Origin of the sequence: Arthrobacter sp. P2b, assembly GCF_900168295.1 — a bacterium.
GTDB lineage: Bacteria > Actinomycetota > Actinomycetes > Actinomycetales > Micrococcaceae > Arthrobacter.
Genome location: NZ_FVZL01000025.1, coordinates 1 through 42,492 on the forward strand (window position 1 = coordinate 1; position 42,492 = coordinate 42,492).

The window sequence follows — 42,492 nt, forward strand, 5'->3', positions numbered from 1 at the left end:
CCACACCCGGCTGCCCGAAAACAGAAAACAACCGCAGAGCAACCCGGCGCCACACACCAGCGCCCCTCACCGGCCATCATGAAAAATCGAGGCTAGTGGTTGCCCGTGGAGTAATCGAAGACCTGGATTCGGATCAAAGCAATATCCGGCTCAAGCTCTCCTACGGGAGAGGTGAACGAACATACCGCCGCGAGGACGGATGGCAAATACGGGGAGCAACAGCAGCCCGTGCAGCGAGCCCTTCAGGCGGGGCGTAAGAAACCCACCGCGCATACTTCGGGAACAACCTCGACCTTCTCAGCACGTCGCTGGCGTTTGTTATGGGTGCCTGCCTTGGTTGGATCTCCGAGTTTGCTGCGGGTCTCATCATGAATGCCGGCAGCAGGAAAAGCGACGCCGCCGCGGCTTCCGACGCAGCTGCCGTGGCACATAACTAAGGATTGAAGCGCCGCGGGGGCCACCAATTCACGGCGGCGCTTTGTCGTCAGCCCCTGCGGGCACCGGACACGGGATAACCTCCAGCGGGAATCCGCCCCCTGCACCCTCACGCCAGAGGGCAGCGAAGGGGATTAGCGTTTGATCTTCTCGGATAGGGCGTGGGCGTGGCGCAGCAGTAAGCACCCTAGGTCTGGGCGTCGTTCGGCGGAGAAGCGGGACTCGATACCGGTGATGCTCAAAGCCCACGCGGGCTGCCCGGCTGCGTCGAACACTGCCGCTCCCATACCCCAACTGCCGTGAACGAGGAGCCCGGGATTGGTTGAATATCCAACCGCGCGGGTCTCTTCGATGCGTTGGCGGATGAGGTCCGCAGCGTGTTCCGGGCCAAAGTGTTCTTCGAGATTCGCGCGGGCAAGGTAGCGCTCGGCGGCATCCGGTGGCAGGAACGAGAGGATAACCAGGCCCGCGGAGGCAACGCCGAGAGGGAAGCGCTTCCCCTCGTACAGAACGAAGGAACGGATCGGGAAGCTGCCGTCCTGGCGCAGCACGCAGACAGTTTCATCGCCGCGCCGGGCCGACAGGAAGGCGCTCTCCCCGGTTTCTTCAGCAAGTGCCCGGACGTGGTCCCGGGCCAGCTCGGTGATGTCATAGCGCTCTGCGGCGATGGACCCCATCAGGTAGAGCTCAGGCCCCAAGTGCCAGCGGCCCGCCTTGGAATCATGGTCCACAAACCCCTCGACCGCCAAAGATGACAGCAACCGATGGGCCGTGGGGCGCGCCAACCCGGTGGCGCGGGCAACCTCCGTCGTCCCGATTCCCCGGGGCATGGCCCCGCTGACGGCTCGGAGAACCTGACCGATGCGGCCGACGACTTGGGCGCCTGGAAGCGTTTCACTCATGTCTACATTATGGACGCTTTGCACTCGTCTGACCATAAGGCGACCAATATCCCGTCAACGATTCATTTACGTTGACCCCAGCAACGCGCAGAAGCTACGGTTCATGACGAACCTCACACAGATCATATAGTGGACGGATAGGAAACAAGATGGCATCAAAACTGTGGGACAGCGCCGCAGAGGCACTGGCCGGAACCATCCAGGACGGAATGGTCCTCGCCGTCGGGGGATTCGGCCTCAGCGGCATCCCCCGGGACCTCATCGAGGCCGTACGCGACAGCGGTGCGCGTAACCTGACAGTCGTATCCAACAACATGGGCGTGGACGGCAAGGGACTGGGCCTGCTGCTGGAGAACCAGCAGGTGAGCAAGGTTCTGGCTTCCTACGTTGGGGAAAACAAGCTCTTTGCAGAGCAATACCTGGCAGGCGCGCTCGATGTTGAATTCGTTCCGCAGGGAACCCTCGCGGAGCGTCTGCGCGCCGGCGGAGCAGGCATCCCCGCCTTCTACACTCCCACTGGCGTTGGCACGCCAATCGCGGAGGGTAAACCTGAAGCCGAATTCGATGGCAGGCGTTGCATCCTCGAACGCGGCATCGTCGCAGACATCGCCCTGGTCCGTGCCCACCAGGCGGACCGCGAAGGCAACCTCCGCTACAGAATGACCGCACGCAACTTCAACCCCCTGGTCGCAGCGGCCGGCCGAATGACCATCGCCGAAGCTGAAGAAGTAATCGACGGTTACCTAGACCCCGAGGACGTAACCACACCAGGGGTCTTCGTACAGCGAGTGGTGCCCGTCGCCAACCCGATCAAAGACATCGAACAGCGGACCGTACGGGTCCGCGCGGAGGTATGAAATCATGTGGACCCGTGATGAAATGGCGGCCATCGCCGCCAGCGAACTCGAAGACGGCCAGTATGTGAACCTGGGCATCGGAATCCCGACCCTGGTGGCCAACCACCTGCCCGAGGGCGTCCGCGTTACTCTCCAAAGCGAGAACGGCCTGCTGGGCATGGGCCCCTTCCCCTACGAAGGCGAAGAGGACGCGGACCTTATCAACGCCGGCAAACAGACCGTCACAGTCCTGCCGGGCGGCAGCTTTTTTGACTCCGCAGTCTCCTTCGGCATGATCCGGGGCGGACACGTACAGACCGCCATCCTCGGAGCCCTGCAGGTGTCCGGGGCAGGAGACCTGGCCAACTGGACCATTCCAGGAAAGCTCGTCAAGGGTATGGGCGGTGCCATGGACCTTGTCGCCGGCACCCCGCGCGTGATCGTAGTCACCGACCACGTGGCAAAAGACGGTACCCCGAAGATCGTCGCCGAATGCGACCTTCCGCTGACCGGTGTTGGCGTTGTCAACCGCATCATCAGCGACTGTGCAGTCTTCGATGTAGTGGACGGCGCCCTTGTCCTGCGCCAAATCGCCCCCGGGCATACTGTCGAAGAACTTCGCACACAGACCGGAGCAGCTTTCACCGTTGCCCCCGAGTTGGCCTCCGGTGATTCCGAGGTACTCGGGCACGCCGACACCGCTAACCCCGCCTCCGAGGCCGTGGGGGCCGACGCATGAGCGCCCTGATCGCCGGCTATGCCCGGACACCGTTTACCCGGTTCAACGGACAATTCGCCTCCATCCCGGCCACAGCCCTCGGCTCGCACGCGGTCACCGCAGCGCTTAGCCGTGCGGGCGTAAATCCGCAGGAAGTCCAACGAGTGATCGCCGGACACGTCCTGCAGGGCGGAGCGGGCCAAAACCCCGCCCGACAGTCTGCCGTAGCGGCAGGAATCCCCCTCAGCGTCCCGGCAATAACACTCAATGCAGTGTGCCTCTCGGGCATGGAAGCCGTCGCTTCGGCCGCACGGCTGATCGACAGCGGTGAGGCAGACATCGTTGTTGCGCTGGGCCAGGAGTCCATGTCCTTGGCTCCCCACGTGTTCAACGCCAGGGCGGGACAAAAGTACGGGGCGATGCAGGTCGTGGACACACTGGAATTCGACGGCCTTACCGACGCCTTCGAACGCCGATCGATGGGTAGCTCCACCGAGGACGGCAATACCGACTACGGTCTGGACCGGGCAAGCCAGGATGCATGGGCAGCGGCCTCGCACCAGCGTGCCGAGGCACACGCCTCCTACCGTGCCGAAGAAATCGCCCCCTACACCATCACCTCCCGCCGCGGAGACAGCGTGGTTGCTGCTGACGACGGAGTTCGGAACGGGACGACCACCGAGTCACTCGCGGCCCTGCGTCCGGCCTTCAGCAAGGAAGGGACCATCACCGCCGGGAACTCCTCACAAATCACAGACGGCGCCGCCGCATTGGTTCTAGTGAGCCCGGCAGCTGCGGCACGGCTGGGCCTGTCCCCCATCGCTGCGGTGGAATCCCACGCATTCGTGGCCGGGCCGGACGTGCGGCTGCACGACCAGCCCGCCAACGCCATCCTGGCCGCACTCAAGAAGGTCAACTCCGGAGTAGAAGACCTGGCCGCCGTCGAGATCAACGAGGCGTTCGCCGCCGTTGCCGTCCAGTCGGTCCGCACACTCGGAATCAGCCCCGATATCGTCAACACCCGTGGCGGTGCGATCGCCCTCGGCCACCCCATCGGAGCCTCAGGTGCCCGTATTGTCGGAACACTCGCGCGCCAACTTGCCGAGCTTGGATCAGGTCAACTGGGCGCCGCGGGCATCTGCGGCGGCGGCGGACAGGGATCCGCGGTAGTTCTCAGGTCGCTCTAGGGACTGCACCCGATGACGACAAGCACCAAGCTCATGCCTGAGCAAGTAAACAGGCCGACCCAGTACGGCTACCAGCGATCGGTGGTGGCGAACTGGTGCGAACTCATAGCTGGTGACACTGTGTTGCTTCTCGGCCCCTTGGCCGAGGAGCGGCACAGGGGAACGGTAGACGCCATTTCGGCGGACGGCAGCGTCATGTGGCTGCTACTCGAGCACGCGGGCGGTCGGAAATTATTTCATCACGTCGACGGATACCATACGCTCGTCGATCCTGTCAGGACCGCACCTGGGGATCAATAATCAAAAATTCATGACTCCCGGCGCTGGCGCGGACTCGCAACTAACGCAACCCGAAAGTCGGGGCCAGCGCCGGGCTTCCACCTCTATCCGGGTGGCAGCGTGGCAGAAAGTGTGTCAGCATCCCGATACTGCTCTCGAGGACTGCGCCAGCCGGGGCAAGGGAGTACTAATGCCGGCAACCACTCCCGTCAGTGATGAAGTACACCCCAACCTGACGTCAGGCAACCACCAAAAACCCGTCAGAATAGGGTCGAAAGCACCCTTTCTAGACACCCCCGATGGAAGGTCCTAGCCCCAACCTGACAGAGCCAGAGGAACAACAACTCCTTAATCGAACCGCACCGCGTCCCACTCAAGGATCCGCGGCTGGGCCAGGCCCTCCACCACAAACGGATCCCCGCCAATAAACCGTTCCGCTTCCGCCCGCGAAGAAAAGATCCCCATCGAGGCGCCCGCCGGATCGTCAGCCAGGAACGGACCCAGTGCGATCAGCCCGCCGCCGTCGGCATGGAAGGCTTCGAAGTAGGCCTGATGGCGCGGGTACGTCTCGAAAACGTGCGAGCGGTCAGTGCCCTCGCTCAGGCTGTACAGGACAACGCACTCCATCCGGCGGTCCTAGGAGCCTGTCTTCCGGCCGGTGAGCTTGTCCAGCAGCCGGTCCACCATGCCCACGCCCGCTCCCACCGTCTTGTGGAAAAGCTCCGAGTGCGGCGCGCTGGGGTGCGGCCGGGTGGGCGCCAGCTTTTTCGCCTTCTCCACCTTCTCGCCCATCTCCACAAGCTTCTCCCGGGGAATGTGCTGGCGCAGCTTCGGGAACTGTTCGGATTCCTCGTCACCCGCGTGATGCGTCAGCTGTCCCTCGAGCTCACGCACCAGGTCCATAAAAGAGGAATCTGACGGCTCGGCCTTCTCAAGCTGCTTCATGAGCTTGACGATGTCGTCGTGCTCCTTCTTGTCGTGCTCCACTTCCTCTTTACCGTTGGGCACGTGGTCCTCGATGGCGGGGTACACGAACATCTCCTCCGCCACGGCATGGCGCATGACTTCCGCGATCAGGGTGTCCGCCAGGTCCCGGCGCTGGGTTCCATCCGGCGCGGCGTGGATCTGCGCGATCAGTCCGATCATCTCCCGGTGATCAGCCGTCAGGATGTCCACGACGTCCACGTTCGCACCGGCAGAATGGGTATCACTCATGACTTGGCCTCCTCCTTGGATCGCTTCCTTATAAGCGGGGTGGGACGGTCAAAGTACCACGCGCAAACAGCGGGATAAAGAGGCCAACAGTGCCTTGCATCTGGACATCTTCCCGGCCAGGTAGCACGATCTGAGGTGTGACCCCCACAGACCCCTACCTGCGCGAACTGACCCAGCTCCGCCGCGTCAAGGACAGGATGGACCGGGAGTACGCGCAGCCCCTGGACGTCGAATCCCTCGCGAAGGACGTCCACATGTCCGCGGGCCACTTCAGCCGCCGCTTCAAGCTCGCCTACGGCGAATCGCCCTACAGCTACCTCATGACCCGGCGCATCGAACGTGCCATGGCGCTGCTCCGCAAAGGCGACCTTTCCGTCACGGAGGTGTGCTTCGCCGTCGGCTGTTCCTCGCTGGGAACCTTCAGCACGCGGTTCAGCGAACTGGTCGGCATGCCGCCCAGCGCCTATAAACAGGAGGCGGAACGCGCGACGGCGGGCATCCCCGCGTGCGTCGAAAAGCAGGTGTCAAGACCGGTCAGGAATCGAGAAGCGCCCGCCCCGGAGCCGCAACTAGCATGACTGCCATGGACATCACCATCAGCTCAAGTTTCCTTCCGCACACCGATCCGGATGCCTCCATGGCGTTCTACCGCGACGCCCTCGGCTTCGAAGTCCGCAACGACGTGGGCCGCGGCACCATGCGCTGGATCACCGTGGGCCCGGCCGGCCAGAAGGACGTCTCCATCGTCCTGTACCCGCCCGCCGCGGACCCCGGCGTCACCGATGACGAACGCCGGACCATCGCCGAAATGATGGCCAAGGGCACCTACGCAACGGTGGTCCTCTCCTCCCCCGACGTGGACGCCGCCTTCGCCCAGGTTGAGGCGAGCGGGGCCGACGTCGTCCAGGAACCCATCGACCAGCCCTACGGCATCCGCGACTGCGCCTTCCGGGACCCGGCCGGCAACACCGTCCGCATCAACCAGCAGCCGTAGGCTGAAAACCAGCGACGCCGAAGGAGGCTGCGAGCGCAGCCTCCTTCGCGCCGCACGACAGATGGAGACCCGATGAGCACGGACACGGATACGGCCACCAGCGCCAGCAGGCCCTCGGACAGCACGCATGTCGCCGACACCCACGACCTGATCCGCGTGCAGGGCGCGCGGGAAAACAACCTCAAGGACATCAGCGTCGAACTGCCCAAACGCCGGCTGACCGTGTTCACGGGCGTCTCCGGCTCCGGGAAGAGCTCGCTGGTGTTCGCCACCATCGCCGCCGAATCGCAACGGATGATCAACGAAACCTACAGCGCCTTCGTCCAGGGCTTCATGCCGAGCCTCGCCCGGCCCGAGGTGGACTTCCTCGAAGGCCTGACGACGGCCATCATCGTTGACCAGGAACGCATGGGCGCCAACCCGCGGTCCACCGTGGGCACCGCCACCGACGCCAACGCCATGCTGCGCATCCTCTTCAGCCGCCTCGGCACCCCCTACGTCGGCCCGCCCACGGCCTACTCCTTCAACGTCCCCACCCGCAAAGCCAGCGGCGTGATGTCCACGGACAAGGGCGGCCGGGTGGAAAAGGCCGTGGTCAGCCAGGCGGTCTACCTCGGCGGCATGTGCCCGCGGTGCGAGGGCATGGGCAACGTCAGCGACATCGACCGCACGGCGCTGTACGACGACGGCAAGTCCCTGAACGAGGGCGCGCTGACAGTTCCGGGCTACTCCATGGACGGCTGGTACGGCCGGCTGTTCGAGGGGATGGGCCTGCCGATGGACAAGCCCATCGCCAAATTCACCGCCGAGCAGCTGGACACGATGCTCTACGCGGAGCCCACCAAGATCAAGGTGGAGGGCGTCAACCTCACCTTCGAGGGCATCATCCCGAAGATTCAGAAGTCCATGCTGTCCAAGGACGTGGAGGCCATGCAGCCGCACGTCCGCCGCTTCGTGGAGCGGGCCGTCACGTTCCAGCTTTGCCCCGAATGCGAGGGGACGCGGCTGACCAAGGAAGCACTGTCCTCGAAAATCAACGGCAAGAACATCGCCGAGCTGTGCCAGATGCAAATCAGCGACCTCGCCGAGTGGGTCCGCGGGCTCAAGGACGCCACGGTGGCTCCCCTCCTTAAAGGACTCCAGCACCTGCTCGACTCGTTCTCCGACATCGGCCTGGGCTACCTCAGCCTGGACCGGCCGGCCGGCACCCTCTCCGGCGGCGAGGCGCAGCGCACCAAGATGATCCGGCACCTGGGATCCTCGCTCACCGACGTCACCTACGTCTTCGACGAACCCACCATCGGGCTCCACCCGCACGACATCGAGCGGATGAACCAGCTGCTGCTCCAGCTGCGGGACAAGGGCAACACCGTCCTGGTGGTCGAGCACAAGCCGGAGACCATCGCCATCGCCGACCACGTCGTCGACCTCGGACCGGGCGCCGGCAGCGCCGGCGGCACGGTCTGCTTCGAGGGCACCGTGGAGGACCTCCGGGCCAGCGACACCATCACCGGCCGGCACCTCGGGGACCGCGCCTCCCTCAAGGAGACCGTCCGGAAGGCGACCGGGGCACTCGAGGTGCGCGGGGCCTCCATGCACAACCTCCAGGGCGTCGACGTCGACATTCCGCTGGGCGTCCTCTGCGTGGTGACAGGCGTGGCCGGCTCGGGCAAGAGTTCGCTGATCCACGGCTCGGTGGCCAAGCGCGAGGGCGTGGTGGTGATTGACCAGGGCGCCATCAAGGGGTCCCGGCGCAGCAACCCGGCCACCTACACCGGCCTGCTTGAGCCCATCCGCAAGGCATTTGCCAAGGCGACCGGCGCCAAGGCGTCGCTCTTCAGTTCAAACTCCGAGGGCGCCTGCCCCACCTGCAACGGCGCCGGCGTTATCTTCACCGAGCTGGGCGTGATGGCAACCGTCGAATCCCCGTGCGAGGACTGCGAGGGCCGCCGCTTCCAGGCCGCCGTCCTGGAATACACGCTCGGCGGACGCAACATCGCCGAAGTGCTGGACATGTCCGTGACGGAAGCCGCCGCCTTCTTCGCCGAGGGCGAGGCCAAGACCCCTCCTGCGCGGACCATCCTCAAGCGGCTGGACGACGTCGGCCTCGGCTACCTGAGTCTGGGCCAGCCGCTGACCACCCTGTCCGGCGGCGAGCGCCAGCGGCTCAAGCTCGCCACCCAGATGGCCGAAAAGGGTGACGTCTACGTCCTGGATGAGCCCACCACCGGCCTGCACCTGGCCGACGTGGAGAACCTGCTCGGCCTGCTGAACCGGCTGGTGGAGTCCGGGAAGTCGGTGATCGTCATCGAACACCACCAGGCGGTCATGGCCCATGCCGACTGGCTGATCGACCTGGGGCCGGGAGCAGGTCACGACGGCGGCCGGATCGTTTTCGAGGGAACGCCGGCTGAGCTTGTGGCGGCACGGCCCACACTGACCGGCGAGCATCTGGCGGCTTATGTCGGTGGTTGAGCCTGGCCCTTCGCCGGTTGAGCCTGGGCCCACGGCCGCAGGGTTCCCTGGCCGAGCTGGCGAGGTTAGGGAGCGGCTGGGGACTTACCGGTACGGGGTCGAGATCCTGCACCTGCTGGTGTCCCCCTCGCACGCCTACTTCGGCCGGGCGAAGGACGGGCCTGCGGATGTTCCCACCATTGACGCCGCGCAGGCTGAGGTGGTGGCGGGCAAGGGGATTGTGGGCGACCGCTTCTTCGGCAAGGCCGCCCACATGGACGCCGCGGTGACCCTGTTCGCCGTCGAATCCCTGGAAGCCATGGCCGAAGAACTGGGCGCCGGACCGTTCGATCCGCTGGCCACCCGGCGGAACGTCATACTCCGGGGCGCGCAGCTGGCTCCGCTGGTGGGTGCGGACTTTGCGCTGGAGTCCGGCGGGTCCGTGGTGCAGTTCCATGGCGGCCGGCCCGCGCACCCGTGCGCGTGGATGAATGAGGTGCTGGCCCCGGGCGCCCACGCGGCGATGCGGGGCCGGGGCGGCATCCGCTGCCAGGCACTCTCCGGCGGCCTGCTCCACCGGGGACCGGCCGTGCTGGTCAGCCCCGTCCCGCTGGACCCCGGGAAGGCCGGCGTCCCGAGCCTCCTGCGGCCTACCCGGCTGCCGTAGCCGCGCCGCGCAGGGGACACGCTCTGGGGACAGGTTCAGGCAAGCATCACATCAGTGCTGTGGCATTCGCAGGTGAGCCGGTCCCGCCGGTGATGTTCAGCGGCTTGATGGTGATGAACGCGTCCCACTGGCCGGTACTGCGCATGTGCCGGGCCAGCGGTCCCAGGCGCCACAGCTCCCCCAGCGGCATACCCAGCTTGGCGAGCAGCTGCTGGTGCATCATGCCATGGTCATTCGGGGCCGAGTCCCGGTACGGGCTGGAAGGCAGCGCAGGCAAGCATTCGAAGGCGAAGTTGTCCGCCGCGAGGAGCGCCAGCCGGTGGTCCCAGGCCCATCCGACAAACTCCTCCGACTGGGCAACGCCGGTGGTCCGCCGGCCCTCCCGCATCCGCTGCTTGTCTTCCTGCGGCAGGCCCAGGAACCACTCGCACCAGCCGATGTGGAGCATCAGGATGTCGCCCTGCTGGAGAGTCACGGACTGCGCATCCAGCACCGCCTCAATCAGGTCAAGGCCCAGTGGTTCGCCCGCGGCATGGTCAATGGGAGCACCCTGCCCGGCCCGGTACCCGGCAAGGTCCAGCAGCACTCCCCTGCCCGCGATGGGGGTGTCCGCCCATTCCTGGATGCCAAGGTCCGGCGTGCCCTCGCTGATGCGGTGGTCCGGCGTGCCGTTGTAGAAGCCCACGTCGTCGGCCCGGCGGTGCCGCAGCCCGTCGATTTGCGTGGACCCCTGAAGGTAGTACCCGTCCAGGAAGTCGTCGCGGTGGGCAGGGTGCGAGGAGTAGATGGTGTGCCGGGGAGCGCCGCGCTTGAGGGACATTCCGGGATCGAAGGCATCGGCCGGATAGTCCAGGCCAAAGGCGCGGCCGGTGCGGATGCAGTTCCGCGCTTCCAGCACCGCCTGCGGAGTAATGAACGACGGCGTCCCGCGCGTTGCGTCCGGAAAAAGCCCCCAGGAGGTGCCCGCCAGCGCCCCCTCCCGCTCCAGCAGCCCGGCGAACGTTGGGTAGTGTCCGTCTTCGGCGGCAGGACTCACCGCGCCCCTGCTTCCTGTGGCTGTTCCTGGTTCTGGTGGCGCTTGTAGCTGAGCAGGAACCCTGCGATGGCGCAAATGGACGCCGCGATGCACATGGGCGCCTTGATGGTGTCGTTGAGCAGTGTGAGCCAGTGCCCCTGGCCGGCCACCAGCGCGATGGCCTGCCCGGCCACGAGCACAATGCCGCCAAGCAGCAGCGCTGCGAGGGTGAGGACGAAGAGGACTTCGATGGCCCTTCGGATGGTGTGCATGGTGGTAGTCCTTAGATGGGCAGGATGCCGAGGATGATCAGGACGCCGATACCGAGCAGCGGCAGGGCGTAGTGGGTGAGCAGCCGAAGGAACGTTTTGATGGGGTCCACATCCGCGATTCCGCACGCCACGTACAGCGGGGCGCCTCCGGGCGGGACCGCCGCTTCGCAGGATGAGAAGACCAAGACGGCCACCGCGGCTGTGGTTGCCGGGACGCCTGCTGCCACCAACGCGGCAACGCCGACTGTTCCGACGGCGGCCATGGTGGCCGTTGCGGACAGCGGTGCGGCCACGGCGATGACGATCAGTCCGATCAGGATGGCCAGGAGCCACAGCGGCAGGTTCATCCCGTTCAGCAGTTCCGTCATCTGCTGCGGCAGCCCGGTGGCTGCCAGCGCGTTGGCGCCGGCGAAGGCGAACACCACGGTCACTCCCACGATCCCGAAGCGCGGCGCGGAGTCCTGCAGCAGCGCCCACCACGCCCGCCCGTCCCTGGGCAGCTTCTTCCGGCCCAGCAGGAGGCCTGTGATGATGAGGACCACGGGAATCCACACAATGACGCTGACAGCCTTGGTGACATCTCCCCCGGTCCAGTCCGAAAGAGCCTTGGCGATGGCGCCGGAGGTGATCACCAGCGGAATGGCCACCACAACGAACAGCAGCAGCGTGGCCCAGCCGCGGCCGAACGCCGCCGGGACGGACAGCCGGTGCGCTGCATCGAGCGGCGCCATCCCGCTTTTGCGGATCAGGAGCCAGGTGACGATCAGCCGGTGCAGGAAGCACCACAGGCCGCCGAACAGCAGCGGCAGGACCAGTGCGTTGATGTCCAGGAGGGGCCCGACGGTGGCGGACCCGACCAGGACGAACATCGAGGCGCTGAACGGGAACGTGATGCCCATCCCCGCGTTGCCGGCCACAAGGGTTGCTGCCGCGGGCTTGTCCAGCCTGGATTTCTCCATCCATGGGATGGTGACTGAGCCAACCGTGGCGGCAATGGCGGCCTGGTTGTGCACCACGCTGCCCAATCCCGCCGACGCCACCGTGGACACCCACGCCGGACCGCCCTTGACCCCGCCGATCAGTGAGTTCAGCAGGTCGATCAGCCGGTCCAGCACTCCGGTTTTATCCAGCAGGTAGCCCATAAAGACGAACGCCATGGTGGCGTAGACAATCTCGTCGGTGATGGCGGAGTACAGCGCATCCAAACCGATCCGGGCCGCTGCCGTACCGGTGAACGGGAGCACCGCGAGGAAGCCGAGGATCATGGCCTCCCCCACGCTGCGCTTCAGCACGGTGGTCCACAGCAGGATCACGGCAAGGTAGGCGCCGAGTGCCCAGATGCCGATCATGCTGCTGCTCCTGACGGCGGGACGCCGGTTAGGTGGTGGTTCACGTAATACCCGTTCCTGATTCTGCCCGACTCTGCGGTCAGCGCAAGGCTGGTGCCGTTTCGTGGGCTATCCGTGCCAGCGCAGCGGCGGAGGCCGCGGTCATCTCTGCCGGCACTCCCAGGTCCGCCAGGTAGCTGGCGGTGTCCTGCATTTCCTTGGACCGGCGCACCGCGTGCTTGGCAGTGCCGGTGAGGAACCTGTCGATGACGGCCTGGCCGTCGCCGGCCAGCTGGCTGGCGATCTGGGCACGGATCCACTCTTCCAGTCCTGCGGCGCGGCCCGCTGTCACGGCCTCCACCACCACCGACGCAAGGCCCTTCATCAGGACACTGCGCAGGAGCTTGTGCGCCATGGCCGCGCCGGGCTCACCCTCGGCAATCTCGACGGCGACGCCCAGCGGGGAGAGGAGGTCCGCCACTGCCTGGGCTCCGGGCCCGCTGACCATGAGGGGCGTCTTCTCCCCCAGCGCGGAGACGGGACCCAGGATGGCGACGTCGGCAAAGTCGGCTTTGCCGGGCAGCTGTCCGAGCTCCTGCATGACGCCGGGCGAGGACGAGGTGAAGTCCGCGTAGCAGCTGCCTGCATCCAGGACCGGAAGGCACTCCTCGGCCACGCTGCGCGCCGCGGCGGCGCCGGTCATCACCAGGACGATGCCGGCCCCGGTGCAGGCTTCGGCTGCTGTTGCTGCGCGGGCGACGCCGGCAGGGGTGGCGGGCGCAACAGGGTCAAAGCCCGTGACGTCATGGCCTGCGGCGTGGAGTGCCGCGGCGTAGGTGGCGCCGGCTTCGCCGAGGCCGATAACGGTTACCGCTGTCATGGTTCTCTCTGTCTTTCTTGCTCTAGGACCGGGCTGCCACGATGGCTTGCCGGCGGTTGGTTTCGTCGGCGAAAACTGCTTCTGCAGCCTCTGCGACGGCGGCCGCCTGGTCCCGGGGAACCACTACGACGCCGTCGGAGTCGCCGACAATCACATCGCCCGGCAGCACGGGGACACCGCCGAAGGCGAGGGGCGTCCCCAGGCGGAAGGGGCCGTTCTTGTAGGGGCCGGCGGGGGAAGTAGCCCGGGCGAAGACGGGCATGCCGATCTCACCCAGCGCCTCGGCGTCGCGCGCTGCTCCGTCCAGCGCGAAGCCGGCGATGCCCAGGTTGATGGCCCGCTCGCCGATGAGTTCGCCGAGCAGGGCGCGGGAGGCGTCGCCGCCCCCGGCGACCACAATGACGTCTCCGGGCCGGGCCAGCTCCAATGCCTTGTGGATGCCCTGGTTGTCGCCGGGCCGGGTCCACACTGTGAAGGCGGGACCGGCCAGGACGGCACCCGGCCAGATGGCCTGGATGCCGGAGTCCGCAACGCCGAGCCGGTCCATGGCGTCACCAATGTTGGCGGCCGGAAGCTTGGCAAGGCGGTCCACCACGTCCCGGTCAGGGCGGGGGAAGTCGGCGTCGATGGTGTCAAGGGCTGGGGTTGTCATGATGGTTTCTTCCGTCCGGTGATTGCGGGAGGGTCAGTCGGTCTTCTGGACCAGCGGCAGGACCTTCTTGAAGTCCTCTTCCTGTCCGGCCCAGAACTGCTTGTAGTCCTCGCCGGAGAGGTAGCTGGTCTGCAGGCCAAGGTCGTTCATCTTCTGCACCACGGCAGGGTCTTCGATGGCCTTCTGGATTGCTGTTTCAAGCTTCTCCGCCACCTCGTCAGGCAGTCCGGCAGGTGCTGAGTAGCCGCGGGCGGTGCCTGCAATGAGGTCGTAGCCGGCTTCCTTGAACGTGGGAACGTCCGGCAGCGAGGGTGCTTTTTCGGCGGACATGACGCCCAGGACGCGGGCCTTTCCCTGCTTGGTCAGGTCAACCACGTCGCTGACGTTGGCCACGAGGATGTCCACGTGCTTGCCCAGGAATGCAGTGGTGGCCTGGGAAGCGCCTTCGGAGAAGTGCACGGGGGCGAACTCGGCACCGGTGGCTTCCTGGATCTGCGCCATGGCGAAGTGTTCACCGGTCTGGAGCCCGGTGGTGCTGGCGGTCATGGACTTGGGGTTTGCCTTGGCGGCGTCCAGGAGTTCCTTCAGCGTTGTGTAGGGGCTGTCCGGCTGGACTGCGATGACGGTGGGGTCGATGACCTGGCGGGCGAGGGGCTGGAAGCTGTCGCGGGTGTACTTGGCGCCGCGGGCAGGGTCCAGGGGCGAAACGACGACGGACGGGGAACCGGTGGCACCGATGGTGTAGCCGTCGGGTGCAGCGCTGGTCAGCTGGGTGTAGCCAATCTGGCCGCCGGCTCCGGGCTTGTTGATGACCTCGACGTTCGTGCCGAGTTCCTTTTCCAGGATGGGCTGGATGAGCCTGGCGGCCGTGTCCACGGCACCGCCGGAGGAGAAGGCCACGACCAGCTCGATCGTCTTGCCCTTCCTTGGGAAGTCGCTGGCGGAGGCATTGGTGGCTCCGGCATTGGCGCCGCAGCCGGTCAGGGCGATCAGGGATGCAGCCGCGAGGGCGGCGGCGATACGCGGACGGGTTTTCATGGTTCTTCTCCTTCGAAGCGGGTGTTGGGGGTAAGTGCGGGGTGGTTTAGGTTTCGGGATCTTCGTTGAGCGCCTTCGGCTTGCGGAGCTTGAGGAGCGGGCTGAAGATGATCAGCAGTCCAAGGCCGATCAGGACTGCTGAAATGGGACGGCTGGTGAAGATGCTGAAGTCGCCCTGGGAGATTTCGAGGGATTCGCGCAGCGAGCGTTCCATCAGGGGGCCGAGCACCAGGGTCAGCACCATGGGAGCCAGCGGGATGTCCAGATGCCGGAGGGCCAGGCCCAGGAGTCCGAACCCGATCATGACGAAGACATCGAAGACGCTGAAGTTGATGGTGTACGCGCCGATGACCATAAAGAGCAGGATCAGGGCGGTGAGGATGGTGGTGGGAACCCGGAGGATGGAGGTCCACAGTCCCACCAGGGGAACATTCAGGACCAGCAGGAGCAGGTTGCCGATGAAGAGGCTGGCGATGATGGCCCACGCGATGTCGGAGTGTTCGGTGAAGAGGGTGGGTCCCGGGGTGAGGCCCTGCTGGAGGAAGGCTCCCATCAGCACCGCGATGGTGGGTGACGCCGGGATGCCCAGGGTGAACAGCGGGATCAGGGCGGCGTTGGCGTGGGAGTTGTTGGCCGTTTCCGGACCGGCGACGCCTTCGATGGCGCCCTTGCCGAGTTCGTTGCGGTAGCGGGAAAACTTCTTCTCGGCACCGTAGGAGAGCAGGGATGACACGGAGCCGGTCATGCCCGGGATGAGTCCCAGGCCAAAGCCGATGCCGGTGCCGCGGGCCATGGCCGGGGCACTGCGGCGCCATTCCTTGCCGGTGGGAAGCAGGGAACGCAGGTTGGGGGCGTGCACGTTGGGGGTGGCGCTGCCCTTGCGGTAGGACAGCAGTTCGGACAGGCCGAAGACACCCACGATCACGGCGACGAAGCTGACGCCGTCCAGGAGCCGGTCCATGCCGAAGGTGAACCGGGGCGCGCCGGCCACGGGGTCGATTCCCACCATGGCGATCAGCAGGCCGAGCGCGCCGGAAATGACGGCCTTGACCATGGATTTGCCGGCGAGGGCCACGAGCAGGGAGATGCCCACCACCATCAGCGCGAAGAACTCGGGCGGGCCTACGAGCAGACCCAGTTCTCCCAGCGGTTTGGCGGCCGCCACCAGGCCCAGGGTGGCGATGGTGCCGCCCACGAAGGATCCGACGGCGGCGATGGTCAGTGCGGCGCCGGCCTTGCCGATCCTGGTCATGGCGTAGCCGTCGATGGTGGTAATGGCAGAGGCAGCCTCACCGGGGGTGTTCAGCAGGACGCTGGTGATGGTTCCCCCGTAGGCCGTGCCGTAGAAGATGGCGCAGAGCATGATGATCGCTCCGGTGGCGTCCAGGTTCAGGGTGAGGGGGATGAGCAGCGCGACGCCGGCTACCGGGCCGATGCCGGGCAGGACGCCGATGATCGTGCCCAGGAGGCAGCCGAGGAAGGCGAAGAGCAGGTTCTGCCAGGTCATGGCGGCCGCAAAGCCGCCCATAAGTTCGTTGAAGATATCCACGTTCAGAGTCCGATCGTGTTCAGCAGGGGGAAGGCTGAGACGGGCAGTGCCACGTTGAGGCCGTAGTTGAAGGCGTAGAAGGCGCCCACGCTGCCGGCGAGTGAGGTGATCAGGGAGGAAGGCCAGGCCCTGCCGCCGCGCAGCTTCAGGTGGTACATCAGGAAGAGGAACATGCTCAGCTGGAAGCCGAGCAGGTCCATCACGGCCGCGAGGATCACGAGGCTCACGACGACGGCAATGACCAGTGCGCGGTCCACGCCTTCGGCCGTTTCGCTCGGCCGCCGGAGCTCCTGGAGCAGCCAGACGACGGACATCGCGGCAAGGACGGCGCCCATGGCGAAGGGGAACAGGCCCGGGCCGGGGCCCAGCGACGTCCACAGGCCGAGCTCAATCGAACTGACCAGGACGTAGACGCCGACGGCGGCGAACGCGCCGATGCCGGCCAGCACAGACGGTGCCACCCGGGCAGGGCTTTCGGGTTTGGCTGTGACTGACTCCGTTGTCATGGATTCCTTCTCACTGTGCGTGCTTTCACTCCGCGTTGCGGTATTTCACAGAATGAAACTATATTGCGTACAGAGAAATAGTGACAGCAGACACACCTGCTGTCAAGCGCAAGGAACTTACATAGAATGAAAGAATGGCGATGACGACATCAACGGAACCCGCGGCTGAGGAGGGCCCCAAGGCCTCCAACATGCGCTCCCTCTCCAGGGCCCTGGAGGTTTTCGCGGAACTCCAGCGGGCCGAGCGCCCGCAGCGCCTCAGTGATCTTGCCAAGACCTGCGGCATGAGCCTCCCGACAACCCTGAGAATCCTGCGCGTGCTTCAGGATTTCGGCATGGTCAGCCAGACGGACAAGTCCTACCGGATTGGGCCGGCCGTGCTGCCGGCCGCGAGGAGTTTCCTGGAAAACGATCCACTCGTGGTCGCGGCCCGTCCCATCCTGCAGCAGGTTGCCTCGCAGACCGGACTGACGGCGTCGCTGTACACGCGGCTGGGTTTCGAGCGCATCCTGGTGGCACGCGTGGATGGCGAAGCGCCCCTGCGTTATGACCTTCCGCTGGGCAAGCGCCTGCCCCTCACACTGGGGGCCGCGGGCAAGATCCTGCTGGCTTTATTGTCCGATGACGAGCTTCAGCAGGTGGTACGGGCGGCTGTTGCGGCAGGCCAGGAGGACCCGGACCTCACGGCAGCCGAGCTTCGCTCAAGGCTGCCGGAGCCCGGGGCCGAGTACGCGTACTCCGCTGATGAGCGCGCCACGGGAGTGCTCTCGGTGGCGGTTGCCGTGCCCAACAGGACAGGGCGGCCCCCGAGCGAGTCGATTTCGCTGACCAGTCCCGTCGAGGCAGCCAGCGAAGCAACACTGAAGGCCGGAGTTCCGGAACTGCGGCGTGCCGCAAGCCGGCTTTCCGAGCTGCTCGAGGGTTCGGTGTACTGAGCGGCAAGATCATGGGCACCGAACGCCTGCTGAAAGCGTCTCGATGGTGGTTTCCGCGCAGCCGGGCGTTCAAACTGTCGGAGGCCCAGCCTAGACTTTCTGGCATGAGCGAAAACAAGGAAACCATCGGCAGCTCTACGCCTGAACCGGACGCAGGCCTCAACCGGGACCCGGAAGATTGGGTGACGGGAGATGAACCCATGACCGCGGCGCAGCGGAGCTACCTGGACACCCTGGCGCGGGAGGCCGGGGAAGAGCTCCCGGCGGACCTCAGCAAAGCGGAAGCGTCCAAGCACATCGACAGGCTGCAGCAGCGCAGCGGCCGTGTAACCGGAAACGGGCCCGGCAGCTAGCAGCGCCGGACCCGTCTCAAGGAAAAGGTGGCTACCAGGCCTGGTGTTCGCGCGTCAGGCCGAAGGGGACCGTCTCGCTCAGGGCCACCGTGAACTTGTCCGCGCCGTGCCGCGTTACAAGGATGCCGTGGCGCTTCTCAGCGAGGGCGTGGGCCTTGGCGGCGGTGACAGCGGCGTCGAGCTCGCTGTCCATGCTTGCGCGGTCTGCGACGGTCAAGGTCAGAGGAAAATTGGCGGTCATGGGTCTAGCCTTAGTGTTTTAGGGGTGGGACAAACGCCGTTCCGCTCCCCCAAGCTACCGACGCGGCAGGGCATCTTACTGCCCAGTTCATAATGCCCTAGCATGGCCCCGCCAGCAACTTGAAAAATCAAGTAATAAAGAAGCGCAGGTCAGCGGCGTGCGCTCCTGTCAGCGGGCACAGCAATTACGGGCCCCGAGGGGTGGTCACTTAGAGTTGATGGGGAGTGGAAGCTGTTTTTAAACGCCTCCAATGCCCCGGAGAAGCCTCCCGGCATGACCCGTGCACCACTGCGCAACGACCTGTCTGTGCAACGACCTGACAAGGATTCCGCCATTTCCACCGACGCTTTCTTCGGCAATCTCACCCGGATCCGCAACGTCATCCTCCCGGCACCGGTACGCGACCGGCTGAACACCGGCCGCGGCCTCCTGGGCGGGTTCATCGTGGTGCACCTTGTTTTCCTGGTCTTCGCCGCCTCGCACTCCCTCCGCGGTGAGGCGTTCAGCGATACCTTCATCTACCGCGACTGGGCCATGGCCGGCTTCGACGACGCCAACCTCACCGGCGGCCCCAGCCCCTGGGTCTACCCCATCCTCGCGCTCATCCCCATGGCCATCGCCGGCATCGCCGGGCCCGGACCGTTCTTCTTCCTCTGGGTCCTGATGACCAGCCTCCTCAACGGCTGGGCCTTGCTCAAACTGACCGAACGCGGCCGCACCAAAGAGGCCATCCCCGCTGGCTGGTGGTGGCTTGTCTTCACCTTCATGATGGGCTGGCTGGGTTTCGCCCGGGTGGACGGCCTCACCGCCCCGCTGGTGCTGGTGGCCCTCGCCTACGGCGTGCACCGTCCCTTCATCGCGTCCGTCCTGCTGGCCATCGGCACCTGGGTGAAGGTCTGGCCGGCCGCCGTGATGCTGGCCCTGTTCGCCGTGCTGAAGAACAGGCTCCAGGTGGTGCTGGCAGGAATCGCGACGACGGCGGGCGTCGTTGCGCTTGCCGCGGCGGTGGGCAGTGTCCCCAAGCTGCTGAACTTCCTCACCCAGCAGGGTGACCGCGGCATGCAGCTCGAAGCCACCTTCACCACCCCGTGGCTTTGGCTGTCCGTCCTGAACATCGGTGATTCGCGGATGTACATGAACACGGACATCAACTCCATGCAGGTGGACGGCCCCGGTACCGCGGTGATGTCCGTCCTCATGCAGCCCCTCCTGGTCCTCGCCGCACTCCTGGTGGCCGGCCTGACGTTCTGGGCCCTGCATAACGGAAAAGCCAGCGGCGGCGTGGACCGCACCGAACTCCTCCTGGCCGGCGCCCTCACGCTTGCCACGGCATTTGTGGTCTTCAACAAGGTGGGCTCCCCGCAGTTCATGGTGTGGCTCGCCCCCGCCGTCGCGGTCGGACTGGCGCACAGCTGGCGGGAGTGGCGCGTCCCGGCCGCCATGCTGATCGTCATCGCCGTCGCAACGTACTTCATCTACCCGCTGTTCTACGACGCCCTTAGCCACAACAACCCGTGGATGGCCCTGGTGCTGACCATCAGGAACGTCCTCCTGGTGGTCCTGTTCCTCTGGAGCGTCCGCCGGCTGTATTCGCTGGGCAAGAAGACACCGGCGGCAACCCCCGCGCTCAAGGAGTCCTGACATTTCCACGAGGTTCTTTGACCGCCTGGTCAGCATCCGCAGCAGGGTCCTTCCCGCAAAGGTGGTGGACTGGTTCGCCCGCCCTTCCAGCGTGTGGTGGGGCTTCGCCGTCGTCCATCTCTACTTCCTGGGCTGGATGGCGTCCTTCTTCCTGCACGGCGATACTTTCAGCGACACCGAGCAGTACCGCCAGTGGGCCATGGACGGCTACAACCCCGCGGACCTCGACGGCAAAATCAGCCCCTGGGTCTACCCCGTCCTGGCGCAGATCCCCATCTTCCTCGCGAACATCGCAGGGCCAAGCCTCTACCTCCTGGTCTGGTTCCTGCTCATCGCAGCCCTCAACGCCGTCGGGCTTTCCTACCTCACCCGCGGACGGCGGAAGGCCAGCGGAATCGCTCCGGCCTGGTGGTGGCTCTTTTTCACCGTTTTTATGGGCTACCTCAGCTTCGCCCGCGTGGAAGGCATCACCGCCCCCATCGTGCTGATCGCGCTGCTCTACGCGGCGGAGCGGCCCGTGGTGGCGGGCATCCTGCTGAGCATGGCCACGTGGATCAAGGTCTGGCCGGCGGCCGTGCTGGCACCCATCGTGATCGCCAGCCACAAACGGATCCAGGTTGTCCTGTCCGGCGTCGCCGTCACGGCCGTCGTGGCCCTGGGGACCTGGCTTTCCGGCGGCCTGCCCCACATCATGGACTTCCTCACCAACCAAGGCGAGCGCGGCATGCAGCTGGAGGCCACCTTCTCCACGCCGTGGGTCTGGCTGAGCGTCTTCAACCTTGCCGGCTCCAAAATGGCGGACAACACGGCCATCAACTCCACGGAGGTGTACGGCCCGGGAGCCGGCACAGCGGCGTTCCTGATGCAGCCGCTGCTCATCCTCGCCGCAGTGGGGGCCGCCATCCTGCTGGTCCGCGCCATGAAGCGCGGCGCCGAACGTGAGGAACTGTTCCTTGAGGGTTCCCTCATGATGGTCACCGCGTTCATCGTCTTCAACAAGGTGGGCTCGCCGCAGTTCATCATCTGGCTTGCGCCGGTGATCATTGCTGGCCTCACGCACGACTGGGAGCGCTGGAAGGTGCCGGCAGCCCTGCTGATGGGCATCGCCATGACCACCTTCGTGATCTATCCGCTGTTCTACACGCCGCTCATCCATGCGCACCCCGTGATGGCGGCCATCCTGACCACCCGAAACGTGCTCCTGGTGGTGCTGCTCTGGTGGTCCGTGAAGCGGACGGCCGAGCTCGGCCGGAAGACGCCGTCGCCGGTGACCGCGGGTGCGTAGCTAGCGGTTGCCCGCGTTCTGCAGGCCGTGCCGCCGCTCCAGGACCCAGCGCCAGCCGCGCTTCGCCAGGTCCAGCGGCCTGCCCTCGATCAGCAGCTTCCGTGTATGCACATCGAGGAATAGAAGGTAGAACGTGAAGGCAAGGGCCGTCACGAACGCCAGGGACGACGCATCAATGGGCAGCTCCACGAAGGACCACACGGAGAGCTGGTCCTGCGCGCCGAACACCACAAAGAACGTGACGCCCACGTACAGGGACCGGATCTGCCAGTCGTCCCGGATCCCGGTAACGGCCAGGAACGGCAGGAACCACAGGATGTACCAGGGCTGGATTATGGGCGAGAGCATCACGACGGCGGTGAACGCCAGCGCCATCCGGCGCACCGCCCGTGAATAGTCGCCGCGGAACATCAGCAGCAGCACCAGCGCGATGGCGGCCCACTTCATGCCGGTCCGCAGCCAGGTGGCGAGTGTTCCGCCCGGGAGGCCCAGCGCGTTGGCGAGCATTTCCACCTGTTGGCCGAGGAAGCCTGAGGGCGAATAGCCTGTGTAGCCGGGGGTGGGGTCCATGATGGCCCAGGTCCAGCCGATCCCCAGGTTGTAGGGGATACCGCTCAGGAGCAGCACGCCGAAGCTGATGCCCGCCGTCGCGCCCCACATCAGGAACTTGCGCGGCCACGACGCGGAGGCACCTGCCCACATCACCCCGATGAACGGCAGCAGCAGCACGGTGATCGGCTTGATGCCGATGGACGCGGTGACCAGGAGGATGCCCAGCAGGTAGCGGCGCGTGGCGGCGAAGTAGGCGCCGGCCACGGCGAGGCCCACCATCAGGGCATCGTTGTGGGCGCTGGCGATGAAGCTGATCAGGAACAACGGATTGGCAACGGCGATCCACAGCGCCCGCGCGCCATTGATGCCGTGCAGCTCCGCAAGCTTGGGCACGTAGATAACGCACAGCAGCACGCCGACGCCGGCCAGCAGGCGGAAGAGCAGGACGGACACGTCCGGCTGGGCTCCGGTCAGCCCCACCACGCCGCGTGCCAGCCACAGGAAGTACGGGCCGTACGGCGTCCGGTTTTCCGCCCAGGCCGGATCGGCACCGAGGGCAAACCAGTTGTTGAGCGTGGAGATGCCCACCTCGTAGGGATTCTGGCCCTCCATCACCAGCCGGCCCTGCCCCGTGTACGCGTACACGTCCCGGGAGAACACTGGCACGCAGAAGAGCAGTGGCAGGGACCAGGCAGAGATGGCGATCACCACGGAACGCAGCGAATTTTTTCCCCAGTCCGCAAGCCGTTGCCCCAGCCGCAGCCAGGACCGCATCAGAACCATGGCGCCAACGGTCAGCAGGATGGTGGAGACGGTGACGCCCCAGCCTTCGGTGCGGAGCGCGATGACCACCGGCTGGCGGATCATGGGTGAACCGTTGGCTATCCAGCCGGTTCCGATGGAACCGACAAACATCATGAGGGAGCCAACAAAACCCTCAATGGTGGCGAGGTAGGCGTGGCCTTTTGCCGGGCCGGAGGCCTTGACGGGCGCGCCAGGCCTGCTCTCCGAAGTCCCGAGGTGTGACCCGCCTGCCGTCATGATGTCGTCTGGTCCCCTACTTCGAATACGGCGCTGGTTGGACCAGCATGAAGGCCGCCCTGCAACCCGGCCATTTTATCAGCCGCCTCTCGTGCAGCCCCGGTCCATATCCCCCTTGCAGGCCACAGTTTGACAACGGGGTCCGGCCGGCTGCGGGAGGGTGGTGGCCGGTTACGTCAGCCGGTCGCTGCGGGCAGTCCGGTTCCTGCCCAGTGACTTGGCCCTGTACAGAGCGGCGTCGGCCGAGGCGATGAGCTCCTCCACGTCGGGGGTGCGGGAATCGTAGAGGGAGATCCCGTAACTGGCGGTGGGCATCTCTATCCCGTCCACCGTGGGGGCCGACGCCAGGCGCCGGCTGATTTCCTCGGCGATCAATTCGGCCCGTTCCGCGCTGGCCCCCGGGACAAGGAGGACGAACTCTTCCCCGCCGTACCGCCCCACCAGGTCCGTGGACCGGACGGTGGCGGTGCAGGCGTCCGCGAAGGACCGCAGGGCAAAGTCCCCGGCGGCATGCCCGTAGGTATCGTTGACCACTTTGAAGTGGTCAAGGTCGGCCAGGATCAGCGCCCCGGAGCCCTTGGTGATGTCATGGTCCGTCAGCTGCTCGGCAGCGAGGTCCAGGAAGGCTTTCCGGTTGAGCAGCCCGGTCAGGTCGTCACGGGACGCCACCACCCGGAGGGCACGGGTCTGCTGTTCGCTGCTCAGGGCGGCCATGCTGAAGGAAACCACCACCAGCAGGACCATGGTCACCAGGGTGGTCACCGCGGAACCGAAAACTGTCACGAAGGTGGGCCCGTGCTGGCCTTCCGCCAGGAAAACCAGCCAGCGGAAGAAGTAAAAGACAGCCAACCCGCCAGCCGCCACCGCCATGGGAACCCTGACGCGTGAATAGCCGGGTTCAAGACGCCACAGCTCCCGCGACGCCAGGCCGATGGAAAGGGTCATGGCGGCCAGGAACACCGGGCCGCCGGACCACGTGTTGGTGGCCGGGTTGTCCAGGACGGAGGCAATCAGCGTGACCAAGGGGATGCCCGTAAACGCCCACTTCGGCGGCGGCACCGTTCGCAGCGAGCGGGCGCCTGACCAGACCGCCACGCCGCCGTGCACCAGCAGCACGTTCCCGAGCGGGTTGGCCCAGATCTGGTGGGGAGTGCCGTCGAGCAGGAAAAATCCTGAGCCGGCCAAGAAAAACACCAGCGCCAGGCACCACCAGCCGCTGTACGGCGAGCGCGTGACCCGGTAGGCGGAAAAGTAGAAGAGGACAACCAGCACCAGCGCCATCAGGCCGAATGCGATCCGGAGGGTCGCCGTGTCCAGAGCCATGTTTCCGAAGTCCCCCAAACGCCCGAAATGCTGCCTGCCCCCCAGTATCGCACCGCACTCCCCCAGGCAGCAGCAGAACCCGCACCATGAGAAATACGCGACGGACCACCTAGGGTGGTTCATAAGCATGCGTACCATCAGCATACGGACTACCCGAAAGGCCGGCCATGTTCCTTCTCTTTGGCTTCAAGACGGTACAGAAAGCACTTCAGGGCAAGGCAGCGAGCTGCCAGTACTGCCGCTCGTTCGTCCACCACCACCTTGAAGAGCGGGCCACCAAGTTCACCCTGTTCTTCATTCCGGTGCTCACCACGTCCCGGAAGTACCTCATCACCTGCAGCAACTGCGGGTACGTCTCATCCATTTCCGCCCGCCAGAAGAGGGCACTGGAGCTGCAGGGCTGACAACCGCGCGCACTGGATCCGGCTTTTCTTCCCGGGGGTCTGGCCCCCGGCGGAGGCCGCGGCTAGAGTAGGTCCCGTCCCCCTGCCGTGGCTTGGCAGAGTACGGGACCCCGAGGGAATGGAGGTGGTTTTGATGACTGCGATTGCCGCGCGCCGCGAGCGCCCTGCACCCATCAACCAGACCATTTCCCTCGACTGCACCGGCCCCGCCTGACAATTTCCCGGCGGCGTTCCTCAGCCTGGTTCCGCCAGAGCTTCCTGGTGCATCGGGGACCTTCCCGAGGTAACCACAGTGAATACTTCTTCAGGCAACGCCCTGGACAGCACCACAACCAACAATCCTTTACGCACTGAAGGACCGTCCGGCTACGGGTACACAGCCGCGGTGGCCCACCATTTTGATGCCCACCCCATGCCGGAAGCGAGCGGCCGGGGGCGCGTGGTCCGGGTAGACCGGAACCTGCTGCTGGTGGCCGTGGACGGCGAACTCCTGCACCTGCCCTACCCGCTGACCGGCGAGGCTGCCGTGACCGGCGACTGGGTGTGGATCGGGCCCAACCGCGCCGGGGAGCGCCAGGTCCTGGGCGTCCTGCCCCGCCGGTCTGAGCTCAGCCGCAAGCGGGCGTTTGAGGACTCCTCCGCCGCGCAAGTACTGGCCGCCAACATGGACATGGTGGGCGTGGTGGTGCCGGTGGACCGGCCGCTCACGCACAACCGGCTGGAGCGGACCCTCGTTGCCGCGTGGGACTCCGGCGCCACTCCCCTGGTGATCATCACCAAGGCGGACCTCGCCGAGGTGGCGGACGACGTCGTCGGGAAAGTCATCCTGCAGGCCGCGGGCGTGGAGGTGGTCACCACCTCGGCGGAAAGCGGCGACGGCATCGACGAACTGCTGGGCCACATCCCGCCCGGCGGGACCATCGTGCTCCTGGGCCCTTCGGGGGCGGGCAAGTCGACACTCATCAACGCGATGGTGGGGCACGAGGTCCAGCACACGGGTGCGGTGCGCTCCGGTGACTTCAAGGGCAAGCACACCACCACGTCCCGGGAACTGGTGCCGCTGCCCAACGGCACGGTCCTCATGGACACCCCGGGGGTGCGGGGCTTCGGGCTGTTCGACGCCGAGGACGGCCTGGGCGAGATGTTCGCGGATGTGGAGGACCTGGCCGCGAACTGCCGGTTCGCGGACTGCTCCCACCAGGGCGAACCGGGCTGCGCAGTCCGGGACGCCATCGCGGACGGGAGGCTTACCGATCGGCGCTGGCACAGCTACCTCAAGCTGCAACGGGAATTGGCAGCCCTCGCCCGGCGGAGCGATGTGGCAGCCCAGCGCGCCTACCAGCGGGAGTGGCACCAGAAGGTGGTGGCGGCCGGGAAGTCGCAGCGCTGGGCCGAGCGCGGCATGGCCGAACGGCAGGAACGCTCCGGCGGCAAGGACCGGAAACGGCGCTGACCGCTCCGCGGCGCCCTGCGGACTGCAGGGCGCCGCGGACTGCGGTCCCTGCTACGCCTTTTCAACCCACTGGGACCGCCATTCAGGCGCCTCGAAGGCCTCACTCCAGTACGCCGTTTCCCTGGCAATGCGGCCGTCGCGAAATTCAAAGATGAACACCGTCTCGTACTGCGGTCCGCCGTAATCCAGCAGCGCTTCGGCGATCACCAGGTTTCCACCACTGAGCATCCGCCGCGGCGTGATGGTGGGCAACTGCGGGAAGGCGTTGTAGATTCCCCTGCGGTTCTCCGCGCCCCGAACAACTTCCCCGGACTGCGGCCAGTGCATCACCGCATCGTCATGGAACAGCTCGTCCATGACCTCAACGTGGCGGTTATTGAGGCATGCAATCAGCCGATTGACCACGTTCTCATTGAAGCTTGTTTCTGCCACGGCCTGGACCTGATTCCTGGAGGATTTTCAACTGATGCGTTGCATTGTCCTCTTCACGCCTGCCCTGCACCACGGGCCATGTCCGCCAGGGTGGTCTAAAGTTCCCGTGCCGGCTCTTCCGGCAGGGCACCCTCGTCCTCCGGGTGCCGCTTCAGGTTGAGCAGCGCCAGTGCGAGCCCGCCCCAGACGGTCACGATCGCAATGATCATCATGGTGATGGCGATGGGTGTCACAGCGCTGCCTCCTTTGCGTCTTCCTCCACCAGGGCGTCATACTCGGGATCGTCATGCGCCTTGGACCTGCGGCTCCAGGGGATGAAGGTCAGCACCAGCGCCACCAGCACAAGCGCCCCGGACATACCCCAGCCAAACACGCCCACAAACCACTCCGGATACCCCTCGTAGGTGGTGGAGATCTTGCTGATGAACTCGTTAGCCACCATGTAGATCAACGCCAGGGGCACAACAGCTGCCACCAGCACCATCCACGTCCCGCGCATCTTGACAGTGGAGATCCGGTTCAGGTGGGCGGACAGCAGCGGGAGCTTGCGCAGGAACCAGGCAAGCACCACTACTGTGACCAAGGCGCCGAGGGTGATCCCGAAGCTGTTGACGAACGCGTCGGAGGTGTCCAGCAGGTACAGGCCGGTCGAGGTCGGAAAGAATGCCAGCGAAACGGCGGCCACCAGGATGCTGACCACCAGGGAGGCCTTGACCCGGCCCCAGCCGAGCTTGTCCTGCACGGCGGCCACGATGACTTCGAGCACGGAAATCAGGGACGTGATTCCCGCGAAGACCAGTGATCCGAAGAACAGCACGCCCATGACCGCTCCAAAGGGCGCCTGCGACACGATAGTGGGGAAGGCGACGAAGGCCAGGCCGATTCCCTGGGTGACCACGTCGTTCACTCCGGTCCCCGCCGCCTGGGCCATAAAACCAAGGGCGGCAAAGACACCGATGCCTGCCAGGATCTCGAATCCGGAATTGGAGAACGCAACCACCATTCCTGAGCCGGTGAGGTCCGTCCTGCGCTTCAGGTAGGACGAATAGGTGACCATGATCCCGTAGCCCACTGAGAGCGAGAAGAAGATGTGCCCGTAGGCTGCTGCCCACACTCCCGGGTCGGCGAGCGCGGACCAGTCGGGAGTGAAGAAAGCGTTGAGGCCTTCGGCTGCCCCTGGAAGAAACAGCGCCTGGATCACCAGGAGGACGAACATCACCACCAGCAGCGGCAGCAGGACGGCGTTTGCACGGGAAATGCCCTTGCGGATCCCGGCAACCATGATGAGGATGACCGCCGCCCAGATCAGCAGCAGCGGAAAGAACACTGACGGGACGAACTCGAATCCGAGGCCCGGCGCCTCGGCGACTGCCAGGAAGTTGCCGAAGAAGAAGCCTTCGGCGTCATCACCCCAAGCCTCCGTGAAAGAAAAGATGGTGTACATCAGTGCCCACGCGATGATCACCGCGTAGTACGCCGCGATCACGAAACAGACCAGCACCTGCCACCAGCCCAGCGGCTCCGCCGCACGGTGTAGCCGCCGGTAGGCCAGCGGGGCGGAACCGCGGAATTTGTGCCCAACGGCGTAGTCCAGGAAGAGCAGCGGAATGCCGGCAGACAACAGCGCCACCAGGTAGGGGATCAGGAACGCGCCGCCGCCGTTGTCGTAGGCAATGTACGGGAAGCGCCAGATGTTGCCGAGGCCCACGGCGGAACCGATAGCGGACAGGATGAAGAGCCGGCGGGAGGAGAAGGTTTCGCGTTTGACCGGTGTGTCCGGGCTGGCCGGGGAGGAAGTGCTCATGCGGTGCTCTCTCAGCTGGCGTTGGAGGTGAGTTCACGGACTACTTCCGGACTTTACTGCTGCCCGCCACCTCGCGGAACCCCTGCTTTGCCGCAGTCCGGATTCGATGGACCGTGGGCGGCCTTGGGCCGGCCGGAGTAGGGTTCCGTCATGGACATCATCCTGGTTCCCGGCTTCTGGTTGGACGCTTCCTCCTGGGAGGAGGTGACGCCGGCGCTCGAGGCCGCAGGACACCGCACGCATCCCCTGACTCTGCCGGGGCTTGAAAGCGTGGACGCCGACCGTGCCGGGATCGGCCTTCACCAGCACGTTGTTGCCGTCACGGCTGCGGTGGACGCCATCGAGGGAAAGGTGGTCCTGGTGGGACACTCGGGCGGCGGCGCCATCATCCACGCCGTGGTGGACGCCCGGCCAAACAAGGTGGAACGGGCCATCTACGTGGACAGCGGCCCCCTTGGCGAGGGCGGGGTCATCAATGATGAACTGCCGGCCGACGGGGACGACGTCCCGCTGCCGTCGTGGGAAGGGTTCGAGGACGCCGACCTGGTGGACCTCGATGACCGGCTCCGCGACGCATTCCGGGCGCGTGCCATTCCGCAGCCCAAAGGCGTTGCCTACGACCAGCAGCACCTCCACGACGAACGCCGCTACGAGGTGCCGGTCACCATCATCGCGTGCGAGTTCCCCTCCGCCATGCTTCAGGAATGGATCGCGGCCGGCCACCCGTTTGTTGCCGAACTGGCCCGCGTCCGCGATGTGGAATACGTGGACCTGCCAACCGGCCACTGGCCCCAGTTCACCAAGCCTTCGGAACTGGCCCGGGCCATCCTGGCGGCGGTGGAGCGGACAACGGCCAGCTAGATTGAACGGACCACCTGCCGAGGAGTCCATATGCCGCGCCCCCGATCCCCGCTCCTTTCCGTCGACGCCATCGTTGGCGCCGCCCTCTCCCTGGTGGACGCCACCGGCGACTTCAGCTTTCCCAAAGTGGCAAGGGAACTCGGGGTCAGCCAGGCGTCCCTGTACAACTACATCGACAACCGCGAACACATCATCGAGCTGATGCGGGGACGCGTTTTTTCCGCCCGGGACCCCCTCGATACCCAGTACCTGCCCTGGGACGAGGCGCTCCGGATCCTCGCCCACAAATACCGCGACTGCCTGGTGGACCACCCCCGGCTGGTGCCGCTGCTCGTGACCCAGACCGTGCAGGACCTCGGTGTAATGCGCATCTACGAGGACATGGCCATCGTCCTGGGCAAGGCCGGCCTGGCAACCCCTGCGATCGTCCCCGCCATCACCGCGCTGGACTACCTGGTCCTTGGTTCGGCGCTGGAACTCACTGCCCCGGACGTCGTCTGGTCTCCCCCGCCGGGGCAGTTCCCGGCACTGTCCGGGGCCATTGCCGACCTCGGGTCCCCGGCGGAACGTTCGGACACCGCGTTTTCCTTCGGACTCGAGACACTGCTGGCCGGGATTAGGGCGGTCACAAAAGCAAGTTTCTGAAAGGCTTTCACAAAAACCCTTGTGCTGGCGGCCAGGCATCTTCATAATAAATGAAGGCCATTCATTTTGTGACGGCCTTCACTCCATCCCAGCAAGGAGAAGCCCATGTCCCCGGACGATAACCACACAGGGCGCGTTCCCCTCACCGCCACCAGGGCGGTTTCCGTATTCGGCATCAGTGTTGTTGGCTTCATGACCGCCAACCTGGTGCCCGTCATGATCGTCGCCCTGACCGGAGAACTAGGCTTTTCCGATACAGAGGCGGGCACGCTGATGACCGGCTCGCTGCTCGCCTGCGCCGTCGCCTGCCTGCTCACCTCCAAGTGGGCTGCCGCGAACGGGCGGTACACCGTGGCCCGCGCCGGACTCGTCCTGACGGCGGCAGGCTTCGGCGCTGTCGCGTTCATCCCGTCCGTACCCGTCGTCGTCGCTGGCGTCCTGATTGGCGGCCTTGGAGCGGGCGGCGCTGTTTCGGCAGGCGGCGCCGCGCTCGGCGCCCTCCGCAACCCTGACCGCGCTTCCGGCATCAGCGGCTTTGCCAACCGCGCCATCGTTTCGGTGGTCCTGTTCATCATTCCCGCGCTGGGCGCAGGCATGGGCAGCGCCTTCGGCCTGCTCGCGGGCCTCGCCCTGGCCGCCCTCTTCACCACCGCCTGGCTCCCGGACCGTCCCGTCAGTTCCGACGCCGCGCCGCTGGCAGCCTCCGCACCGGCCAAAAATTCAAAGCCCACCACCCTGGTGGGCATCGGCCTGCTGGCCTGCTTCGCCCTCTGGGCACTCAGCGAGGACTCCCTGTGGGCCGTTGCGGCCACCATGGGAGCCGACCAGGCGCAGCTCGACGAGACCGGCATGGGCCTGGTCCTGAGCCTCTCCACCCTGGGCGGACTGCTCGCCTCCGGGCTGGTGGGACTCGCCGGGCGCAGGCTCGGACGGACCGCACCGCTGGCCGTGGCACTCATTGCCGGAGCCGCACTCAAGATGCTTTCCGGAACCGTGACGGAGCCCAACCTGTACATCGCAGTCATCATCGCCTGGAACACCATCTACATCCTGGCCTTCATCTATATCGTGGCAACCGCCGCCGCCCTGGACGCCTCCGGCCGCTGGTCCGCGCCGGTGCTCGGCGTCTACCTGATCGGATCCTCCTTCGCGCCATTCTTCGGAACCTTCGTTTCCACTGCCGCAGGGTACGACGTCCTCGGCTATGTCCTGGCCGGGATGACCCTGGTCCTGATGGTTCCTCTGCTCCTCATCTCCCGGATCTCCGTCCGGACCGAAGAAGCCGCCGCCGCGCCGCCGTCGGACATCAACAAAGCAGCCATCGCCTGATGACCCGCCCCTTCCTGAAAGAAAGCACTCCCTTGCCTGCACGCACGCTCTACACCAACGCCACCGTCTTCACCGCCGACGGCTCCCTTGCGGAGGCCTTCGTGGTGGAGGGCACCCGGTTCCTCTACGTCGGCAATGCAGCCGATGCCCGGAAAGCCGCCGGCGAAAAAGCCGTTGAAGTGGACCTTGCCAGCGGCTTTGTCCTGCCCGGCTTCATCGATGCCCACACGCACCTGCTGATGATGGGCCAGGCCCTGAAGAAGGTCCCCCTCCGCGAGCCCGCGGATCCAAAAGATCTGCAGCGCCGCCTCCGCGAAGCCGCTGCCGCCGGCGATGCGCCCCGGATCCTGGGCGCAGGATGGCTTTACAGTTCCCTGGACGGCCAGCACCCCACCCGGGAGCTGCTGGACGAAGCCGTGCCGGACCGTCCCGTCTACCTCGATGCCAACGACCTGCACTCGGTCTGGGTCAACAGCGCAGCCCTGGCCGAACTGGGGATCGATGACAATACTCCGGACCCCATCGGCGGCCGGATCGGCCGCGACCCGGCCACCGGGAAGGCCGACGGCATGCTGTACGAGACCGCAGTCCAGCAGATCGTCTGGCCCGCCCTGGCCGGCTACCTCACGGACGAGGACCGCGACGCCCAGCTGGAAGAGGCCTTCGCGAACTACCTTGCCGTGGGTGTCACCGGGGCAGTGGACATGGCCGTGCAGGACGATGACCTTGCCGCCTTCCGCCGCGCCATGGAACGCCGCGGCGGCACCCTGCCCATCAGGGTCAAGGGACACCTCCTGGTGGAGCGCCACGAGTCCGAGGCCGACAACCTGGCGCAGGTGGCGAAGGCAGCATGGCTCACCGCCGAGCTCGACGGCGGGTGGCTGCAGATCTGCGGCATCAAGCTGATGGTGGACGGCGTCATTGACAGCTGCACCGCCGCGATGAAGGAACCGTACGCCGACGGCAGCACCTGCGAACCCATCTGGGACCGGGAATCCCTGACCCCCGTGGTGGCAGCAGCGGACGCCGCGGGCCTAATGATAGCCCTGCACGCCATCGGTGACGAGGCGTCCGACATCGCGCTGGACGCCCTCGAGGAGGCGTACCTCCGGAACGGTCCGCGGGACCGGAGGCACCGCATTGAGCACCTGGAAACGGTCACCGAGGCCAACGTGAAGCGGCTGGCCGCCCTCGGGGTGGTGGCCTCCATGCAGCCGGTCCACGCGGACCCGGCCATCCAGGACAACTGGCGGAACGTCCTTGGCGACCACCGCATCGAGCGGGCTTTTCCCTGGACGGAATTCACGGCAGCCGGCGCAACCCTTGCATTCAGCACCGATGCACCCACTGCCCCGCACCAGCCGCTGCCCAACATGTACGTCGCCTCCACCCGGCGTTCGGCACTGGACTCCACCCTTGAAGCGAACCTGCCGGACTATGCCATGGAGCTTGCTGACGCGTTGTGCCATGCCACGCGCGACGCCGCCTTCTCCTGCAGGGCCGAGGAGCAGCAGGGCCGGATCGCGGCCGGCTACCTTGCCGACTTCACCGTCCTGGACACCAACCCGCTCCAGGCAGACCCCTCACAACTGCTCACCAACCACGCCCGGCTCACCGTAGTGGGCGGCACAACAGCGTACGACGCCGGCACGGCCGCAGCGTCCCGCCGCACCGCAGCCGCATAAAGCGCAGCCGGAAACAACCAGAAAGAACATAGGAAGACAGATGAAACCAGCCCCCGCCCCCGCAGAGGCCGCAACGGCTTTCGATCCGGCTGCCACCGGCTCCATGCCTGCCGAATGGGAAGCCCATGACGGCACCTGGATGGCTTTTCCGCCGCCTAACGAAACCTTCGGCGAAGTGGGCAGCCCCACGCTCGACCGCGCCCGGGCCGTCTGGACTAACGTAGCCCGCACCATCGCCCGCTACGAGCCGGTCACCGTCCTGGCCGATCCGCGCGATGCCACCGCCGCACGGGAGTGGCTGGGTGACGGGATCACCGTGGTGGAAGTCCCGCTGGACGACGCCTGGCTGCGTGACAGTGGACCCACGTTCATCCACCGGCCGGACGGCTCGCTGGCCGCCGTCGACTGGATCTTCAACGGCTGGGGTGCGCAGGAGTGGGCCGCCTGGGGCAATGACCAGGAGGTGGCCCGGGCAGTATCGGCGGAGGCCGGGGTTCCGGTGCGGCCCAGTTCACTGGTCAATGAAGGCGGCGGCTTCCATGTGGACGGCGAGGGCACCGTCCTGCTCACCGAGACGGTCCAGCTGGATCCAGGACGCAACCCCAGAGCCACCAAAGAGTCGGTTGAAGCAGAAATCCACGCAGCCCTGGGCACCACCAAGGCCATCTGGCTGCCGCGGGGCCTGACGAGGGACTACGACGAGTTCGGAACACGCGGGCACGTTGACATCGTGGCCGCCTTCGCCGGCCCGGGCACCGTCCTGCTGCACCGCCAGGATGACCCCGCCCACCCGGACTATGAGGTCTACCTCGAACTCCGCTCCGTACTTGTCGGCGAGGTGGATGCCAAGGGCCATCCCCTGCGGATCATCGACGTCCCCGCACCCACCGTCCTGCAGGACGAGGAAGGCTTCGTGGACTGGTCCTACATCAACCACTACGTGGCGAACAACGCGGTGGTGCTGTGCGCTTTCGACGACCCCAACGACGCCATCGCCGCCGGCATCCTGGAACGCGCCTATCCGGGACGGACCGTAGAGCTGGTGGACGCCCGCGACATCTTCGCCTTCGGCGGCGGCATCCACTGCATCACCCAGCAGCAGCCCGCGCCCGCACCGAAGGGAGCTCCGGCGTGAGCCCGTTCAATATCGTGGAAGCAGGCATCGCCCAGCTTCGTGCAGCCCTTGAGGCAGGTGAGGTGACCAGCGAGGAGCTGGTGCGCCTCTACCTGCAGCGGGTCGAGAAGTATGACTCATCAGGCATATGCCTGAACGCGCTTGTGGTGATGAACCCGGAAGCGCTGGCCGAAGCCAGGGCATCGGATGAGCGCCGGGCCAGGGGCGGCATCCTGGGACCGCTGGACGGCATCCCGTACACGGCCAAGGACAGCTACCAGGTAAAGGGCCTGACGGTCGCCGCCGGGTCCCCCGCCTTCAAGGACCTCGTGGCGCAGAAGGACGCCTTCACCATCGAACGGCTGCGGGCCGGAGGCGCTGTCCTCATCGGACTGACCAACATGCCGCCCATGGCCAACGGCGGCATGCAGCGCGGGGTATACGGCCGGGCGGAAAGCCCCTACAACGCGGACTACCTCACGGCCGCCTTCGCCTCAGGGTCCTCGAACGGGTCCGGAACAGCCACCGCGGCCAGCTTCGCAGCCTTCGGCCTCGCGGAGGAAACCTGGTCATCCGGCCGTGCGCCGGCGTCGAACAATGCCCTCTGCGCCTACACCCCGTCACGGGGCGTGATCTCCGTCCGCGGCAACTGGCCGCTGGTCCCCACCATGGACGTGGTGGTTCCGCACACCCGGACGATGGACGACATGCTGGAAGTCCTGGACGTGGTGGTGGCGGACGACGCCGAAACCCGCGGCGACTTCTGGCGCGTCCAGCCCTGGGTCCCGCTCCCCAAGGCATCCGAAATCCGACCTGACTCCTACGTGGAACTGGCGGTTCCGGACCGGGCCGCGGCTGTCCGCGTGCTGGCCGGCAAACGCGTGGGTGTTCCGCGGATGTATATCAACGCGGACCCGGATGCCGGCACGGCAAGCAGTCCCGGCATCGGCGGACCCACCGGGCAGCGCATCCAGACGCGCGACTCCATCATCGGGCTGTGGAACGCGGCAAGGCAGGACCTTGAAGCCGCCGGCGCAGAGGTCATCGAGGTGGATTTCCCGGTGGTCTCGAACTACGAAGGCGACCGTCCCGGCGCGCCCACCATCGCCACCCGCGGCCTGGTCCCGCCGGAGTACTTGCGCCGCGAAATCGTGGACCTGTCAGCCTGGGCATGGAACGACTTCCTCGACGCCAACGGGGATCCGCACCTCAGCAGCCTGGCCGACGTCGACGGCGCCGCGATCTTCCCCGCGCCGGACGGATCGCTGCCGGACCGCTATCACGGGTTCGACGACGACATCAGCGACTATCCCGCCTGGATCCGGAGGGAGGGGGTTCCGTCTCTGACGGACATCCCGCATCTCAATGCCGGGCTCAACGGACTTGAAGAAACCCGCCGCGTGGACCTCGAAGAGTGGATGGACGGCCTGGGCCTGGACGCTGTTGTGTTCCCGGCGGTAGCCGATGTGGCACCCGCCGACGCCGACCGCAACGAGGCATCCGCCGACCTCGCGTGGCGCAACGGGGTATGGGTGGCGAACGGGAACCTGGTTCCCCGTCACCTGGGCATCCCCACCGTCACCGTTCCCCTGGGAATGGCAGCGGACATCGCCATGCCCGTGGGCCTCACCCTGGCCGGCAGGGCCTACAGCGATACCGATCTGCTGCAGCTGGCCGCAGCCTTTGAGGCCACCGGCACGCGCCGTGTCCCGCCGCCCCGCACCACGTCCCCGGAAGAGGCTGAAGAGGCCTGACGGCGGCTGCGCAAGAGGCTACGCTGGTGGCAGTGACTTTCATATCCTGCCTGTGACCCACAGCCTTCCGCAGTTCCCGTCGCTCCCCAGCGGAGCGGTGATTCCGCGTGCCCAGGAGGGGAACCCGACCACGGGTTCCCCTCCTCCCCGCACCAGCATCGGAACCACTTTCGGGAGACCCCATGAACGCCCACTCAACCCCCGGCACAGCTGCACCCATCCTCGAACAGGATGCGCTGCGCCCTGACTGCTCCAGCTGCTTCGCGCTCTGCTGCACCGCCTTCGGATTTACCCGCTCGGCCGACTTCGCCATCGACAAGCCGCCCGCCGCACCGTGCCCCAACCTGGCCACGGACTTTTCCTGCACCATCCATGACCGGCTCCTGCCCAGGGGCTTCCGCGGCTGTACTGTCTTTGACTGCTTCGGTGCCGGCCAGGCGGTCAGCCAGCGCCTGTTCAACGGCATCAGCTGGCTGGAGGCGCCGGAGTCCAAGCAGGCCATGTTCGCTTCCTTCAAAACCATGAAGCAGCTGCACGAAATGCTCTGGCACCTTGCCGAGGCTGAGGCACGGACATTCAGCCCGGACTTCGCGGACGAGGTCCACCGGCTGCGGTCCATCCTCCAGGCCGCGGCCGACGGCCCCGTGGAGGACCTGCTGGACCTTGACCTCGAGTCCCTCCATCAGCGCACCGGCGGGATATTGCGCGAGGTCAGCGAGGAGGTCCGGGCCGGCTATTTCGGCGGGGAAGACAGCACTGGCACAGGTCTGCGGCCCGGTGCAGACCTGGTAGGTGCCAACTTCCGCGGCGGGCAGTTGTGCGGGGCAGACCTCCGCGGCGCCTGCCTCATCGCCGCCGACCTGCGGGGCGCGGACCTCACGGGCGTGGACCTGCTGGGTGCCGACCTCCGCGATGCCAGGCTCGACGGCGCCGACCTCTCCGGCGCGCTCTTCCTCACCCAGGCGCAGGTCAATTCAGCCCGGGGCACCTGGGCCACGCGGCTGCCGCGCATGCTTTCCCGCCCCGGGCACTGGGCCAGGAAGGACGCGCCGGGCCCGGAGCAAAAGCACTAGCATGAGCGGCCAGTACCCTGCCGGGTACTGGCCGCTCCCTCACAAAACCCGACGAGAAACTACTGGTCAGAGGTACGTGATCCCGTTCCAGTCCCGGGCTCGCCTTGACAGCGCATTTGTTAGCGCTGACAGTAAGGGGAGCCAATTCGACCCCAAGCGGAAAGCCGACCGAATGAAGAACTGGGCAGGAAACCTTGAATACGCGTCAGCTGACGTCCGGCGGCCGGAGTCCGTGGCTGAGCTCGCCGAGGTGGTGGCCCGCTCATCGCGCGTGAAGGCGCTGGGCTCCCGGCACTCCTTCAACCGGGTGGGGGATACCGACGGCGTGCACATCCTGCTGGATGCCCTGCCGCAGCAGATCGACCTCGATTCAGCCAAGGGGACGGTCCGGGTCAGCGGCGGCGTGAGCTACGGTGCCCTGTGCCGCACCCTGGAGCAGTCCGGCGCAGCAATCCACAACCTTGCCTCGCTGCCACACATCTCGGTGGCCGGGGCAGTGCAGACCGGCACGCACGGCTCCGGCGTGGACAACCAGTCGCTGGCGGGCGCCGTCGAAGCCATCGAACTGGTGAGGCCCTCGGGCGAACAGGTGCGGTTGTCCCGCGCGGACGGGGACGAGTTCCTGGCAAGCGTGGTGGGCGTGGGTGCCCTGGGCATCGTCACCGGCCTGGAACTCGCAGTCCGCCCCAGCTTCCGGATGCGCCAGCGGGTTCTGGTCGATCTGCCGTGGGACCGTGCCCTGGAAAACTTCAATGACCTCGTGTCCGGCGCCTACAGCGTGAGCCTCTTTACCAACTACTCCGGGCAATCCATTAGCCAGGCCTGGTTCAAGGCATTGGATGAAGAGCCCGCGCTGGCGGACCTGTTCGGCGCCACCGCCGCCCTCACTCCCCGGCATCCGCTGCCGGACATGTCAGCCGAGAACTGCACGCTCCAGATGGACGAGCCCGGCCTGTGGCTCGACCGACTGCCGCACTTCCGCCACGAGTTCACCCCGAGCAAGGGCGAGGAGCTGCAAAGTGAGTTCATCCTGCCGCTGGAGCACGCGCCGGCCGCAATAGAGGCCGTGCGCAGCATCGCCGACAGGCTGGCGCCCCTGCTGTTCGTTTCAGAGATCCGCACGGGCGCCGCGGACGAGTTCTGGCTCAGCCCCTTCTACCGGCAGCAGAGCGTGGCGCTGCACTTCACGTGGAAGCCGCTGCAGCCGGACGTCGAGGCCGTCCTGCCGGAGCTCGAGGACCTGCTGCGGCCCTTCGGCGCCAGGCCACACTGGGGGAAGCTGTTCTCACCGGAGGGCCACGACTGGGAGCAGCTCTATCCCCGCTTCGCAGCCTTCCGTTCCCTCGCGTCGGCCCACGATCCCGACGGCAAATTCCGCAACGCGCTGCTGGACAGCATCCTGGGCGTACCCGCCTCCAGCGCCCGCTGAGCCGTTCACCCGCGCCGGTCCCCCGGCGCACCAAGGGTTAGGCTGGACAGATGAAACGCCGCCTTGCCGCCCTGTCCGCCGTCCCCCTGATGCTGCTGCTTGCCGGCTGCGGTGCCGTGGAGGAAGCAGCAAGCAACGCAGCAAGCGATGCTGCGTCCAAAGTCGCCACCGCTGCCGCCGACGAAGTGAAGCGGCAAATCTGTACCGTCATCGATGATGGCCTGGTCAGCGTGGAGGACAAGCAGGTGCTGGCAGGTTTGGTTTCCGCCGCCAGGACAGCGGGTGTCCCCACGGAAATCACGACGCCGTTGGGCGAGATTGCGGCGGCCGGAGACCAGGTGCCGGAAGGCTCGGTCAAGGCCTTGAGGGACGCCTGCTCGGCATAGGAACTGCCCCCGAAATTCCCTCTTTAGCCCCCTGCATCTTGGTGCTACGGTGAAATGACGAACTAGTAAGCCTGTGATACTAATCACGCGCGAAGGAGATCGTCATGGCTGAACGAGGCAACACCAAGCACAACTCCGAGCTGGATGACCAGATGCAGCACGAAACCCAAGGGGTGGTCCGCGGCAACCAGCCGGCACACGCGGAGGAATGGCGGGAGACCGAGCCGTTCCCGGACGACACGGATCCCAATGAGGTCCGCGAGGCCCTGAATCCCGTGGCATCACCGGACCCCCTCGACGATGAGGAGGGGGAACAGTGACCGGCAGCCTGAAGGAATACGCGGATCTGTACAAGCTGCCCGGCCCCTGGTGCACGGCCTACGTGGATGCCGGCACCGGGACAGTGGACACCCTCGAAGCGGCCGACGTCCGCCCAGGCAACGCACGCGCCCAGCTGGAGGCCCAGGGAGCGTCCGCTGCTGACCTTGACGCGGTGGAACAGTCACTCCAGCCCGAAGCCGGGATTCCCGCCCCGGTCTCAAGGTTCGTCCTGGTCCATCAGGGCAAGGCGGAGATCAATGAAGTCCTCGCGGGAGACCGGGTACTGCCGGAGCGGATTTCGGTGGACCCCATCCCTGACCTGTTACCGCTGGTGAAACACCGGCCCGAAGACCTTCCCTATGTTGTTGCGGAGGTCAGCCGGGAGCACGGCGAAATTAGGCTGTACCACGCAGGTGCCGGTGCTCCTGACAGCACCCGGGAAGTCCAGGGCGAAACCGAGCATCTGAGCAAGTTCCAGGGCGGGGGCTGGGCGCACCTGCGGTTCCAGCACCACACCGAGGATGTCTGGCGACGGAACGCGGACGAGGTTGCCGGTGAAATTGACCGGGTGGTGGCCGAGAGTGGTGCCCGGCTGATTGTCCTGGCCGGGGATATCCGGGCGCGCGGCCTGGTCCAGGAGCAGCTCTCGAAGGCCAGCCAGGACCTGGTATCGGTGGTTGACTCGCACACCCACACGCAGGGTGCCGATGACGCCCTCCTTGATGACCAGGTCAACCAGCGGGTCGCCGAACTCTGGGCAGCAGAGCAGCAGGAGGTCATGGACCGGCTGGCCATGCAGGAGGGGCAGGCCAACCCCGAGTCCGCCACCGGAATCGGCGCCGTTGTGCATGCGCTCCAGCAGGCACAGGTGGACGTGCTGATCCTGAATGACGCAGCCCTGACCGAGCGGACCCTGCTGGCCCTCGACTCAGAACCGTGGATCGCCACCGCCGAGGAAGAGTCCCTGGCGGCAAACGTCCTGGGCAAGGTTCCGGCACCTGCAGCACTGCTGCGGGCGGCCGCCCTGACGGATGCACGCGTGCTGTTGGTTCCCGGCCCTGTCCTGCCGGAGGGCGTGGACGTTGCCGCCCTGCTTCGCTGGCCCACGGGACCAGCCGCGCCTGCGTCGTCGTGAGCAACTTCGCTTCGCTTTGCCACGCGTGAAAGTTACTGATCGGAAGGTGAAATCGTGACTACAGCAAATGAAAACCCTGACGCCGTACCGGGAGTGATCATCCCGGAGGAGGACGCACTCCCCCAGCCCACCCGGACGGGCCATGGAAAAATGCCCGAAGATGTCGACGACGACGTTTATCAGGCGGCAGCCGAGCAGGAGCGGGTAGCAGCCGGCCTTGCCGACTACGCGCCTGGCGACGTTCCGCCGGCCACCGACCCACTGCCCCCGGAGGCATCAGAAGAGGCCGATCTCGCCCAGCGCGGCCTGCTCGGGGAAAATCAGGAAGGCCAGGGATAGACCCTCGAAACCGTGGTTGAGCCTATCGAAACCGAGCCGGGTTTCGACAGGCTCAACCATCGGCGTTTAACCACTGCGTTCTATTCAGGACTGGGAATCCTGGTCCCAGTCCTGATGCTGATCCGGTGCGCGCCGGCCGCCGCGGCCCGTGTGCTGACGGCGCACAGAACGGTGTTCGGGCGCCACAAACGGTACAACTTCAGGATCGTGGCCCGCCGGCAGCGCCTTGACGAATTTCGACAGTTCCTCCCGCAGCACCTTCCAGGCAATGCCGGGATCATCCGGATAGGCATTGATTTCGGCCGCCCGGGCGGCCTCGAGGGCTGCGTGCCCATGGTCTGTCAGCTCCACTTTCAATTGCCGGCGGTCTGCGGCGTGCCGGGTCCGGGTGATATGCCCCGAAGCTTCCAGCCGCGTGAGTACCCGGCCCAGCGTCTGGCTTTGGACGCGGACTGCTTCCGCCAACTGCTCCTGGTTCAGCGGTCCGGCAGCCAATCCTTCCAGGGCGATCACGGCAGCCCTCGTCAGGCCCAGGTGGGCCAACGCGTCATCCTGGCGCCGTTGAACCAGGCGCGCCGCCAGGGTGATGAGGCGGTAGCTGTTCCGGGCATCCGGATCGGGATTGCTGGTCATCGGCCGCGGCCTTCCTGTAGGTGGAAAAGTGCGGGGGTTGCCTCCGTTGCTACCTACCTACAATAAGCATGCTTAGCATCATATTCGCAAGTAGGCTTACTATCCATCGCCGCAACGGTGCCTGAACAGGGCGGACATCTTCACTTGCCCCTTGCGCATCAAAAGGAAAGTGTGCTTAGTATCTAATTAGTAACCTTGCTTACTAACCGCCAGCACTGCTGGTTCTTGATCGCCAGCTAACCCTTCATGGAAAGAGAGCCCGATGACAGAGAACCAATGGCCCCAGACCCCCAATACCGCTGCGACCGACCCGTTTGGCGCATCAGAGGTAGGACCTGACCAGAGCTTCACCACCTCCGCCGCCCCGGCTGGAACCGTTCCGGCTGGATCCGGAACGTCAAAGACCCAGGCGGCCAAGGAAGAAGCTTCGAACGTGGCCGGCCAGGCGGCATCGGCAGCCCAGGGTGTAGCCCAGACGGCAAAGGAAGAAGCGGCCAACGTTGCGTACGAGGCGAAGTCCAGCGCCCAGGACCTGCTGAACCAGGCGAAGTCCGGGCTGAGCAGCCAGGCAGGCACCCAGCAGCAGAAGGCGGCCGAGGGTATTCGCACCATTTCCAGCCAGTTGCAGAGCATGGCTAACGCTCCTGAGCAGCAGGGCGTGGCCAGCGACCTCATCCGGCAGGCCGCCAGCAGCACCGAGACCGTTGCCTCCTGGCTTGAAAACAAGCAGCCGGGCGACCTGCTCGGCGAGGTCCAGCGCTTCGCCCGCAACCGCCCGGGCACCTTCCTGCTCCTTGCAGCAGGAGCCGGCGTGCTGGCCGGCCGCCTGACCCGTGGCCTTGCCGCAGGCGCCACCGAGTCCCAATCCTCGGTCCAGGGCTCGCCCTCGCAGCGGTCCGTGCAGCCCGGGGTTGCTCCGCTACGGCAGGAGACCGTCTATGCCGCCGGCACTGACGACCTCTTCACGGAGCCGGTAGTGGGCTCCCGGACGCCGGTCTCCACCTCGACACTGCCCTCCGGCACTACGGAAGATACCCCCCTCCGCTTCGAGGATGACCCCTACCGCGATGAGGACGGCAGCTACCACGCTGCAGACGGCACGTACCGGTCAACGGAAGGACGCCAGCTGTGAGTAGTCAGATTCCGGAGATGCCCCCGAGTGAGGCGCATCAGAAGGCGGATAACGCGTCGCTGGGTGAGTTGCTGGGTGATGTGACCCGGGACCTGTCCACCCTGATGCGCCAGGAGGTGGAGCTTGCCAAGGCCGAAGCCAAGCAGTCTGCCACCAAGGCCGGGAAGGGTGCCGGGATGCTCGGCGGCGCCGGCGTGGCCGGACACTTCGTCCTGGTCTTCCTGTCCCTGGCGCTGATGTTCGCCCTGGGCGCCCTGATGCCGCT

45 protein-coding genes are annotated in these 42,492 nt (G+C 66.1%); 27 read left to right on the forward strand and 18 right to left on the reverse strand.

Features of this window, described 5'->3' with window-relative positions; translation table 11 throughout:
* Positions 1-569: 569 nt before the first annotated feature.
* The gene (locus tag B5520_RS21055) at positions 570-1,337 is read right to left on the reverse strand and encodes an IclR family transcriptional regulator (RefSeq protein ID WP_079599020.1); all 768 of its coding nucleotides are present in this window, start codon (positions 1,335-1,337) and stop codon (positions 570-572) included.
* Positions 1,338-1,486: 149 nt separating this feature from the next.
* On the opposite strand from B5520_RS21055, the gene B5520_RS21060 reads away from it, so the two are divergent.
* The 3 genes from B5520_RS21060 to B5520_RS21070 are packed head-to-tail and all read left to right on the forward strand — an operon-like array spanning position 1,487 to position 4,078.
* Positions 1,487-2,194 (forward strand): CoA transferase subunit A, encoded by a 708-nt coding sequence (locus B5520_RS21060; protein ID WP_079599021.1) that lies wholly within the window; start codon positions 1,487-1,489, stop codon positions 2,192-2,194.
* A 1-nt stretch (position 2,195) separates the two neighbouring features.
* A complete protein-coding gene (locus B5520_RS21065; RefSeq protein WP_303048448.1) occupies positions 2,196-2,912 on the forward strand; it encodes a CoA transferase subunit B in 717 nt (238 codons plus the stop codon).
* A complete protein-coding gene (locus tag B5520_RS21070) occupies positions 2,909-4,078 on the forward strand; it encodes an acetyl-CoA C-acyltransferase (RefSeq protein ID WP_079599023.1) in 1,170 nt (389 codons plus the stop codon). The genes B5520_RS21065 and B5520_RS21070 overlap by 4 nt, the downstream gene beginning before the upstream one ends.
* 627 nt (positions 4,079-4,705) lie before the next feature.
* On the opposite strand, the gene B5520_RS21080 is transcribed toward B5520_RS21070, so the two are convergent.
* Together B5520_RS21080 and B5520_RS21085 are read right to left on the reverse strand one after the other, a co-directional pair.
* Complete coding sequence (locus tag B5520_RS21080) at positions 4,706-4,984, reverse strand: YciI family protein (protein WP_079599025.1); 279 nt, start codon at positions 4,982-4,984, stop codon at positions 4,706-4,708.
* Positions 4,985-4,993: 9 nt separating this feature from the next.
* Positions 4,994-5,572 carry a hemerythrin domain-containing protein gene (locus tag B5520_RS21085; protein WP_079599026.1) on the reverse strand — a complete coding sequence of 193 codons (579 nt, stop codon included), beginning with the start codon at positions 5,570-5,572 and terminating at the stop codon, positions 4,994-4,996.
* A gap of 197 nt (positions 5,573-5,769) precedes the next feature.
* Between B5520_RS21085 and B5520_RS21090 the strand changes: the two genes are divergently transcribed.
* The 4 genes from B5520_RS21090 to B5520_RS21105 all read left to right on the forward strand — a co-directional run bounded on the left by B5520_RS21090 (position 5,770) and on the right by B5520_RS21105 (position 9,687).
* Positions 5,770-6,150 (forward strand): helix-turn-helix transcriptional regulator, encoded by a 381-nt coding sequence (locus B5520_RS21090; protein ID WP_254865664.1) that lies wholly within the window; start codon positions 5,770-5,772, stop codon positions 6,148-6,150.
* Positions 6,147-6,566, forward strand: coding sequence for a VOC family protein (locus tag B5520_RS21095; RefSeq protein ID WP_079599028.1), 420 nt, complete (start codon positions 6,147-6,149; stop codon positions 6,564-6,566). The genes B5520_RS21090 and B5520_RS21095 overlap by 4 nt, the downstream gene beginning before the upstream one ends.
* Before the next feature lie 72 nt (positions 6,567-6,638).
* Positions 6,639-9,041 carry an ATP-binding cassette domain-containing protein gene (locus tag B5520_RS21100; RefSeq protein ID WP_079599029.1) on the forward strand — a complete coding sequence of 801 codons (2,403 nt, stop codon included), beginning with the start codon at positions 6,639-6,641 and terminating at the stop codon, positions 9,039-9,041.
* Positions 9,042-9,117: 76 nt separating this feature from the next.
* Positions 9,118-9,687, forward strand: a complete 570-nt coding sequence (locus B5520_RS21105) for an MOSC domain-containing protein (protein WP_079599062.1) — start codon at positions 9,118-9,120, stop codon at positions 9,685-9,687.
* A 46-nt stretch (positions 9,688-9,733) separates the two neighbouring features.
* Here the strand turns inward: B5520_RS21105 and B5520_RS21110 are convergent, their stop codons facing one another.
* From B5520_RS21110 to B5520_RS21145, 8 genes are all read right to left on the reverse strand, one after another.
* Positions 9,734-10,723 carry a cyclase family protein gene (locus B5520_RS21110; RefSeq protein WP_079599030.1) on the reverse strand — a complete coding sequence of 330 codons (990 nt, stop codon included), beginning with the start codon at positions 10,721-10,723 and terminating at the stop codon, positions 9,734-9,736.
* Positions 10,720-10,974 carry a hypothetical protein gene (locus tag B5520_RS21115; RefSeq protein WP_079599031.1) on the reverse strand — a complete coding sequence of 85 codons (255 nt, stop codon included), beginning with the start codon at positions 10,972-10,974 and terminating at the stop codon, positions 10,720-10,722. The genes B5520_RS21110 and B5520_RS21115 overlap by 4 nt, the downstream gene beginning before the upstream one ends.
* Before the next feature lie 11 nt (positions 10,975-10,985).
* On the reverse strand, positions 10,986-12,323 hold the full coding sequence (locus tag B5520_RS21120; RefSeq protein WP_079599032.1) for a TRAP transporter large permease subunit: 1,338 nt from the start codon (positions 12,321-12,323) through the stop codon (positions 10,986-10,988).
* A 79-nt stretch (positions 12,324-12,402) separates the two neighbouring features.
* On the reverse strand, positions 12,403-13,182 hold the full coding sequence (locus B5520_RS21125) for an NAD(P)-dependent oxidoreductase (RefSeq protein ID WP_079599033.1): 780 nt from the start codon (positions 13,180-13,182) through the stop codon (positions 12,403-12,405).
* Positions 13,183-13,204: 22 nt separating this feature from the next.
* Positions 13,205-13,834 (reverse strand): RraA family protein, encoded by a 630-nt coding sequence (locus B5520_RS21130; protein ID WP_079599034.1) that lies wholly within the window; start codon positions 13,832-13,834, stop codon positions 13,205-13,207.
* A gap of 33 nt (positions 13,835-13,867) precedes the next feature.
* Entirely contained in the window at positions 13,868-14,872 is a 1,005-nt protein-coding gene (locus tag B5520_RS21135; protein ID WP_079599035.1) for a tripartite tricarboxylate transporter substrate binding protein, read from the reverse strand.
* A gap of 46 nt (positions 14,873-14,918) precedes the next feature.
* Positions 14,919-16,421, reverse strand: coding sequence for a tripartite tricarboxylate transporter permease (locus tag B5520_RS21140; protein WP_079599036.1), 1,503 nt, complete (start codon positions 16,419-16,421; stop codon positions 14,919-14,921).
* A gap of 2 nt (positions 16,422-16,423) precedes the next feature.
* Positions 16,424-16,927: a tripartite tricarboxylate transporter TctB family protein gene (locus B5520_RS21145; protein ID WP_079599037.1), complete on the reverse strand. Its 504-nt coding sequence runs from the start codon at positions 16,925-16,927 to the stop codon at positions 16,424-16,426.
* A 140-nt stretch (positions 16,928-17,067) separates the two neighbouring features.
* On the opposite strand from B5520_RS21145, the gene B5520_RS21150 reads away from it, so the two are divergent.
* Both B5520_RS21150 and B5520_RS21155 read left to right on the forward strand, forming a co-directional pair.
* Positions 17,068-17,862, forward strand: coding sequence for an IclR family transcriptional regulator (locus tag B5520_RS21150; protein ID WP_079599038.1), 795 nt, complete (start codon positions 17,068-17,070; stop codon positions 17,860-17,862).
* Between the two features lie 104 nt (positions 17,863-17,966).
* The gene (locus B5520_RS21155) at positions 17,967-18,215 is read left to right on the forward strand and encodes a DUF3072 domain-containing protein (RefSeq protein WP_079599039.1); all 249 of its coding nucleotides are present in this window, start codon (positions 17,967-17,969) and stop codon (positions 18,213-18,215) included.
* A 31-nt stretch (positions 18,216-18,246) separates the two neighbouring features.
* Here the strand turns inward: B5520_RS21155 and B5520_RS21160 are convergent, their stop codons facing one another.
* A complete protein-coding gene (locus B5520_RS21160; protein WP_079599040.1) occupies positions 18,247-18,456 on the reverse strand; it encodes a hypothetical protein in 210 nt (69 codons plus the stop codon).
* A gap of 273 nt (positions 18,457-18,729) precedes the next feature.
* Between B5520_RS21160 and B5520_RS21165 the strand changes: the two genes are divergently transcribed.
* Together B5520_RS21165 and B5520_RS21170 are read left to right on the forward strand one after the other, a co-directional pair.
* A complete protein-coding gene (locus B5520_RS21165) occupies positions 18,730-20,097 on the forward strand; it encodes a glycosyltransferase family 87 protein (protein ID WP_254865662.1) in 1,368 nt (455 codons plus the stop codon).
* Between the two features lie 61 nt (positions 20,098-20,158).
* Positions 20,159-21,382, forward strand: coding sequence for a glycosyltransferase 87 family protein (locus tag B5520_RS21170; RefSeq protein WP_176156947.1), 1,224 nt, complete (start codon positions 20,159-20,161; stop codon positions 21,380-21,382).
* Here the strand turns inward: B5520_RS21170 and mptB are convergent, their stop codons facing one another.
* Complete coding sequence (gene mptB / locus B5520_RS21175) at positions 21,383-22,975, reverse strand: polyprenol phosphomannose-dependent alpha 1,6 mannosyltransferase MptB (protein ID WP_079599042.1); 1,593 nt, start codon at positions 22,973-22,975, stop codon at positions 21,383-21,385.
* A gap of 171 nt (positions 22,976-23,146) precedes the next feature.
* On the reverse strand, positions 23,147-24,298 hold the full coding sequence (locus B5520_RS21180) for a GGDEF domain-containing protein (RefSeq protein ID WP_079599043.1): 1,152 nt from the start codon (positions 24,296-24,298) through the stop codon (positions 23,147-23,149).
* A gap of 167 nt (positions 24,299-24,465) precedes the next feature.
* Between B5520_RS21180 and B5520_RS21185 the strand changes: the two genes are divergently transcribed.
* Both B5520_RS21185 and rsgA read left to right on the forward strand, forming a co-directional pair.
* Positions 24,466-24,702 (forward strand): zinc-ribbon domain-containing protein, encoded by a 237-nt coding sequence (locus B5520_RS21185; RefSeq protein WP_079599044.1) that lies wholly within the window; start codon positions 24,466-24,468, stop codon positions 24,700-24,702.
* Positions 24,703-24,994: 292 nt separating this feature from the next.
* The gene (gene rsgA, locus B5520_RS21190; RefSeq protein ID WP_079599045.1) at positions 24,995-26,155 is read left to right on the forward strand and encodes a ribosome small subunit-dependent GTPase A; all 1,161 of its coding nucleotides are present in this window, start codon (positions 24,995-24,997) and stop codon (positions 26,153-26,155) included.
* Between the two features lie 51 nt (positions 26,156-26,206).
* On the opposite strand, the gene B5520_RS21195 is transcribed toward rsgA, so the two are convergent.
* The 3 genes from B5520_RS21195 to B5520_RS21205 form a co-directional block, all read right to left on the reverse strand.
* Positions 26,207-26,587: a nuclear transport factor 2 family protein gene (locus tag B5520_RS21195; protein WP_254865663.1), complete on the reverse strand. Its 381-nt coding sequence runs from the start codon at positions 26,585-26,587 to the stop codon at positions 26,207-26,209.
* A 95-nt stretch (positions 26,588-26,682) separates the two neighbouring features.
* Positions 26,683-26,820 (reverse strand): methionine/alanine import family NSS transporter small subunit, encoded by a 138-nt coding sequence (locus tag B5520_RS21200; RefSeq protein WP_079599046.1) that lies wholly within the window; start codon positions 26,818-26,820, stop codon positions 26,683-26,685.
* Positions 26,817-28,391: a sodium-dependent transporter gene (locus B5520_RS21205; protein ID WP_079599047.1), complete on the reverse strand. Its 1,575-nt coding sequence runs from the start codon at positions 28,389-28,391 to the stop codon at positions 26,817-26,819. The genes B5520_RS21200 and B5520_RS21205 overlap by 4 nt, the downstream gene beginning before the upstream one ends.
* A 150-nt stretch (positions 28,392-28,541) precedes the next feature.
* On the opposite strand from B5520_RS21205, the gene B5520_RS21210 reads away from it, so the two are divergent.
* The 12 genes from B5520_RS21210 (at position 28,542) to B5520_RS21265 (ending at position 40,462) form a co-directional block, all read left to right on the forward strand.
* Positions 28,542-29,252 carry an alpha/beta fold hydrolase gene (locus B5520_RS21210; RefSeq protein ID WP_079599048.1) on the forward strand — a complete coding sequence of 237 codons (711 nt, stop codon included), beginning with the start codon at positions 28,542-28,544 and terminating at the stop codon, positions 29,250-29,252.
* Between the two features lie 30 nt (positions 29,253-29,282).
* The gene (locus B5520_RS21215) at positions 29,283-29,897 is read left to right on the forward strand and encodes a TetR/AcrR family transcriptional regulator (protein WP_079599049.1); all 615 of its coding nucleotides are present in this window, start codon (positions 29,283-29,285) and stop codon (positions 29,895-29,897) included.
* 105 nt (positions 29,898-30,002) lie between these two features.
* Entirely contained in the window at positions 30,003-31,226 is a 1,224-nt protein-coding gene (locus B5520_RS21220; protein WP_079599050.1) for an MFS transporter, read from the forward strand.
* Positions 31,227-31,258: 32 nt separating this feature from the next.
* Entirely contained in the window at positions 31,259-32,911 is a 1,653-nt protein-coding gene (locus B5520_RS21225; RefSeq protein ID WP_368483735.1) for an amidohydrolase, read from the forward strand.
* A gap of 40 nt (positions 32,912-32,951) precedes the next feature.
* The gene (locus B5520_RS21230) at positions 32,952-34,046 is read left to right on the forward strand and encodes an agmatine deiminase family protein (protein WP_079599052.1); all 1,095 of its coding nucleotides are present in this window, start codon (positions 32,952-32,954) and stop codon (positions 34,044-34,046) included.
* Entirely contained in the window at positions 34,043-35,779 is a 1,737-nt protein-coding gene (locus tag B5520_RS21235; protein WP_079599053.1) for an amidase, read from the forward strand. Before B5520_RS21230 ends, B5520_RS21235 begins: the two co-directional genes overlap by 4 nt.
* A gap of 182 nt (positions 35,780-35,961) precedes the next feature.
* Positions 35,962-36,852 (forward strand): pentapeptide repeat-containing protein, encoded by an 891-nt coding sequence (locus B5520_RS21240; protein WP_079599054.1) that lies wholly within the window; start codon positions 35,962-35,964, stop codon positions 36,850-36,852.
* 172 nt (positions 36,853-37,024) lie between these two features.
* The gene (locus B5520_RS21245) at positions 37,025-38,281 is read left to right on the forward strand and encodes a D-arabinono-1,4-lactone oxidase (RefSeq protein WP_079599055.1); all 1,257 of its coding nucleotides are present in this window, start codon (positions 37,025-37,027) and stop codon (positions 38,279-38,281) included.
* 50 nt (positions 38,282-38,331) lie between these two features.
* Complete coding sequence (locus B5520_RS21250; RefSeq protein WP_079599056.1) at positions 38,332-38,667, forward strand: hypothetical protein; 336 nt, start codon at positions 38,332-38,334, stop codon at positions 38,665-38,667.
* Between the two features lie 104 nt (positions 38,668-38,771).
* Positions 38,772-38,987, forward strand: a complete 216-nt coding sequence (locus B5520_RS21255; RefSeq protein ID WP_079599057.1) for a hypothetical protein — start codon at positions 38,772-38,774, stop codon at positions 38,985-38,987.
* Positions 38,984-40,123: a baeRF2 domain-containing protein gene (locus B5520_RS21260; RefSeq protein ID WP_079599058.1), complete on the forward strand. Its 1,140-nt coding sequence runs from the start codon at positions 38,984-38,986 to the stop codon at positions 40,121-40,123. The genes B5520_RS21255 and B5520_RS21260 overlap by 4 nt, the downstream gene beginning before the upstream one ends.
* A 54-nt stretch (positions 40,124-40,177) precedes the next feature.
* Entirely contained in the window at positions 40,178-40,462 is a 285-nt protein-coding gene (locus B5520_RS21265; protein ID WP_079599059.1) for a hypothetical protein, read from the forward strand.
* A gap of 84 nt (positions 40,463-40,546) precedes the next feature.
* On the opposite strand, the gene B5520_RS21270 is transcribed toward B5520_RS21265, so the two are convergent.
* Complete coding sequence (locus tag B5520_RS21270) at positions 40,547-41,095, reverse strand: MarR family winged helix-turn-helix transcriptional regulator (protein ID WP_079599060.1); 549 nt, start codon at positions 41,093-41,095, stop codon at positions 40,547-40,549.
* Between the two features lie 262 nt (positions 41,096-41,357).
* On the opposite strand from B5520_RS21270, the gene B5520_RS21275 reads away from it, so the two are divergent.
* Positions 41,358-42,227 (forward strand): hypothetical protein, encoded by an 870-nt coding sequence (locus B5520_RS21275; protein WP_079599061.1) that lies wholly within the window; start codon positions 41,358-41,360, stop codon positions 42,225-42,227.
* A 17-nt stretch (positions 42,228-42,244) separates the two neighbouring features.
* Positions 42,245-42,492, forward strand: a 248-nt coding sequence (locus tag B5520_RS21280; protein ID WP_139386289.1) for a phage holin family protein, incomplete at its 3' end; no start/stop codon positions are given.

Coding starts and splice junctions, on each gene's coding strand:
- B5520_RS21060 (WP_079599021.1), top strand. CDS start 1,487: ATGGCATCAAAACTGTGGGACAGCGCCGCAGAGGCACTGGCCGGAACC.
- B5520_RS21120 (WP_079599032.1), bottom strand. CDS start 12,323: ATGATCGGCATCTGGGCACTCGGCGCCTACCTTGCCGTGATCCTGCTG.
- B5520_RS21080 (WP_079599025.1), bottom strand. CDS start 4,984: ATGGAGTGCGTTGTCCTGTACAGCCTGAGCGAGGGCACTGACCGCTCG.
- B5520_RS21085 (WP_079599026.1), bottom strand. CDS start 5,572: ATGAGTGATACCCATTCTGCCGGTGCGAACGTGGACGTCGTGGACATC.
- B5520_RS21155 (WP_079599039.1), top strand. CDS start 17,967: ATGAGCGAAAACAAGGAAACCATCGGCAGCTCTACGCCTGAACCGGAC.
- B5520_RS21125 (WP_079599033.1), bottom strand. CDS start 13,182: ATGACAGCGGTAACCGTTATCGGCCTCGGCGAAGCCGGCGCCACCTAC.
- B5520_RS21165 (WP_254865662.1), top strand. CDS start 18,730: ATGACCCGTGCACCACTGCGCAACGACCTGTCTGTGCAACGACCTGAC.
- B5520_RS21270 (WP_079599060.1), bottom strand. CDS start 41,095: ATGACCAGCAATCCCGATCCGGATGCCCGGAACAGCTACCGCCTCATC.
- B5520_RS21130 (WP_079599034.1), bottom strand. CDS start 13,834: ATGACAACCCCAGCCCTTGACACCATCGACGCCGACTTCCCCCGCCCT.
- B5520_RS21205 (WP_079599047.1), bottom strand. CDS start 28,391: ATGAGCACTTCCTCCCCGGCCAGCCCGGACACACCGGTCAAACGCGAA.
- B5520_RS21070 (WP_079599023.1), top strand. CDS start 2,909: ATGAGCGCCCTGATCGCCGGCTATGCCCGGACACCGTTTACCCGGTTC.
- B5520_RS21115 (WP_079599031.1), bottom strand. CDS start 10,974: ATGCACACCATCCGAAGGGCCATCGAAGTCCTCTTCGTCCTCACCCTC.
- B5520_RS21095 (WP_079599028.1), top strand. CDS start 6,147: ATGACTGCCATGGACATCACCATCAGCTCAAGTTTCCTTCCGCACACC.
- B5520_RS21210 (WP_079599048.1), top strand. CDS start 28,542: ATGGACATCATCCTGGTTCCCGGCTTCTGGTTGGACGCTTCCTCCTGG.
- B5520_RS21055 (WP_079599020.1), bottom strand. CDS start 1,337: ATGAGTGAAACGCTTCCAGGCGCCCAAGTCGTCGGCCGCATCGGTCAG.
- B5520_RS21220 (WP_079599050.1), top strand. CDS start 30,003: ATGTCCCCGGACGATAACCACACAGGGCGCGTTCCCCTCACCGCCACC.
- B5520_RS21245 (WP_079599055.1), top strand. CDS start 37,025: ATGAAGAACTGGGCAGGAAACCTTGAATACGCGTCAGCTGACGTCCGG.
- B5520_RS21185 (WP_079599044.1), top strand. CDS start 24,466: ATGTTCCTTCTCTTTGGCTTCAAGACGGTACAGAAAGCACTTCAGGGC.
- B5520_RS21255 (WP_079599057.1), top strand. CDS start 38,772: ATGGCTGAACGAGGCAACACCAAGCACAACTCCGAGCTGGATGACCAG.
- B5520_RS21160 (WP_079599040.1), bottom strand. CDS start 18,456: ATGACCGCCAATTTTCCTCTGACCTTGACCGTCGCAGACCGCGCAAGC.
- B5520_RS21150 (WP_079599038.1), top strand. CDS start 17,068: ATGACGACATCAACGGAACCCGCGGCTGAGGAGGGCCCCAAGGCCTCC.
- B5520_RS21215 (WP_079599049.1), top strand. CDS start 29,283: ATGCCGCGCCCCCGATCCCCGCTCCTTTCCGTCGACGCCATCGTTGGC.
- B5520_RS21240 (WP_079599054.1), top strand. CDS start 35,962: ATGAACGCCCACTCAACCCCCGGCACAGCTGCACCCATCCTCGAACAG.
- B5520_RS21275 (WP_079599061.1), top strand. CDS start 41,358: ATGACAGAGAACCAATGGCCCCAGACCCCCAATACCGCTGCGACCGAC.
- B5520_RS21135 (WP_079599035.1), bottom strand. CDS start 14,872: ATGAAAACCCGTCCGCGTATCGCCGCCGCCCTCGCGGCTGCATCCCTG.
- B5520_RS21180 (WP_079599043.1), bottom strand. CDS start 24,298: ATGGCTCTGGACACGGCGACCCTCCGGATCGCATTCGGCCTGATGGCG.
- B5520_RS21145 (WP_079599037.1), bottom strand. CDS start 16,927: ATGACAACGGAGTCAGTCACAGCCAAACCCGAAAGCCCTGCCCGGGTG.
- B5520_RS21250 (WP_079599056.1), top strand. CDS start 38,332: ATGAAACGCCGCCTTGCCGCCCTGTCCGCCGTCCCCCTGATGCTGCTG.
- mptB (WP_079599042.1), bottom strand. CDS start 22,975: ATGACGGCAGGCGGGTCACACCTCGGGACTTCGGAGAGCAGGCCTGGC.
- B5520_RS21090 (WP_254865664.1), top strand. CDS start 5,770: ATGGACCGGGAGTACGCGCAGCCCCTGGACGTCGAATCCCTCGCGAAG.
- B5520_RS21100 (WP_079599029.1), top strand. CDS start 6,639: ATGAGCACGGACACGGATACGGCCACCAGCGCCAGCAGGCCCTCGGAC.
- B5520_RS21230 (WP_079599052.1), top strand. CDS start 32,952: ATGAAACCAGCCCCCGCCCCCGCAGAGGCCGCAACGGCTTTCGATCCG.